Origin of the sequence: Sphingobium quisquiliarum P25 (assembly GCF_000445065.1) — a bacterium.
Lineage (GTDB): Bacteria > Pseudomonadota > Alphaproteobacteria > Sphingomonadales > Sphingomonadaceae > Sphingobium > Sphingobium quisquiliarum.
The window spans coordinates 1-54,647 of the sequence record NZ_ATHO01000144.1 but is presented as its reverse complement, the minus strand read 5'-3'; the positions used below and the strand labels follow the sequence as shown (position 1 = coordinate 54,647).

Annotated in this window: 60 protein-coding genes, 2 tRNA genes and 1 riboswitch (1 of these 63 running past the window's edge); of the genes, 26 read left to right on the top strand and 36 right to left on the bottom strand. The window is 63.1% G+C overall.

The features are described from left to right. The 3 genes in view from L288_RS37535 to L288_RS37525 are tightly spaced (at most 43 nt apart) and all read right to left on the bottom strand, a layout consistent with a single transcriptional unit that may run on beyond the window. Positions 1–346: the 5' portion of a CoA pyrophosphatase gene (locus tag L288_RS37535; RefSeq protein WP_030538410.1), read on the bottom strand. The gene continues 266 nt to the left of window position 1, outside the view; the window shows 346 of its 612 coding nt (coding positions 1–346); its start codon is at positions 344–346; its stop codon lies beyond the left edge, outside the window. Beyond that, positions 343–909: a DUF1285 domain-containing protein gene (locus L288_RS37530; protein WP_030538409.1), complete on the bottom strand. Its 567-nt coding sequence runs from the start codon at positions 907–909 to the stop codon at positions 343–345. Before L288_RS37530 ends, L288_RS37535 begins: the two co-directional genes overlap by 4 nt. Before the next feature lie 43 nt (positions 910–952). Continuing rightward, positions 953–1,489 (bottom strand): GNAT family N-acetyltransferase, encoded by a 537-nt coding sequence (locus L288_RS37525; RefSeq protein WP_201766651.1) that lies wholly within the window; start codon positions 1,487–1,489, stop codon positions 953–955. Positions 1,490–1,582: 93 nt separating this feature from the next. On the opposite strand from L288_RS37525, the gene L288_RS37520 reads away from it, so the two are divergent. Continuing rightward, positions 1,583–1,966, top strand: a complete 384-nt coding sequence (locus L288_RS37520; protein ID WP_021239284.1) for a dihydroneopterin aldolase — start codon at positions 1,583–1,585, stop codon at positions 1,964–1,966. A gap of 12 nt (positions 1,967–1,978) precedes the next feature. Here the strand turns inward: L288_RS37520 and L288_RS37515 are convergent, their stop codons facing one another. Then, a complete protein-coding gene (locus tag L288_RS37515) occupies positions 1,979–2,884 on the bottom strand; it encodes an isopenicillin N synthase family dioxygenase (protein WP_051209723.1) in 906 nt (301 codons plus the stop codon). Positions 2,885–2,988: 104 nt separating this feature from the next. Between L288_RS37515 and L288_RS37510 the strand changes: the two genes are divergently transcribed. Both L288_RS37510 and L288_RS37505 read left to right on the top strand, forming a co-directional pair. Next, the gene (locus L288_RS37510) at positions 2,989–3,396 is read left to right on the top strand and encodes an EVE domain-containing protein (RefSeq protein ID WP_021239282.1); all 408 of its coding nucleotides are present in this window, start codon (positions 2,989–2,991) and stop codon (positions 3,394–3,396) included. A gap of 146 nt (positions 3,397–3,542) precedes the next feature. Beyond that, positions 3,543–3,821: a longin-like domain-containing protein gene (locus L288_RS37505; RefSeq protein WP_021239281.1), complete on the top strand. Its 279-nt coding sequence runs from the start codon at positions 3,543–3,545 to the stop codon at positions 3,819–3,821. Between the two features lie 60 nt (positions 3,822–3,881). Here the strand turns inward: L288_RS37505 and L288_RS37500 are convergent, their stop codons facing one another. Continuing rightward, a complete protein-coding gene (locus tag L288_RS37500; protein WP_021239280.1) occupies positions 3,882–4,184 on the bottom strand; it encodes a glycine zipper 2TM domain-containing protein in 303 nt (100 codons plus the stop codon). A 306-nt stretch (positions 4,185–4,490) separates the two neighbouring features. Between L288_RS37500 and L288_RS37495 the strand changes: the two genes are divergently transcribed. The 3 genes from L288_RS37495 (at position 4,491) to L288_RS37485 (ending at position 6,885) form a co-directional block, all read left to right on the top strand. Next, positions 4,491–5,120, top strand: a complete 630-nt coding sequence (locus tag L288_RS37495; protein WP_021239279.1) for a class I SAM-dependent methyltransferase — start codon at positions 4,491–4,493, stop codon at positions 5,118–5,120. Positions 5,121–5,185: 65 nt separating this feature from the next. Continuing rightward, on the top strand, positions 5,186–6,118 hold the full coding sequence (locus L288_RS37490; protein ID WP_021239278.1) for an ABC transporter ATP-binding protein: 933 nt from the start codon (positions 5,186–5,188) through the stop codon (positions 6,116–6,118). Then, positions 6,115–6,885, top strand: a complete 771-nt coding sequence (locus L288_RS37485; protein ID WP_021239277.1) for an ABC transporter permease — start codon at positions 6,115–6,117, stop codon at positions 6,883–6,885. Before L288_RS37490 ends, L288_RS37485 begins: the two co-directional genes overlap by 4 nt. 30 nt (positions 6,886–6,915) lie before the next feature. Here L288_RS37485 and L288_RS37480 read toward each other — a convergent pair whose 3' ends face one another. The 5 genes from L288_RS37480 to L288_RS37460 form a co-directional block, all read right to left on the bottom strand. Further along, positions 6,916–7,236, bottom strand: coding sequence for a hypothetical protein (locus L288_RS37480; protein ID WP_021239276.1), 321 nt, complete (start codon positions 7,234–7,236; stop codon positions 6,916–6,918). A gap of 75 nt (positions 7,237–7,311) precedes the next feature. Next, positions 7,312–8,694, bottom strand: a complete 1,383-nt coding sequence (locus L288_RS37475) for an MATE family efflux transporter (protein ID WP_021239275.1) — start codon at positions 8,692–8,694, stop codon at positions 7,312–7,314. Positions 8,695–8,704: 10 nt separating this feature from the next. Then, positions 8,705–9,634 (bottom strand): DUF808 domain-containing protein, encoded by a 930-nt coding sequence (locus L288_RS37470; RefSeq protein WP_021239274.1) that lies wholly within the window; start codon positions 9,632–9,634, stop codon positions 8,705–8,707. Positions 9,635–9,731: 97 nt separating this feature from the next. After that, entirely contained in the window at positions 9,732–9,977 is a 246-nt protein-coding gene (locus tag L288_RS37465) for a hypothetical protein (RefSeq protein WP_021239273.1), read from the bottom strand. Next, positions 9,974–10,306 carry a hypothetical protein gene (locus tag L288_RS37460; protein WP_031304691.1) on the bottom strand — a complete coding sequence of 111 codons (333 nt, stop codon included), beginning with the start codon at positions 10,304–10,306 and terminating at the stop codon, positions 9,974–9,976. The genes L288_RS37465 and L288_RS37460 overlap by 4 nt, the downstream gene beginning before the upstream one ends. A gap of 120 nt (positions 10,307–10,426) precedes the next feature. Between L288_RS37460 and L288_RS37455 the strand changes: the two genes are divergently transcribed. After that, on the top strand, positions 10,427–10,729 hold the full coding sequence (locus tag L288_RS37455) for a hypothetical protein (protein WP_021239271.1): 303 nt from the start codon (positions 10,427–10,429) through the stop codon (positions 10,727–10,729). Between the two features lie 48 nt (positions 10,730–10,777). Here L288_RS37455 and L288_RS37450 read toward each other — a convergent pair whose 3' ends face one another. The 11 genes from L288_RS37450 to L288_RS37400 form a co-directional block, all read right to left on the bottom strand. Next, on the bottom strand, positions 10,778–11,566 hold the full coding sequence (locus L288_RS37450) for a glutaminyl-peptide cyclotransferase (RefSeq protein WP_021239270.1): 789 nt from the start codon (positions 11,564–11,566) through the stop codon (positions 10,778–10,780). Positions 11,567–11,606: 40 nt separating this feature from the next. Continuing rightward, positions 11,607–12,554: a hemolysin family protein gene (locus L288_RS37445; RefSeq protein ID WP_021239269.1), complete on the bottom strand. Its 948-nt coding sequence runs from the start codon at positions 12,552–12,554 to the stop codon at positions 11,607–11,609. Positions 12,555–12,619: 65 nt separating this feature from the next. Next, positions 12,620–13,120: an rRNA maturation RNase YbeY gene (gene ybeY / locus L288_RS37440; protein ID WP_021239268.1), complete on the bottom strand. Its 501-nt coding sequence runs from the start codon at positions 13,118–13,120 to the stop codon at positions 12,620–12,622. A 66-nt stretch (positions 13,121–13,186) separates the two neighbouring features. Then, complete coding sequence (locus tag L288_RS37435; RefSeq protein ID WP_021239267.1) at positions 13,187–14,191, bottom strand: PhoH family protein; 1,005 nt, start codon at positions 14,189–14,191, stop codon at positions 13,187–13,189. A 122-nt stretch (positions 14,192–14,313) separates the two neighbouring features. Next, the gene (gene miaB / locus L288_RS37430) at positions 14,314–15,663 is read right to left on the bottom strand and encodes a tRNA (N6-isopentenyl adenosine(37)-C2)-methylthiotransferase MiaB (protein WP_021239266.1); all 1,350 of its coding nucleotides are present in this window, start codon (positions 15,661–15,663) and stop codon (positions 14,314–14,316) included. Between the two features lie 9 nt (positions 15,664–15,672). Beyond that, positions 15,673–16,431: a lysophospholipid acyltransferase family protein gene (locus tag L288_RS37425; protein WP_041208562.1), complete on the bottom strand. Its 759-nt coding sequence runs from the start codon at positions 16,429–16,431 to the stop codon at positions 15,673–15,675. 5 nt (positions 16,432–16,436) lie between these two features. Further along, complete coding sequence (locus tag L288_RS37420) at positions 16,437–16,859, bottom strand: Fur family transcriptional regulator (RefSeq protein WP_021239264.1); 423 nt, start codon at positions 16,857–16,859, stop codon at positions 16,437–16,439. Between the two features lie 118 nt (positions 16,860–16,977). Then, the gene (locus L288_RS37415; protein WP_021239263.1) at positions 16,978–17,400 is read right to left on the bottom strand and encodes a MucR family transcriptional regulator; all 423 of its coding nucleotides are present in this window, start codon (positions 17,398–17,400) and stop codon (positions 16,978–16,980) included. A gap of 113 nt (positions 17,401–17,513) precedes the next feature. Then, positions 17,514–17,993, bottom strand: a complete 480-nt coding sequence (gene rimI, locus L288_RS37410) for a ribosomal protein S18-alanine N-acetyltransferase (RefSeq protein WP_021239262.1) — start codon at positions 17,991–17,993, stop codon at positions 17,514–17,516. After that, complete coding sequence (gene tsaB, locus L288_RS37405; protein ID WP_021239261.1) at positions 17,990–18,616, bottom strand: tRNA (adenosine(37)-N6)-threonylcarbamoyltransferase complex dimerization subunit type 1 TsaB; 627 nt, start codon at positions 18,614–18,616, stop codon at positions 17,990–17,992. Before tsaB ends, rimI begins: the two co-directional genes overlap by 4 nt. A gap of 89 nt (positions 18,617–18,705) precedes the next feature. Continuing rightward, a complete protein-coding gene (locus tag L288_RS37400; protein ID WP_021239260.1) occupies positions 18,706–19,278 on the bottom strand; it encodes a NifU family protein in 573 nt (190 codons plus the stop codon). A gap of 109 nt (positions 19,279–19,387) precedes the next feature. Between L288_RS37400 and L288_RS37395 the strand changes: the two genes are divergently transcribed. From L288_RS37395 to L288_RS37385, 3 genes are all read left to right on the top strand, one after another. Continuing rightward, entirely contained in the window at positions 19,388–19,858 is a 471-nt protein-coding gene (locus L288_RS37395) for a pyridoxamine 5'-phosphate oxidase family protein (protein WP_021239259.1), read from the top strand. A gap of 306 nt (positions 19,859–20,164) precedes the next feature. Next, complete coding sequence (locus L288_RS37390) at positions 20,165–21,538, top strand: DEAD/DEAH box helicase (RefSeq protein WP_021239258.1); 1,374 nt, start codon at positions 20,165–20,167, stop codon at positions 21,536–21,538. Positions 21,539–21,629: 91 nt separating this feature from the next. Continuing rightward, positions 21,630–24,527: a M16 family metallopeptidase gene (locus L288_RS37385; RefSeq protein WP_021239257.1), complete on the top strand. Its 2,898-nt coding sequence runs from the start codon at positions 21,630–21,632 to the stop codon at positions 24,525–24,527. 42 nt (positions 24,528–24,569) lie between these two features. On the opposite strand, the gene L288_RS37380 is transcribed toward L288_RS37385, so the two are convergent. After that, a complete protein-coding gene (locus tag L288_RS37380) occupies positions 24,570–25,157 on the bottom strand; it encodes a TetR/AcrR family transcriptional regulator (protein ID WP_021239256.1) in 588 nt (195 codons plus the stop codon). Between the two features lie 114 nt (positions 25,158–25,271). Between L288_RS37380 and L288_RS37375 the strand changes: the two genes are divergently transcribed. The 4 genes from L288_RS37375 (at position 25,272) to L288_RS37360 (ending at position 31,612) form a co-directional block, all read left to right on the top strand. Beyond that, positions 25,272–26,420: an efflux RND transporter periplasmic adaptor subunit gene (locus L288_RS37375; protein WP_031304688.1), complete on the top strand. Its 1,149-nt coding sequence runs from the start codon at positions 25,272–25,274 to the stop codon at positions 26,418–26,420. Positions 26,421–26,423: 3 nt separating this feature from the next. Further along, positions 26,424–29,579: an efflux RND transporter permease subunit gene (locus tag L288_RS37370; RefSeq protein WP_021239254.1), complete on the top strand. Its 3,156-nt coding sequence runs from the start codon at positions 26,424–26,426 to the stop codon at positions 29,577–29,579. Positions 29,580–29,584: 5 nt separating this feature from the next. Further along, positions 29,585–31,021, top strand: a complete 1,437-nt coding sequence (locus tag L288_RS37365; RefSeq protein ID WP_031304687.1) for an efflux transporter outer membrane subunit — start codon at positions 29,585–29,587, stop codon at positions 31,019–31,021. Positions 31,022–31,108: 87 nt separating this feature from the next. Further along, positions 31,109–31,612: a methylated-DNA--[protein]-cysteine S-methyltransferase gene (locus L288_RS37360; protein WP_021239252.1), complete on the top strand. Its 504-nt coding sequence runs from the start codon at positions 31,109–31,111 to the stop codon at positions 31,610–31,612. Here the strand turns inward: L288_RS37360 and L288_RS37355 are convergent. Next, positions 31,609–32,538 (bottom strand): AraC family transcriptional regulator, encoded by a 930-nt coding sequence (locus L288_RS37355; RefSeq protein WP_021239251.1) that lies wholly within the window; start codon positions 32,536–32,538, stop codon positions 31,609–31,611. The two genes, L288_RS37360 and L288_RS37355, sit on opposite strands and share 4 nt — an antisense overlap. Before the next feature lie 111 nt (positions 32,539–32,649). Here L288_RS37355 and L288_RS37350 point away from each other — a divergent pair, with 111 nt between their 5' ends. Next, entirely contained in the window at positions 32,650–33,723 is a 1,074-nt protein-coding gene (locus tag L288_RS37350) for a Rieske 2Fe-2S domain-containing protein (RefSeq protein ID WP_021239250.1), read from the top strand. Between the two features lie 174 nt (positions 33,724–33,897). Here L288_RS37350 and L288_RS37345 read toward each other — a convergent pair. From L288_RS37345 to dapB, 4 genes are all read right to left on the bottom strand, one after another. Next, a tRNA-Arg gene (locus L288_RS37345) sits at positions 33,898–33,974 on the bottom strand. A gap of 72 nt (positions 33,975–34,046) precedes the next feature. Then, the gene (locus L288_RS37340; RefSeq protein WP_021239249.1) at positions 34,047–34,439 is read right to left on the bottom strand and encodes a hypothetical protein; all 393 of its coding nucleotides are present in this window, start codon (positions 34,437–34,439) and stop codon (positions 34,047–34,049) included. 99 nt (positions 34,440–34,538) lie between these two features. Then, the gene (nth, locus tag L288_RS37335; RefSeq protein ID WP_021239248.1) at positions 34,539–35,210 is read right to left on the bottom strand and encodes an endonuclease III; all 672 of its coding nucleotides are present in this window, start codon (positions 35,208–35,210) and stop codon (positions 34,539–34,541) included. A 7-nt stretch (positions 35,211–35,217) separates the two neighbouring features. Next, a complete protein-coding gene (dapB, locus tag L288_RS37330) occupies positions 35,218–35,982 on the bottom strand; it encodes a 4-hydroxy-tetrahydrodipicolinate reductase (RefSeq protein ID WP_021239247.1) in 765 nt (254 codons plus the stop codon). A gap of 114 nt (positions 35,983–36,096) precedes the next feature. Between dapB and L288_RS37325 the strand changes: the two genes are divergently transcribed. After that, the gene (locus L288_RS37325; protein WP_030539505.1) at positions 36,097–36,795 is read left to right on the top strand and encodes an NAD-dependent deacylase; all 699 of its coding nucleotides are present in this window, start codon (positions 36,097–36,099) and stop codon (positions 36,793–36,795) included. A gap of 28 nt (positions 36,796–36,823) precedes the next feature. Here the strand turns inward: L288_RS37325 and L288_RS37320 are convergent, their stop codons facing one another. The 3 genes from L288_RS37320 to L288_RS37310 form a co-directional block, all read right to left on the bottom strand. Continuing rightward, positions 36,824–37,852 carry a FecR family protein gene (locus L288_RS37320; protein ID WP_021239245.1) on the bottom strand — a complete coding sequence of 343 codons (1,029 nt, stop codon included), beginning with the start codon at positions 37,850–37,852 and terminating at the stop codon, positions 36,824–36,826. Beyond that, a complete protein-coding gene (locus L288_RS37315) occupies positions 37,776–38,375 on the bottom strand; it encodes an RNA polymerase sigma factor (protein ID WP_030539507.1) in 600 nt (199 codons plus the stop codon). Before L288_RS37315 ends, L288_RS37320 begins: the two co-directional genes overlap by 77 nt. 160 nt (positions 38,376–38,535) lie before the next feature. Continuing rightward, positions 38,536–38,727: a hypothetical protein gene (locus L288_RS37310; protein WP_021239243.1), complete on the bottom strand. Its 192-nt coding sequence runs from the start codon at positions 38,725–38,727 to the stop codon at positions 38,536–38,538. Positions 38,728–38,842: 115 nt separating this feature from the next. Between L288_RS37310 and L288_RS37305 the strand changes: the two genes are divergently transcribed. The 6 genes from L288_RS37305 (at position 38,843) to L288_RS42625 (ending at position 44,757) form a co-directional block, all read left to right on the top strand. Further along, positions 38,843–38,927 (top strand) — tRNA-Leu (locus tag L288_RS37305). 68 nt (positions 38,928–38,995) lie between these two features. Then, positions 38,996–40,597, top strand: a complete 1,602-nt coding sequence (tig, locus tag L288_RS37300) for a trigger factor (protein WP_021239242.1) — start codon at positions 38,996–38,998, stop codon at positions 40,595–40,597. A gap of 225 nt (positions 40,598–40,822) precedes the next feature. Next, the gene (locus tag L288_RS37295; RefSeq protein ID WP_030539509.1) at positions 40,823–41,800 is read left to right on the top strand and encodes a glycosyltransferase family 2 protein; all 978 of its coding nucleotides are present in this window, start codon (positions 40,823–40,825) and stop codon (positions 41,798–41,800) included. 90 nt (positions 41,801–41,890) lie between these two features. Next, on the top strand, positions 41,891–42,526 hold the full coding sequence (gene clpP / locus L288_RS37290; protein ID WP_021239240.1) for an ATP-dependent Clp endopeptidase proteolytic subunit ClpP: 636 nt from the start codon (positions 41,891–41,893) through the stop codon (positions 42,524–42,526). 132 nt (positions 42,527–42,658) lie between these two features. After that, positions 42,659–43,927, top strand: a complete 1,269-nt coding sequence (gene clpX, locus L288_RS37285; RefSeq protein ID WP_021239239.1) for an ATP-dependent Clp protease ATP-binding subunit ClpX — start codon at positions 42,659–42,661, stop codon at positions 43,925–43,927. A gap of 263 nt (positions 43,928–44,190) precedes the next feature. Continuing rightward, positions 44,191–44,271: riboswitch (ZMP/ZTP riboswitch) on the top strand. Positions 44,272–44,286: 15 nt separating this feature from the next. Beyond that, a complete protein-coding gene (locus L288_RS42625; protein WP_081796232.1) occupies positions 44,287–44,757 on the top strand; it encodes a protein tyrosine phosphatase family protein in 471 nt (156 codons plus the stop codon). Between the two features lie 221 nt (positions 44,758–44,978). On the opposite strand, the gene mtgA is transcribed toward L288_RS42625, so the two are convergent. The 3 genes from mtgA to L288_RS37265 form a co-directional block, all read right to left on the bottom strand. Further along, positions 44,979–45,674 (bottom strand): monofunctional biosynthetic peptidoglycan transglycosylase, encoded by a 696-nt coding sequence (gene mtgA, locus L288_RS37275; protein WP_021239237.1) that lies wholly within the window; start codon positions 45,672–45,674, stop codon positions 44,979–44,981. A 141-nt stretch (positions 45,675–45,815) separates the two neighbouring features. Further along, positions 45,816–46,727, bottom strand: a complete 912-nt coding sequence (rpoH, locus tag L288_RS37270) for an RNA polymerase sigma factor RpoH (protein ID WP_021239236.1) — start codon at positions 46,725–46,727, stop codon at positions 45,816–45,818. Positions 46,728–46,804: 77 nt separating this feature from the next. Continuing rightward, positions 46,805–47,755 (bottom strand): RluA family pseudouridine synthase, encoded by a 951-nt coding sequence (locus tag L288_RS37265; RefSeq protein WP_021239235.1) that lies wholly within the window; start codon positions 47,753–47,755, stop codon positions 46,805–46,807. 17 nt (positions 47,756–47,772) lie between these two features. Between L288_RS37265 and L288_RS37260 the strand changes: the two genes are divergently transcribed. After that, a complete protein-coding gene (locus L288_RS37260; protein WP_031304685.1) occupies positions 47,773–48,174 on the top strand; it encodes a Mov34/MPN/PAD-1 family protein in 402 nt (133 codons plus the stop codon). A 97-nt stretch (positions 48,175–48,271) separates the two neighbouring features. Continuing rightward, on the top strand, positions 48,272–48,925 hold the full coding sequence (locus L288_RS37255) for a histidine phosphotransferase family protein (protein ID WP_021239233.1): 654 nt from the start codon (positions 48,272–48,274) through the stop codon (positions 48,923–48,925). A 299-nt stretch (positions 48,926–49,224) separates the two neighbouring features. On the opposite strand, the gene glnA is transcribed toward L288_RS37255, so the two are convergent. The 3 genes from glnA to map form a co-directional block, all read right to left on the bottom strand. Beyond that, the gene (gene glnA, locus L288_RS37250) at positions 49,225–50,637 is read right to left on the bottom strand and encodes a type I glutamate--ammonia ligase (protein ID WP_030539514.1); all 1,413 of its coding nucleotides are present in this window, start codon (positions 50,635–50,637) and stop codon (positions 49,225–49,227) included. Between the two features lie 98 nt (positions 50,638–50,735). Then, positions 50,736–51,074: a P-II family nitrogen regulator gene (locus L288_RS37245; RefSeq protein WP_021239231.1), complete on the bottom strand. Its 339-nt coding sequence runs from the start codon at positions 51,072–51,074 to the stop codon at positions 50,736–50,738. A gap of 233 nt (positions 51,075–51,307) precedes the next feature. Beyond that, entirely contained in the window at positions 51,308–52,138 is an 831-nt protein-coding gene (map, locus tag L288_RS37240) for a type I methionyl aminopeptidase (protein ID WP_030539515.1), read from the bottom strand. Positions 52,139–52,229: 91 nt separating this feature from the next. Between map and L288_RS37235 the strand changes: the two genes are divergently transcribed. Beyond that, positions 52,230–52,991: a competence/damage-inducible protein A gene (locus tag L288_RS37235; RefSeq protein ID WP_021239229.1), complete on the top strand. Its 762-nt coding sequence runs from the start codon at positions 52,230–52,232 to the stop codon at positions 52,989–52,991. 292 nt (positions 52,992–53,283) lie between these two features. Further along, complete coding sequence (locus tag L288_RS37230) at positions 53,284–54,627, top strand: UDP-glucose dehydrogenase family protein (protein ID WP_021239228.1); 1,344 nt, start codon at positions 53,284–53,286, stop codon at positions 54,625–54,627. Positions 54,628–54,647 lie beyond the last annotated feature (20 nt).

Here is a 54,647-nt window from a genome sequence, read left to right as displayed (position 1 = left end):
TGAAGGTATGATAGCGGTCCGACGTGCCGACGATATCGACCAGCCGGGGCGGCAGGCCAATCTCCTCCTGCGCCTCGCGAAGGGCTGCGGCGGTTTCGTCTGCATCGCCTTCATCCACGCGGCCGCCGGGAAAGGCGACCTGGCCCGCATGCTTGCGCAGCGAGGCCGCTCGCTGCGTCAGGATCAGGCCCGGTTCCGGCCGGTCGGTGATGGCGACGAGAACGGCGGCGGGCGCAAGCACCATATCCTCCCGGATGCGGGGGTCCCGCGTGTCCGACAGGCCGATCCCGATGTCGCGCGCATGCCCTTCCGTCAGCGCGGCGCGCAGCCGGTCCGCCAGCATCATTGCGACCCGTCCAGCGCGAAGAACGCGCCATTGCTCCAGATGCCAACGGGGTCGGCGCCTTCCTCCAGCGCAAGGTTCATAAGCTCGTAATAGACGCTGCGGGACACCAGCGCTTCCAGCCCGCCGCGCACATGCAGATAGGGGTGCGGCCCATCGGCCGTTTCGCGGACACGAATGGGATGTTCCGGCCCGGCCGCGACCAGATCGCCCGTGTTCAGCCGGAAGGCGAGCGCCCTTGCGCCTCCTTCCCCCTCGCTTTTCAACTCGACGGCCAGGAACGGCGCGTCCTCCACCTCGATCGACAATTTCTCCACCGGGGTGACGAGCACATGAGAGCCGTCCGGTTCCCGCCGCAGGATGGTGGAAAAAAGCCGCACCATCGCTTCCCGCCCGATCGGCGAGCCCTGATGGAACCAGGTGCCGTCGCGGGCGATGCGCATTTCGCTGTCGCCGCAATGATCGGGATTCCATTGTTCGACCGGCGGCAGGCGCTTTTCCGCGAGAAGGCGCGCAATGTCGGTCAACGACAGGCTGGAAAGATCGGGCGGCGGTTCCATCGGCATGGCGCCGAGATAGGATCGAGCACGCCCGAAGGCAAAAGGGAAATCAAATCGCGGGTGAACGCCGGGGCCCCAGCATCCCCTGACCGTTGACCGGAGATCCGTCGACCGGCAGGGCGAGCAGGCGGCGCGGCTCATAGGGGCCGGGGCAGCTCCACCCTGCGGTGCCTTCCGCCGAAAAGCCCCAGAAGCGGCCATAATATTCAGGGTCGCCGATCATCATCAGCGGCTCCGTCCCGCATGTGCGGGCGGCGGCGACCGCCGCGTCCATCATCGCCCGGCCAAGCCCCGTCCCCTGATGTTCGGGGGCCACGGCGACGGGGCCGACCATGATCAGCGGCTTCTGCGACCCATCGCTTCTGGTGAGCGCGACAGGCCAGCATTGCAGCGATCCCGCCAACTCTCCGCCTTCGGTCAGCATGGCGACCGACAGGGCGGGCAACCAGGGCATGCCGTCGCGGATGAGATAGGCGGTGCGCCCATGCCGGTCCGTTCCGAAAGCGGCGTCGAGCAACCGCTCGATGTCCTGCGGCGGCACGTTGTTCAAGGGCACAATGCGAGACACGTCTTGCCGATCCGCCATCAATGGCGCATGGACCGCGCCGGGAGCGGCGGCCTTAACGCCTGCTTCGGAAATTTAAAGCGCAAACTGGCGGTCGCCCGCCGCAGGAAGGCTATGGACAGCGCATTTGACGATTTTCTGACGCTGGAGGTCAATCATCTGGATGTGAATGTCCTGACCGGCATTTATTCGGAAGAGACGCATCTGCCGCAGCCGCTGCGCATTTCCATCCGCGCCCGGCTGAAAGTGGCGGACCATTATGCGCCCGATACGCCGCTGTCCCGGTCGAAAAACTATATGGACCTGAAGCATGCGGCTACCGCCGCTCTGCCGGAAGGGCAGCATTTCACGCTGATCGAAGCGGTCGCGGACCATATCATCGACACCATCTTCCTTCAGGACGACAAGGTGCTGCATGTGGACGTGAAGATCATCAAGCTGGCGCTGAGCGAAAGGGGTGAGGAAATCGGCATCACCCTTGGGCGCGGGCGGAAGTAAGGCGCTGCGCCGTCAGGCCTTCACCAGGCCGATGTCGCGCAACCGCTCCATCAGATAATCATGCGCGGTGATCGGCGGGTCGCGGCGCGGGTGCGCCTCGTCCACGCATTGCGCCAGCGGCTCGATCAGGAAATCGGGGCGCAGGTGCAGGAAGAAGGGCATGGAATAGCGGGACACGCCCCGGCGGTCCGGCGGCGGATTGACGACGCGGTGGCTGGTCGAGGGCAGGCGGTGGTTGGTAAGCCGTTGCAGCATGTCGCCCACATTGATCACCAGAGCGCCCCTGGGCGGCACCACGGGCAGCCAGTTCCCGGCGCGGTCCCGCAGTTCAAGACCGCCTTCTTCCGCGCCGAGCAGCAGGGTGATGAGGTTGATATCCTCATGCGCGGCCGCCCTGATGCCCGCAGCGGCGGGCGACACGGGCGGATAGTGCAGCAGCCTCAGGATCGAATTGCCATTGCGGACAGGGCCTTCGAACCAGCCGGAGTCCAGCCCCAGATGAAGGGCGATCGCCGACAGCAGCCTGCGCCCGATGCGGTCGAACCCGGCATAGAGGCGGGTGAAGGCGGGACGAAACTCCGGGATTTCCTCCGGCCAGATGTTGGCGGGCATCGCATGGCCCAAGGCGTCGCCAGCGGGCAGGTCGCGGCCGATATGCCAGAATTCCTTCAGGTCATTCTCATTCGCGCCCTTCGCGATTTCCCGGCCGAAGGCGGTATAGCCGCGCTGCCCGCCATTGGAAGCGGCGTCGTAGCGCTGCTTCACTTCAAGAGGCAGGTCGAAAAAGCGGCGGGACAGCGCCCAGCATTGGTCGACCAGCGCTTCGTCCATGCCATGGTCGCGGACCATCGCGAAGCCGAACCGCTGGAAGGACTCGCCCAGTGCCCCGGCAAAGTCGCCTTCCGCCATGCCGGTCATCGAAAGGATGGGCAGCTGGTCCGTTTCTCTATGGGGCACCTTGTTCACTCCGCTTGGCCGACGGCATCCTTGATCGGCCCGGCCGGCTGATGCAAGGAGGCGGCATGAACTACTGGCTGATGAAATCCGAACCGGACGTTTTTTCCTATGACGATCTGGTCGAAAGGGGGAAGGCGGAGTGGGACGGGGTGCGCAACCACGCCGCCCAGCTCAACATGAAGGCCATGCGCAAGGGCGACCTGTCGATCTTCTACCACAGTAATATCGGCGTCGAAGCGGTGGGGGTGATGGAGATTGTCGAGGAGGCGGCGCCCGACAGCACGGACGACACCGGCAAGTGGATCGCCGTGCATGTCGCCCCGAAGGAAAAGCTGCCCAAGCCTGTGACGTTGAAGACGATGAAGGCCGATCCCGCCTTGTCCGGCATGGTGATGCTCCGCCAGTCGCGGCTGTCCGTCTCGCCGCTCAGCGAGGCGGAGTTCCGGCACATATTGGCGCTGGCGAAGGCGTGATCAGCGCCAGGGCATGATTGCGCGGGACGCAATTACCCTGCCGTCACTTGCGATTGTCGCTGCGGTGCAGCGAACATAGACTGGCCTCAACAGAACAGAAGATCAGGGGTGTTTGATCGGCATTCACAAGGAGCAAAACCATGCGAATGCTGTCGAAGATTTTTGTTGCTGGCGCTGTGAGCGCCATTGTTGCCGCCGCCGCCCCGGCTTCTGCCGAAGAAGGCAAGCAGCGGTTCACGCACGAAGGTTATACCTACGTCTATGACGTGCGCGATACGAAGACGGGCCAGGTAATTTCGGGCCGCCGCTATCCCGATGCGGTCGCCTTCAACCTCGCCGTCAAGAATGGCAAGGTTTCCGGTACGTCCGGCGGCGTGCCGGTGGCGTTCAAGGTGGAAGAAGCGCGCGGCGCTTCGGGCAAGTAACGCCTTATTCTCCGATAAGGATCGGGGCGGCTTCCGTGGGGAAGCCGCCCCTTTTTTGCATCAGCGGCAACGGCGCTTGCTGTCGATTTCCTTGCCGAGCAGCGCGCCGCCCGCAGCGCCCAGGATCGTGCCGGTCGCCCGGTCGCCTTGCGTATCGATCGTACGGCCAAGCAGCGCGCCGCCGACGCCGCCAATGATCAGGCCGGTCGTGCCATCGGACTTGCGGCAATAGGTGCGTCCGTCGCGCCCGCGCCATTCCTTGTAACGATAATGTTTCCGCGCCTGGGCGCCTTCGGTCGGCACGGCCATGGAAACGGGAATGGCCATCGAAACGGCGGCCAGGGCGAGTACGGCTTTACGCATATTTTCTCCTCCAGAAAGATGATTGCTGGTTTGAACCCGCCGATATTGGGGGAGGTTGCATGAACCTGCGGCAACAAGCTAAGTTGTTGAGTAAGCTCCGTTAAAATCATCGGCAGAGCGTCAGCCGGGCGCGGTGAACGCACTGATTTTCATCAAATTGGACATCCGGCGCACGGGAAATACAGCCGGGCTTCTATACCGCGCCTGTTACCCGGCAGGCGGCGGCGAAATGCTAAAGCCAATCGACGCCGCGCTTCCACCCCGCTAAGGGAGTCGCCATGACAAGAGGACGGTTGCCTTTCGCTCATGCAACATAAGCCCAAGCGTAGCCGGGCCATTGCTCTGCCCAACAGCGAATTTCGCGCACGCGCAACGGAATATCTCGATTTTCTGGCAGCCTGGGTGAAGAAGCCCCGGCAGACCGCCTCGGTCGTGCCCAGCAGCCGCTTTCTGGCAAGGCTGATGGTCGCGCATATCGATCCCACTGACGGCAGGGTCATGGAATTGGGCGGCGGCACCGGGGTGTTCACTCGCGCCATATTGAAAACCGGACTGCCGCCCGAAAAGCTGGAAGTCGTTGAGATCAATCCGGCCTTTGCGCGCGGCCTGCGGCGGCATTTTCCCGCCGTGTCCGTGCTGGAAACGCCGGCGCAGATCGTGTCCACCGTCGCCGCTGGCGAAGCGGGGCAGTATCAGACGATCGTCAGCGGCCTTCCGCTGCTCGCCATGGATCGCCACATGCATGCGGATATCCTGTCCGAGGCGTTCCGCATGCTGCGCCCGGGCGGCGGCTTCATCCAGTTCACCTATTCACCCCGTCCGCCGGTGAGCCGGGATGTGCTGGACGCGCTGAACCTGGACGTGGAACGGGTCGGCCAGACGGTGCGCAACTTCCCCCCGGCGACGGTTTTTCGCTTTTTCCGCCGGGGCGAATAGCCTTCCGGTTGCGCCGCGCCGTTCGTCCCCTATCTTCGCCAGCAAAGAAAGGGGCTTATCCACGCATGGCGTCGATCATAACGGTTTCCGGCCTGACGAAAAACTATGCGTCGGGCTTTCAGGCGCTGAAAGGCGTCGATCTTGAGATAGAAGAGGGGGAGATATTCGCGCTGCTTGGCCCCAATGGCGCGGGCAAGACGACGATGATTTCAATCATCTGCGGCAATGTGCGGGCCAGCGGCGGGTCGGTGACCGTCGCCGGGCATGACATCGTGCGAAACTACCGCGAATCGCGCGCGGCGATCGGACTGGTGCCGCAGGAACTGCACACCGACGCCTTTGAGCGGGTCATCGATACGGTGCGCTTTTCGCGCGGCCTTTTCGGCAAGCCGCGCAACGATGCCTATATCGAAAAGGTGCTGCGCGACCTGTCGCTGTGGGACAAGCGGCACAACAAGATGCTGGAGCTTTCAGGCGGCATGAAGCGCCGCGTCATGATCGCCAAGGCGCTGAGCCATGAGCCGCGCGTGCTGTTCCTGGATGAGCCGACGGCCGGGGTCGATGTTGAGCTTCGCCGCGATATGTGGAAGCTGATCGGCGAATTGCGGCAGACCGGCGTCACCATCATCCTGACCACTCATTATATCGAGGAAGCCGAGGAGATGGCCGATCGGGTCGGCGTGATCAACAAGGGCGAACTGATCCTGGTCGAGGACAAGACGGCCCTCATGAAGAAGCTCGGCCGCAAGACGCTGACCGTGACGCTGAGCGACCGGTTGCACGCGCTGCCGCCGGAATTGTCCGAATGGAACCTGTCGCTGAACGGCGAGGGGTGCGAGATCGAATATGTGTTCGACACGCAGGCCGAGCGGACCGGCGTGTCCTCGCTGCTGCGGCGGCTGGGCGACCTTGGCATCGGGTACAAGGACCTCAATACGCAGCAGAGCAGTCTGGAGGACATCTTCGTCAGCCTCGTCCATCAGGAGAAGGCGGCATGAGCCATTTTAATCATCGCGCCATCTGGGCCATTTACAGGTTCGAACTGCACAGGTTCAGCCGCACGCTCCTGACCGGCCTGCTGGTGCCGGTCATCACCACATCGCTCTATTTCGTCGTGTTCGGCGGGGCGATCGGATCGCGCATGACGCAGATTGACGGCATTCCCTACGCCGCCTTCATCGTGCCAGGCCTGATCATGATGTCGATGTTCACCGAAAGCATCTTCAACGCCAGCTTCGGCATCTACATGCCCAAGTTCAGCGGCACCATCTACGAACTGCTGTCCGCGCCCATCTCAGCGGGGGAGACGGTGATCGCCTATGTCGGCGCGGCGGCGACCAAGTCGCTGATCGTCGGCCTCATCATCCTGGCGACGGCGCACCTGTTCGTCGACGTGAATGTCATGCACCCGTTCGCGATGATCGCATTCATGGTCCTGATCGCGGTCAGCTTTTGCCTGTTCGGCTTCATCCTGGGCATATGGGCGCAGAGTTTCGAGCAGTTGCAGGTCATTCCGCTGCTGCTGATCATGCCCATGACCTTCCTGGGCGGCGCATTTTATTCGATCCACATGCTGGCCGAACCCTGGCGTACGATCACCCTGTTCAACCCGATCGTCTACCTGATCTCGGGCTTTCGCTGGACCTTTTTCGGCCGGGGCGATGTGGGGATCGAATATAGCCTGCTGTTCATCACCGCCATGCTGCTTGTGTGCCTGGCCGTGATCGGCTGGATGTTCAAGACCGGATACCGGCTGAAGAAATAAGGGGTAGGGGGCTGAGCGCCCCCTCCGGCCTCAGGCGGCGGCGCTTTCCGGCGCGATCGCGAACAGGGTTACGCCCTTATATTTCACGTCGGATTCGTCGTAGAGGCCGTGCATCGCCTCGAACGTCTCGTCAATGACGCTGACCTCGTTCAGGCCCGCCAGCTTGAAGGTGCCCAGCTTCAACTCGCGCGGCGGGCGGCCTTCCCGCTCGATCGTCACGGCGTCGATGAACATCTCGTCATGGCGGGTATAGAGGATGTGCGGCGCCAGCTTGACGACCATCTTGTTGTAGGTCGCCATCAGGCATTTCTGAAGCGCGATCGCTTCGAAAATGGTCGTCGGGGCAGTCATGGTGCGCCCGTCATTACTGATTCGCGCCGCAGGTTCAATTGCTTTGTGCGCCGCACCATGTGCAAGGAGTGGTTTTCAAGACGAGCGGGGCGGGAGATGAGCGGTCAGCCCCAGCGCATCCCGGCGGCTCCAGCGGATGACCAGCAGCACCGCTACCACGCCAAGACCCGCCGCAAGGCCGATCCAGATGCCAAGCCCCTGCAATCCCATGGGAAAGGCCAGCAGCGTGCCGATGCCGATGCCGATGACCCAATAGCCCAGCAGCGCGAAGATCATGGGCGCGCGCGTGTCGTGCAGGCCGCGCAGCGCGCCAGCGCCGATTGCCTGGGCAGCATCCACGAGCTGGAAAAGGGCGGCTATCCCCAGAAAGCTGACAGCCAGTGCGGCCGTGCGGCTGTTGAGAGGATCGGACAGGTCGAGGAACGCGCCTATCAGCAGGCGGGGAACGGTGACGAGCAGGGCGGCCGCCGCCAGGGCGAAGCCGGTGCCGAGCAGCAGCGCGATCCAGCCTGCCCGCCCTGTCGCGGCGGCGTCTCCGCGCCCGTGCGCCATTCCGACCCGGACGGTCGCCGCTTGTCCGATTCCCATCGGCACCATGAACAGGAGCGCGGCGATCTGGATCGCGATAGCGTGCGCGGCGAGCGAATCGCGACCGATCAGGCCCATGAGGAAGGCCGACGCATTGAACACGGTGGTTTCGAACCCCAGCGTGATCGCGATCGGCAGGCCTAGCGCCCAGACGGCGCGGTGCCTTTCCCGGTCTGGGGTCCAGAAGCGGCCGAGCAGGCGGTAACGGCGGAAGCGGCGATCGATCAGGATCACGGCCAGCAGGCCCAGGAACAGGAAGCAGGAGGACAGGCTGCTTGCAATTCCGGCGCCGAACAGTCCGAGCGCGGGGAAGCCGAAGTGACCGAAGATCAGAGTCCATCCGGCCAGCAGGTTGAACGGAATGCCTGCCGCCATGATGACGAGGCTCCACACTGGCCTTTCCAACGCCGATATGAAGTTGCGCAGGGTGGTGAAGCCAAGGAACGGGAGCAGCGCCCATTGCAGGCCGCGCATCAGCCGTCCGGCATCATGGGCGAGTTCAGGCTGCTGGCCCATGGCGAGCAGGATCGATTCGCTCTGCCACAGCAGGAGCCAGGCGGGCAGGACGAACAGGAGCGCGGCGCGCAGCGTCTGATGCACGGTGCGGCGCACGTCCCGCACGGAATGGCGGCGGCGGCCGCGCTCCGCCGCGATCAGCGGGGCTGCGGCGGTGACGAGGCCCATGCCGAAGATCAGAAATGCGTTGAACAGGTTGATCGCCAGCGCGCCAGCAGCGACGGCCTGAGCGCCCAGGCCGCCGATCAGCAGCAGGTCGGTCGCGGCGATCCCGGCCCAGGCGATGTTTCCGGCGATCATCGGCAGGGCGAGCGCCATCAGCGCGCCCGCCTCCTGCCGCCATGGCGAGGGCATGGAGGGCCTCTTAGTGCTTCTTGAACAGATGAAGGATGGCCACGATGATGCCGCCTATGATCAGGCCGATTATGCCAGATCCGATGGCGTTCACCACCCATTCGATCACCGAACCGGCGGCGGGCAAGGCATGGGCCGCGCTTTCCGCCACTGAATGGATCGCGCCGGGGATCAGGTCCCAATGAAATTCATGCAGGCCGTGGACGATCAGCCCGCCGCCGACCCACAGCATGGCGGCCGTGCCCACGACCGAAAGGATTTTCATGAGCACCGGCATGGCGTGAACAAGGCCGCGGCCGACCGTCCGCGCCGTGGCGGACGACTTTTCGGCCAAATGCAGGCCGATGTCGTCCATCTTCACGATGAGCCCGACCACGCCATATACGCCCGCCGTGATGAGGATGGCGACCACGGTCAGGATAACCGCCTGCTCCCAAAGCGGCTCTGTCGCCACGGTGCCCAGCGCGATTGCCATGATCTCGCCCGACAGGATGAAATCCGTACGGATCGCGCCGGAAACCTTCTGCTGCTCCAGTTCGGCGGAGCTATGGGTGGCTAGCGCTTCTTCGGCGGGGTCATGGCCGCCCTGCACCGCCTCCAACAGCTTTTCGGCAGCTTCGAAACAGAGGAAGGCACCGCCCGCCATCAGCAAGGGCGGGAGCAGCCAGGGAGCGAACGCGCTGAGTAGAAGCGCGGCCGGTAACAGGAAGAGAAGCTTGTTGCGCAGTGATCCGCGCGCGATCTTCCAGATGATAGGAAGCTCGCGATCGGGCGTCAGGCCCATGACATAGCGCGGCGTCACCGCCGTATCGTCTATGACCACGCCCGCCGCCTTCGACCCGGCTTTGCCCGCCGCCGCGGCCACATCGTCCAGCGACGTAGCGGTGAGCTTGGCTATTCCCGCTACGTCATCGAGCAGCGCGATCAGACCCGAAGGCATTGATAAACTTCCCCTGTTCAAGAGCAGGCGGCCGCCCGCCAGCTACCGCCTCATAGGGCGGCGGCCGCTGTGGAGCAACAAGAGCGCCGGGGCTGCGTCAGGCGACGCCGCGATAGTTTCCGGGCGGATCGCTGGCGGGGAAGGATTCGTCGACCTGCTCGTCCACCATGTCCCAATCGCGGGCGTCGATATGCTGTTCTTCCGGCCCTGCATCCCGCACGATGCCCGACGATCCCACCGGCGCGCGGTCGTCAGGCGCGGCTTTCGCCTGCCGCTCTTTCCAGCTTTTCCAGGCGACTGTGCCCAGCCCGGTCAGGAACGCGAGTTTCAGCAGCCCCTTCATGATGATTTCTCCTGCGGATTGTGAACATGGACCCATTCGGCACGGCTGTCGGTCACGCCATGGGGATGGAGGCGGAATTCGCCTTCCTCATCCGTGCCGGGGCGCGCTTCGTCGCCGCCTTCTCCGCCAGCGACCTGCCAGCGCTGACGCAGCGCGGCGTCGATCATGGCGCGCCACAGCGTCTCATCCCCCGCTTCGCGCATATGGGCGTCAGGGTCCTTCATGATGGCGAGGATGCTTGCGGCGTCGGCCACCCGGCCCTGCCACTGATCGGGATCACCGGCGGCAAGGTGGCGGGCCAGCCTTTCGATAAGGGTGCGCTGCTCCATGGCCAGAGGAACGCCGCCCATTCGGTTCCGTTCCGCAACGATCGTAACGGTGGCGTAGCGGAGTGAACGGGAAGCGAGACGGTACGTTGAACAGGGCGATGACTGCACAGGAGACGATCCATGCCCCAGGGCGACAAGAGCAGCTATACCGGCAAGCAGAAGCGCAAGGCGGAGCATATTGAGGAAGGTTATGAGAAGCGCGGCGTTTCCCACAAGGAGGCGGAACGGCGGGCCTGGGCCACGGTGAACAAGGAATCGGGCGGCGGCAACAAGTCCGGTTCCGGGCGCGGCAAGCCCGACACGCACGTATCTTCGCGCAAGGGCGGGCGGAAGGGCGGCGCGGCCTCTGTCCGGCGGTCGGCGGCCGATCGCTCGGCTGCGGCAAAGAAGGGATGGGAGACGCGGCGGAAGAAGGCGAGTTGATGACAGGATCGGGAGGGCTTCGACAGCTTAGCCCGCACGGAGCATGTTCTACCGGGCGATGCTCTCGCGTTTCACCTTGATCTCGAACAGCTTCGCCCAATATTTGCCGGTGATGAACAGGCGGTCGCCCTTGGCATCGTACGCGATGCCGTTCGGAACCGCTTCGCTGTCTTTCGCGCCGCTTGCCTCGTAAAGGGGTGAGATGTCGATCCAGTCGATGACTGTTCCGGTGCGCGGGTCGATGCGCGCGATCCGGCTGTCGTACCAGATATTGGCCCAGATTTCGCCCTTCACATATTCAAGTTCATTCAACCGGTCCACGGGGCGGCCGTTGAAGGACACGGTGATGCGGCGCTGCTCGGTGAGCTGCTCCGGGTCCAGGAAACGGAGCTGGGCCGTGCCATCGCTCATGATCAGGCTATGGCCGTCCTGCGTCAGGCCCCAGCCTTCGCCTTCATAGCGGAATTGCCCAACCGGGGAAAAGTCATCGAGCTTCCACACGAAACCCGTGCGGTGCCGCCAGGTGAGGCTGATCAGCCGGTCTTTCCAGTTGACGATGCCTTCGCCGAAATAGGGCGGGGGGATGACGCGGCGTTCGAGCACCTGCCCATCCTTCAGCGCGACCCTGCGGATTTCCGATTGCCCTTCCAGCCCCGTGCTTTCGAACAAAGCGTCGTTATGGAAGAATAGTCCTTCGGTGAAGGCGGCCGGGTCGTGAGGATAGCTTTTAACCAGCGTCCACGGCGTTTCCGCGCGCAGCTGGGGAGAAAGCCCGAAGGCGAGCAACAGCAGGGCGAGGGCGCTCCAGCGCCGCGCGGAAACCGCGAAACCGGACATTATGGCGCGTTATGTCCAGCCGGAGCGGCCGCCGTAGCTGTCATTCTTCCTCGCCGCCGTCCTGGTTCACCGGCGGATGCAGGCGCAGGCGCTTGACCCTGCGTCCGTCGCTGCTGATCACTTCAAGACGCCAGCCGCTCTGTTCATGTTCCAATATCTCCCCGGCCTCCGGCACGCGTCCGGCGATGACGAAGGCGAGGCCGCCCAGCGTATCGACATCTTCCTCTATATCGGCGAGGCGGCTGTCGATCTCCTTGGCGACATCGTCCAGTTCGGCGCGGGCGTCGGCTTCCCACAGGCCATGGTCGAGCGGGACGAGAAGCGCTTCGGGCGCGTCGTCATGCTCGTCCTCGACATCGCCGACAATCTCTTCCACCAGATCCTCAAAGGTCAGCAGGCCTTCCGTCCCCGAATATTCGTCCAGGACGATGGCCAGATGCGTACGCTTGGCCCGCATTTCCGCCAACAGGTCAAGCGCGCCCATGCTTTCGGGCACATAGAGCGGCTGGCGGATCAAAGGCGCGATGCTGTCCGGCACGGGGGCCTTGCCCGCCAGGATCGCGAAGGCGTCGCGGATGTGGATCATGCCGACGATCGTATCCAGCGTGTCGCGATAGACCGGGATGCGGCTGTGGCCCGCTTCGGCGAACAGCGCGGCGAGATCGGAAAAGCTCGCCTTTTCCTCGATAGCGATGATATCCGCGCGAGGGACGGCGACGTCATCTACCGTATGTTCTGAAAAGTGCAGGAGGTTGCGGACCATCTGGCGTTCGATCGCCGAAAGGTCGCCCTTGGCGGGAGCGGCGGAGCCTTCCTCCTGCTCCTCCTCATCATATTCGTCCAGCGCTTCTTCCAGTTCGCGGCGAAGGCTAGGACTTTCTTCCTCGCCGAAGAGGAGCGACTTGAGGCCGCTCCATAAGCCACCTTCCTGGCTACTACTGTCCGATTCCTTGGAACCGTTGCCGTCCTTTGGGCTGCCCTCAGCCATCTGCCTTCCTATTCCCCTGTTCAATGCTTGTATATCTGGCTGCTAAAGCGATCGGCAGCAAAAATCTAGCGATCCCCATAAGGATCGTTGATGCCAAGGCTCAGCAGCGATTGTGTTTCCAGCGCTTCCATCGCTTCGGCCTCGGCGTCTTCCATATGGTCATAGCCCAGCAAATGGAAAGTGCCGTGGATGATAAGATGGGTTGCATGATCGGCGATGGATATGCCCTTGGCCGCCGCTTCGCTGGCGCACACGCCCTCCGCCAGGACGATGTCGCCCAGCAGCACTTCGCCATCGTCGGTGTTCGCTGTGGCCTCCAGCAGGTCCGATTGCACCATTGGAAAGGACAGGACGTTGGTGGGCCGGTCCTTGTCGCGATAGGCGCGGTTCAGCGCGTGCACCTCCTCGTCGCTGGTCAGCTTGACGGCGACCTCGTACAGCGCCTGGTCGGTTGCGAAGGATGCGTAGGGGCTGTGGGTAATGGCCGCGGCGACGGCACGCTGGGCGAGCATGTCCCAGTCGGCGCCCGGCCAGCCCTGATCGTGGAGGACGGCGACTTCTATCATAGGGTCAAGGCTCTGTTGATGGTGGTGAAGGTCTTGGCACGAAGGGAAGGGGCGCGGTGAGCCGGTCTAGGCATCCGGCCCCTCATATGCCTGAACGATGCGGCCCACGACCGGATGGCGCACGACGTCGCCGATACCGAATGGAACGACCGATATGCCTTCCACGCCCTCCAGGCGAGCGACCGCGTCCGCCAGACCGGAGATGCCCGGCTGCGGCAGATCGACCTGACGCGGATCGCCGCAGATCACCATGCGGCTGCCCTCGCCGAAGCGGGTGAGGAACATCTTCATCTGGGCGATGGTGGTATTCTGCGCCTCGTCCAGCACGATGAAGGCGTTGGAGAGCGTCCGGCCGCGCATGAAGGCGAGGGGAGCGATCTCGATCTCGCCCGATGCGATGCGGCGCTCCACCTGCTCGGCGGGCAGCGTGTCGTAGAGCGCGTCGTAGATCGGCCGCAGATAGGGGTCGACCTTGTCCTTCATGTCGCCCGGCAGAAAGCCCAGCCGCTCGCCCGCTTCGACGGCGGGGCGTGACAGGATCAGCCGGTCGACGCTGCCGGTGATGAGCTGGCTGACGGCCTGGGCGACAGCGAGATAGGTCTTGCCGGTGCCTGCGGGGCCAAGCGCGAAGATGATATCGTTCCGGGTCAGCGCCTCCATATAGGTGACCTGGGTCGATGACCGGGGGACGATGGTCTTCTTGCGCGTGCGGATCATCACCTTGGGTGGTTCGGCGACATCGTGGCGAATGATGCCGTCCAGCGTGGGTTCGGCGGACATGGCGATGACCGCCTCAACCGCGCCGCCGTCAATCTCCTGCCCGGCGACGATACGATTATAGAGGCCGGTCAGAACGTCGCGTGCGCGCGCGGCGGCTTCGGGGTCGCCCTCGATCTGCAACTTGTTGCCGCGCGCCGCGATGTAGACGCCCAGCCGATTCTCTATCGCGACCAGATTCTGGTCATATTGCCCGAACAGCGTTCCCAGCAGGTGCGGCTTTTCGAACGTCACCTCCAACCGGGCACGTTCGGCAGCGCCGAGACGATGATTCTGGTTCGGTTTCTTGGACATGGGTCAGCCCTTTCCTACTTCTGTCGCAGCCGTGGGGACGGCTATCCATCTCTTTCCCGTCGAGCCTGGCGGACAGGTTCGGAGATGGGTTCCCGCATTTCCGGGAACGACTGTGAGTAGGTTCAAGCGGCCTTCCTCCTGCTGGGCTGACCGGCCAGACTGTTCGGGCCGGCGCTGATGATATCCACTTCGACCATATCGCCGATAAAAAGTTCCGGCGCGGTTATATGCACTGATTGCAGCCAGGGCGTTTTGCCGATCAACTGCCCTGGATGGCGGCCCTTGCGTTCCAGCAGAATATCAGTGCGGCGTCCCACGGCGGCAGCGTTGAATTCGGCCTGGTGCCGGTTGATCAGCGCCTGCAACCGCGCCAGCCGCTCGTCCATCACCTCGGCCGGGATCTGCCCGTCCATCTCCGCCGCAGGGGTGCCAGGGCGGGGGCTATATTTGAACGAATAGCATTGCGCGTAACGCACCTGCTCGACGATCCTCAGCGTATCTTCAAACTCCGCATCGGTCTCGCCGGGGAAGCCGACGATGAAATCCCCCGACAGGGCGATGTCCGGGCGCGCGGCGCGGACGCGTTCGATAATGCGCAGATAGCTGTCCGCGCTGTGGCTGCGGTTCATGGCCTTCAGGATACGGTCATTGCCTGACTGCACGGGCAGATGGAGGAAAGGCATCAGCTTTTCCACCTCGCCATGCGCGGCGATGAGGCCGTCGCTCATGTCGTTGGGATGGCTGGTGGTGTAGCGAATGCGCTGGAGGCCGTCGAGCTTCGCCAGTTCGCGGACCAGGCCATCCATGCCCTGCGCGCGGCCCTTTGCGTCCTCCCCGGTCCAGGCATTCACATTCTGGCCCAGCAGGGTGATTTCGCGCACCCCCCCGTCGACAAGCGCCCTTGCCTCATCCAGGATCGCGGACCAGCTGCGGCTGATTTCCGCGCCGCGCGTATAGGGCACGACGCAATAGGTGCAGAACTTGTCGCATCCTTCCATGATGGTGAGGAAGGCGGTCGGGCGGGCCTGCTTGGTGCGGGCGGGAAGCGCGCCGAATTTGGAGGCGAGCGGCATGTCGGTGTCCACCGCCTCCTCGCCGCGCCCGGCCTTTTCGATCAGTTCGGGCAGATGGTGATAGGCCTGCGGACCGACGACGATGTCCACGCTTTTCGCGCGGCGGCTGATCTCACTGCCTTCAGCCTGCGCGACGCAGCCGGCGACGGCGATCATCGGACGCGTGCCATCCTCGCGCGTCAGGCGGCCGATGTCGGAATAGACCTTGTCCACTGCCTTTTCACGGATGTGGCAGGTGTTGAGGATGACGAGATCGGCCTGCGCGCCATCGGCTGCGGCGCTCATGCCGCGCTCGCCCAGCATCTCGGCCATGCGCTCGCCATCATAGACGTTCATCTGGCAGCCGAAGGATTTGACGTGGAATGTGGCCGGAGTCTTGGGAGCGTTGTTACGATTCATGCGGTCCAGCTATACAGCCGCCGCCGCGCAAGTGAAAGGCGGCAGGTGGCGCGCGATACTGGCGGCGATCCTTTCGCTCGTCACGGCCGCGAGTTGCTTGCGATCGGGATATTGCAGCGGGTCGAAAGGCTCAAGGAAACGCAGGGTCACGTCGAGGGGCCCCCTCCTTTCCAGCAGCCGCCTTGCGTTCGCGCCCGCGGCTTCGTCGCTGTGCCAAGCGATGTCCGCGGTGGCCGCACCGTAATCGATATGCACCGGCTGGATCATCACGGCGCGCGGCGGCGGCAGCAGAACGGCGAGCAGCGACGGCTTGAAGGGCAGAAGGCCGCTGCCGTCGCTCGTCGTGCCTTCCGGGAACAGGGCGACCGGCTGATGCCCGGCCAGGGCGGCGCGCAGGCCGCTGATCTGATGCGCCAGCGCGCCGCGCCGGTTGCGCGCGACGAAAAGCGTGTTGTTCTGCGCCGCGAGCCAGCCGATCACCGGCCAGCCCGCTATCCCGTCATGAGCGACGAAGGCGGCGCCGGTGGCTCCGCCCAGGGCCAATATGTCGATCCAGCTTACATGGTTGGCGATGATGAAGCTGTCGCCGCGAAAGGCGTGGCCTTCGGTCCGCACGCGGGCGCCGATGGAGCGCGCCGCCATGCCCAGGAAAAGGCGCGGCCAGGGGGATCGCCTGCCCAATGCGCGCCAGATCAGGTGAGGAAGAAGGCACAGGAGCAGGCTGCCCGTAAGCGCCCCTGTCCGCAGCCACCGGCGCAACCTGGGCAAGCCGGTCAGTTCTTCCGTTCGAGCGAGACGCCGTAAAGCTCCATGCGGTGATCGACCAGGCGGAAGCCCAGCCGTTCCGCGATCTGCTTTTGCAACTGCTCCAGTTCCGGGTCGACAAATTCGATGACGTTGCCGGTTTCGACGTCGATCAGATGGTCATGATGCGATTCCGGCGCTGCTTCATAGCGCGCGCGGCCATCGCCGAAATCATGACGTTCAAGGATGCCCGCCTCTTCGAAAAGGCGGACGGTGCGATAGACGGTGGCGATCGAAATGCCCGGATCGATGGCGGAGGAGCGCTTGTGCAACTCTTCCACGTCCGGGTGATCGGACGCGTCGCTCAGAACCTGCGCGATGACGCGGCGCTGCTCGGTGATACGCAGGCCCTTTTCCTGGCAAAGGGCTTCCACGTCGATCTTGCGGTTCATGAAGGTTCGCTCATTTCTGTAATCGGATGGTGGGGCGAAGCTAGCGGCTTTTCCCACAGCATGAAAGGGGCGCATGGCCGATGCGCCCCTTCGTCATGACGGATGGCGTCAAGCGTCCTTATTTGACGCGGGCGCGGCGGCGCTTGGTGCCAAGGCCGATCTTCTTCGCCAGCGAGCGGCGCTGTTCGGCATAGTTGGGCGCGACCATCGGATAATCGGCGGGCAAGCCCCATTTCGCCCGGTAATCTTCCGGCGTCATCTGATAATGGGTCATCAGATGCCGCTTGAGCATCTTCAGCTTTTTCCCGTCTTCCAGGCAGATGATGTAATCCGGCTTGATCGAGGATCGCACGGAAACAGCCGGCTCCGGCTTCACTTCCGGCGCGGCGGCGGGCGTCGCCAGCCCGGAAAGCGCGGCATGAACATTCTGAATGAGAGTGGAGACATCAGAAACTGCGACGCTGTTGTTCGAGACATGAGCCGCGACAATATCAGACGTCAAAGTAATAAGCAGTTCGTTCTGCGCCGATTCGGTTTCCATTTTTCTTATCCTGCGAAGGCTGGTTTTAGATGCGACCCGCCTCCCGAAATCATTTCAGGAGCGGTATGGTCGGATTATACCCTTGGCATCCGTTTAGCAAGGGAGGATGCAGGCTATTCCATTATTTCTATACGCAAGCTCAGCGCATCATGAAGTTGTCCATCTTGGCCGCGATAATAACCGGGACGTCGATGTACATATTCAAAGCCGACATTTTCATACAATTTTATAGCATTGTTGGATGACCTGACTTCCAGGTTCATCGTTCTTATGCCGCGGCGGCGCGCGGTCTTGATACTGTCGAGCAACAATGTCCGCCCGACACCCCGCCCGCGCCACAGCGGATGCACCGCAAGCAGCAGCAGTTCGCACTCGTCCAGCACCGACCGGACCAGGGCAAAGCCAAGCACGGCGGCATCCACCCGCGCGATGGTCAGCCATGTTCCCGGCATCGTCATGACCCCGGCAAGCTGTGACAAGGTCCATGCCTCGCCATAGGCGGGATCGAAGGCCTGCGTCATCACCTCCATGGCGTCGGCCATGGCGTTGCGCTCCGCCTCTTCAAAGCTGTCGAGCGTCAGGCCGGAGATCATTTCGCTGGCCGCTCCGCCATGGGCCGCGCATCGGCATCGCGGCAATAAATGGGGGAGGGGGGCAGCGCGGGCAAAGCCGCGATCAAGGGATAGTCTGCGGAATCGGGATAACGGCTGACGGCGACCCCATGTCCTCTGGCGGTGATCAGCGCCTCCGCGCCCGTCCCGTAGATGACGGGATGATCGAGCTGTGCGGCCAGTGCCGAGATGGGGGTGGAGGCGGGGCTGGTGAGCGGCGTCAGCCCGTCCGCTTCGAAACATTGCCAGAACAGTTCGCCATGCCCTCCGGTGATGGTGACCGCGATCGGGCCGCCTTCATGGTCCGCCGCCGCTTTCGCCGCGATCAGGGAAAGCGCGCCATAGCCATTTAGGGGGAGCGACCAGGCCAGCGCAAGCGCGCGCGCCGCCGCAATGCCGATGCGTACGCCGGTGAAGCTGCCCGGCCCGGCATCCACCGCGATCCTGTCCGCGCGGCCGCCATCGGGCAGCGCGGCGATGGCGGGAAGCAGCGCTTCGGCATGGCCCCGGCCGACAATCTCATGAACATGGCCGAGCACCTGGCCGTCATCGAGCAGCGCCACGGACAGCGCCTGCGTAGCGGTGTCGATGACGAGAATGCGCAAGAAAGTCCCCTGTGAGAAACCGCGAACGGATCGGCCCGTTCAGCGGTTAGTCGATCCGTCCGGCTTTGCCAATGACGTCCGGCAAGCGCTCAAACCGCGCGCACTTCCGTCACTTCGGGCACATAATGTTTCAGCAACTGCTCGATGCCGTTCTTGAGCGTCGCGGTGGAGGAGGGGCATCCCGAACAGGCGCCCTGCATGCGCAGATATACCGTGCCCCGCTCAAAACCGCGATAGACGATGTCGCCGCCGTCATTCGCCACCGCCGGGCGGACGCGCGTGTCGATCAGCTCCCTGATCTGCGCCACGATCTCCGCATCGGCGGGGTCGTCGGCAAATTCCTCTTCTTCGGGAACGACGATGCCCCCCGCCGAACCGGCCGGGAACAGCGGCATGTTGGCGGAAAAATGTTCAAGCAGGATCGAAAGCACGTCCGGCTTCACGTCGCTCCATTCCGCTCCGGGCGCGATGGTCACGGAAATGAAGTCGCCGCCGAAGAAGACGCCGGTCACGTCGCCCAGGCCAAACAGCGCCGAGGCGAGGGGCGATGCCTCCGCTTCTTCCGGCGTGGCGAAATCGCGCGTTCCCATGCCCATGACGACACGGCCGGGGATGAACTTGACGGTTGCCGGGTTGGGCGTGGGTTCGGTCTCGATCAGCATGGCCGCTATGTGGAGACAAGACCGCGCGAGATCAAGCTTTCTGCTGGACGTGCGGAACCCTGCCGCATGCTTATCGATTGATTCCGTGTTCACGAACAGGAGAGACAAGATGAGCAACGAGGCCGACATCCGTCACCGCTTCTGGACCGAGCTTGCGCAAAGCCCCTTTCTGATGATTGGCCTACAGGGCTCGCATGATCATAGCTTGCCGATGACGGCGCAACTGGACCCCGGCGCGAACCATTGCTTCTGGTTCTATACGAGCAAGGATAACCGGCTGGCTGCGGGCGGCCCCGCGATGGCGCAGTTTTCCAGCAAGGGCCATTATCTGTTCGCCTGCATCGACGGGACGCTGACGGAGGAAACGGACCCGGCGGTAATCGATCGGTATTGGACCCATGATGTTGCCGCCTGGTATCCGGGCGGACGGCAGGACCCCAATCTGCTGATGCTGCGGTTCGACCTTGGCCACGCCGAAATCTGGCGTGCGGATATGTCGCTGGGCGGCATGTTCAAGCAGATGTTCGGCGGCGACGTGCGCGCCGAAATGCGCGGCAAGCATGTCGAAGTCCCCCTCTAGCGAGGCACGGCCTTACGATCAGATGATATCAGTATGAGGGTGGTCCCGGCCTATGTTCCGGGGCCACTTGCTTTTTATCGCCGTTTGGACCATATGCGCCGCAGCGCAGCAGGGGCATCTTCAAGTTCCATAGCGATTGGCAGCGTGATCGTCCCGGCCCGGAAGGGTGAAGGGGCCGGCCAATGAAAGTCTGCGTCAAGCTTTGAGGCTTCCCTTTTCACGCGGGTCGTTTCGTAACCCGCCTTGCGCGCCGGTCTGCATGAGCAGGCCGTGCTGCCGCATCGCCCGACTTGTGAGTTTTATCCAATGCAATTTACCGACCTTGGCCTTGCCGAGCCGATCCTCCGGGCGCTCGCCGCCAAGAAATATGCTTCGCCCACGCCCATCCAGTCGCAGGCCATTCCCGTGCTGCTGCAAGGAAAGGACCTGTGCGGCATAGCGCAGACCGGCACTGGCAAGACGGCGGCCTTCGCGCTGCCCAGCCTGGATCATTTCGCCCGCAATCCCAAGCCGACGCCCTTGCAGGGATGCCGGATGCTGGTGCTGTCGCCCACGCGCGAACTGGCGGCGCAGATCGCCCAGAGCTTCCGCGACTATGGCCGCTTCCTGAAATTGTCGGTGGAGGTCGTGTTCGGCGGCGTACCGATCAACCGGCAGATCAGGGCGCTGGGGCGCGGCGTCGATATCGTGGTCGCTACTCCGGGCCGTCTGCTCGACCTGATCGACCAGCGCGCCTTCACCATCAAGGACACGGAAATCTTCGTCCTCGACGAGGCCGACCAGATGATGGACATGGGCTTCATCCATCCGTTGAAGCGCATTGCCAAGCTGCTGCCCAGGGAGCGGCAGAACCTCTTCTTTTCGGCCACGATGCCGGGCGAGATCGAGGCGCTGGCCGCGCAGTTCCTGCACGATCCGGTGAAGGTGAGCGTCGCGCCGCAGTCCACCACGGCCGAGCGGGTGCGCCAGCAGGCGACCTTCGTCAATCAGGCGGAAAAGCAGGCGCTCCTGACCCTTACCGTCAGGAACGAGCCAATCGATCGCGCGCTGATCTTTACCCGCACCAAGCATGGCGCGGATCGCGTCGTACGTTTCCTGGAAGGCGCGGGCATTCAGGCGGTCGCGATCCATGGCAACAAGAGCCAGGCCCAGCGCACCACTGCCTTGCAGGCGTTTCGCCATGGCCATGTGAAGCTGCTGGTCGCCACCGACATCGCGGCGCGCGGCATCGACGTGTCGGGCGTCAGCCATGTCATCAACTTCGAACTGCCCAACGTTCCCGAACAATATGTCCATCGCATCGGCCGTACCGCGCGTGCCGGGGCGGAGGGCGTCGCGATCAGTTTCGTGGCGGATGATGAACGTCCTTATCTGAAAGCGATCGAGCGCACGACCCGCGTGAAGCTGGACATCGTGCCTCTGCCTGAAAACTTCGTCGAAGCGGTCCGCAACCTGCCCAAGGCAGCGCCGCAGCGGAAGGGGCGGGAGCAGACGCCGGAACAGAAGGCGAAGCGGGCCGAGGGGCAGCGCCGCTATCAGGATCAACAGCAGCGGCAGCAGCGCGGCGGCGCTGAACGGGCCCATCGCCCTGACGGCGAAACCCCCGCCAAAAAGCCGTTCCGCCGCCGTCGCAGCGGGGTTGGCGCGCATAAGGCCGCTGTTCAGCGGACCGCCCGCTGACGCCCTCAAGCAAGCCGATCCGCTCCAGGGACGGGGTGTGAAACAGAATCGTCAGTAGCCATTCAGGAATTTGGCTCTAGGCTGTCGCGCCATGAGCCTTTCCTTCCGGCGTTCTGCCGTTTCGCTGACAGTTCTTGGCCTGCTGATTTCGGGTTCGCCCGTCCCGCTTTCCGCGCGGACGCAGCCGGTCATTGCTTCTTCCCCTGCGGGTCCCAAGACGGCCGAGCCGCAGGTGCGGCCATGGCTGTACGAAAATAGCGACGTTCCCATCGATACGGCGTGGCGCTTCGGCCAATTGTCCAATGGCCTGCGCTATGCGATCCGCCGCAATGGCGTGCCGCCCGGTCAGGTCTCCGTCCGCCTGCGCATCGACGCCGGATCGCTGATGGAGCAGCCGGACGAGCTTGGTTACGCGCATTTCATGGAGCATCTGACCTTTCGCGGTTCGCGCCATGTGCCCGATGGCGAATCCAAGCGCATCTGGCAGCGGCTGGGCGTCACCTTCGGCAGTGACAGCAATGCGCAAACGACGCCCACCGGCACGACCTACGCGCTGGACCTGCCTCAGGCGAGCCAGGCCAGCCTGGGCGAGAGCCTGAAAATATTGGCGGGGATGATGGCGGACCCGAATATCATCGACAGCGCCGTCAATGCGGAACGGGCCGTGGTGCTGGCGGAACGGCGTGAGGGCGAAGGCCCGCAGATGCGCATTTCGGACGCCACCCGGCAACATTTCTTCGCGGGCCAGTTGCTCGCCGAACGCAGCCCGATCGGCACTGTGGCGACGCTGAACGCCGTCACCGCCGCGCGGATGGAGGCGTTCCACAAGCGCTGGTATCGCCCGGAAAATGCCGTCATCGCCATTTCGGGCGACATGGACCCGGCCATGGCCGAACAACTGGTCAAGGATCAATTTGCGAGCTGGTCCGTGCCGGGCAAGGGTGCGCCGCTGCCCGACTTTGGCGAGCCTGATCCCAAGGCGCCTGCGACCAGGGTGACGGTGGAGCCCGGCGCGCCGACCGGATTGACCATGGCATGGCTGCGCCCGTGGAAGCCGCGTGCGGACACGATCGTCTATAATCAGGACAAGCTGACCGACATGCTGGCGCTCCAGATCGTCAGCCGCCGTCTTGAGCAGGCGGCGCGCAGCGGAGGGAGTTTCCTGCAAGCCAGTGCCGACCAGCAGGACATCAGCCGGTCGGCGGACGGCACTTTCGTCACCATCCTGCCTGCGGGTGACAATTGGGAAAAGTCGCTGGCGGACGTTCGCGCCATCATTGAGGATGCGAAGGCCAGCCCGCCCAGCCAGCAGGAAATCGACCGCGAATATGCCCAGCTCGACACGGCGCTGGCCATTCAGGTCGAAAATGCCGACACCGAAGCTGGCGCGAAGCAGGCGAGCGATCTCGTGAGCGCGGTCGATATCCGGGAAACGACCGTCAGCCCGCAGGCGGCACTGGACATTTTCCGCTCCGGCAAAGCGTCCATGACTCCGCAGAAGATATTGGATTCGACGCGACGGCTTTTTTCGGCGGGCGTGTTCCGCGCCATGCTGGTGACTGGAAAGGTCCAGCCGGGATTGGACGCAAAGCTGGCGGCAGCCGTGGCTGCTCCGGTCAAGGCGGCGACCAATGCGCGCCTGTCAGCCAAGCCGGTGACGATGGCCGACCTGCCCAAGATCGGCGCGCCGGGCAAGGTCGTGTCCCGTGCGTCCGTTGGCCTGCCGGGCATGGAGAGCATCACCTATGCCAATGGCGTGAAGCTGACCCTCTTCGCCAATGATGCGGAAACAGAGAAGGTCAGGATCAACGTCCGCTTCGGCCATGGCCAGCAGGCATTTTCGCCGTCCAAACCCGTGGCTGGCTGGGCGGCCAATTATGCGCTGGTGGCGAGCGGCATCGGCAAGCTGGGGCAGCGGGAACTGGACGAACTGACCAACGGCCGCCGCATGGGCATGGATTTTTCGATCGACGACGATGCGTTCGAGTTTCAGGCGGTCACACGTCCGGCCGATTATAAGGATCAGCTCCAACTGTTCGCGGCCAAGCTGTTCGCCCCCGGATGGGACCCGGCGCCGATCGCCCGCGTGAAGACGGGAGCGGCGCTGGCCTATGACGCCATGGCGCGCGCGCCCGATTCGGTGCTCGCGCGCGACCTCAACTGGCTGCTCCATGACAAGGATGTGCGCTTCCGCACCCCTTCGCGCGCGGAGATCGAGGCGCTGACGCCGGAGGCGTTCCGGGCCACATGGGAACCGCTGCTCGCCTCCGGGCCGATCGAGGTGCAGATATTCGGGCAGGTGAAGCCGGACGACGCCATCCAGGCGGTGGCCGCCACCTTCGGCGCGCTGCCCCCGCGTTCCGAACAGCCGGTGCCAGCGGCGAACAAGGTGATGCGCTTCCCGGCTCCGGTGTCCAAGCCCGTCGTCCTGCGCCACACGGGCAGCAAGGATCAGGCCGCCGCCGTCATGGCATGGCCTACGGCGGGCGGCTTCGCGCTCCAGACGGAGGCGCGGCAGCTGGAAATATTGACGCAGATCTTCAACGACCGCCTGTTCGACAAGCTGCGGTCGACGGAAGGCGCGGCCTATTCGCCCAGCGTGCAGAATAGCTGGCCCTTCTCCTACGAAAATGGCGGCTATATTCTGGTGACCAGCCAGGTGCGCCCCGACCGCATCAACTATTTCTACGGCGTCGTGAAGGATACTGCCGCTGACCTCGCGAAAAATCCGGTGAGCGATGACGAATTGCAGCGCGCGGTGGCGCCGATGCGGCAATTGCTGATGCGGGCGGGGACCGGCAACGCCTTCTGGATGAACCAGATGGAAGGGGCCGCGCACGACCCGCGCTATGTCCAGGCGATGCAGACCATGGCCAAGGACATGCTGGACGTCACGCCCGCGCAGATTCAGGCGCTGGCGGTCAAATATCTAAAGCCGGGCAGAAGCTGGTCCGCGGTGGTTCTGCCGCAGGGGGTGGAGGCGCGATGAACGCCCCCTTGAGAAAAGCGTCAGGATGCTGGTGAACGGGGCTTAGCCGATCCCGCGAAGGGCGGCGATGATCATCCGCGCCGCGCCTCTGGCAGTTGTTGCAGCGCTCAGTTCCGGGCGCGAGAGGCTGCGGTGGCCGAAACCGAACATGCACGCCATGATCATCTCCTTGGCTTGAAGAAGGCTGGCTTCGTCCAGATCTGGATTGGCCGCGCAGGCGAAATCGTGCAGGCATTGGCGCAGGTCGCCGCACAGCATCGCAATCGTCTCGCCGACCCGGCCGTTGCGGAACGCTTCGGCCAATATGTCGAAGGACAAGGCTTCCTCATGATCGCTCAGCGCCGTCAGGAAAAGCTGTTCAAAAGCGTCCTCGATATCGATCTCACCGTTGTGCAGACTGTTTTGCAGCGCGACAATTTCGTTCCGCCGCTCAGTTGAATCGACCTCCACAATGGCGCTGATAATATCTTCCTTGCTCTTGAACAGGCGGTAGATTTGGCCCACAGATACCTGCGCACTGCTTGCAAGTTCGGCCATGGAGCTTTGGTGAAAGCCATGAAGATTGAACAGGTCGCGCGCGGCGCCAAGGATGCGCTCCTTACTCCCCGGTTCGTGTTGCGCTGCAACCAAAATTTCCCTCCTGCCCCTTTTTACCCTTGATCTCTCATTGCCACCTTCCTACCTGACGGGCAAGCGGAATGAACGTTCACTCCTAGGAATCATAACAAAGCGGAGCATCGGCTGGTGCCAAAGGGATTGATTGTCGGATTGTTGGCCTGCGTTTCCAGCCTGGCCTTGAGCGGGTGCGGCAAGGAGGCGCCTGCCGCGCCGCCGCCCCCGTCCGTGGGCGTCGTATCGCTCAAGGTCGAGTCGGCTCCGCTGATCAGCGAGCTTCCGGGGCGCATTGCCGCCGCCGAAACGGCCGAGGTGCGCCCGCAGATCAGCGGCATCATCCGCCGCCGCCTCTTCACCGAAGGCGCTTATGTGAAGGCGGGGCAGCTTCTGTACGATATTGAGGACGCGCCTTATCGCGCCGCATTGGCGCAGGCACGCGGCAATCTGGCCCGCGCCCAGGCGACGATCAACGCCACGGCGTTACAGGCGCGGCGTTATCAGGAATTGGTGGGCATCAACGCGGTCAGCCGTCAGGAAGCCGACAATGCCATAGCCAGCGCGCAGCAGGCGAGGGCAGATGTCGCGGCGCAAAGGGCGGCAGTTGAGGCGGCTCAGGTGAACCAGAATTTCACCAAGATTCGCGCGCCCATTTCCGGGCGCATCGGACGGTCGCTGTTCACGCCGGGCGCATTGGTGCAGGCGGGGCAGGCCGATCCGCTCGCGACCATCCAGCGCATCGACAAGGTCTATGTCGACGTCACGCAATCAGCCGCCCAGATCATCGATTTCCGCCAGGCGCTGCGCGCCGGAGGCGTAAGCGAAGCCGATGGGGCGCGGGTCCAGCTGCTGCTGCCCAACGGCAGCACCTATGGGGTAGAGGGGCGTCTGCAATTTTCTGAAGTGACGGTCGATCCGAGTTCGGGCGCAGTCACCATGCGCGCGACATTCTCCAATCCTGACGGGCTGCTGCTGCCGGGCATGTATGTGCGGGCAAGGGTGGTCGCGGGGCGGCAGACGAACGCGATCCTCGCGCCGCAGCAGGGCATCAGCAGGGACGCACGCGGCCGTGCGACCGCGATGGTCGTGAACGCGCAGAACAAGGTCGAAACCCGCCTGGTGGAAGCGAAGGAGACATTGGGCAAGAGCTGGATCGTGACCAAGGGGCTGAAGGCTGGCGACCGGCTGATCGTCGAAGCGCCGCAGAATTTGAGGCCGGGCACCGTGGTCAAGCCGCGCCCGCCCCAGCAGATCAAGCCCGGCACCGGCGAGGCGCAATAAGCCATGGCCCGTTACTTTATCGACAGGCCCATCTTCGCATGGGTCATCGCGATCGTCATCATGCTCGCCGGGCTTCTGGCGCTCCGGCAGTTGCCGGTGGCCCAGTTCCCCGAAATCGCGCCGCCGACGGTAACGATCAACACCGTCTATCCCGGAGCGAACGCGCAGACGCTGGAAAATACGACGACCCAGATCATCGAGCAGCAGCTCAAGGGCATCGACCATCTGCGTTACTTCTCGTCCAGCAGCGATTCTGCGGGTGCGCTGACCATCACCCTGACGTTCGAGCAGGGCACCAACGCCGACATCGCGCAGGTGCAGGTGCAAAACAAGCTGGCGCAGGCGACGCCCTTGCTTCCCCAGGAAGTGCAGCAGCAGGGCCTTCGCGTCACCAAATCGACATCGTCCTTCCTGATGGTGATGGCGGTCTATGCCGATGACGGCATTCATGACCAATCCGACGCCGGCGACTTTGTCGCGTCCACGCTCCAGGACCCGATCAGCCGCTTGAATGGCGTCGGCGACACGCAGTTGCTGGGCGCGTCCTATGCCATGCGCGTTTGGCTGGACCCCTATAAGATGGCGAACCTCAGGGTCACGACGGGCGACGTCAAGGCGGCGATCCGGGCGCAGAATGCGCAGGTGTCGGCGGGGCAGATCGGCGGCACGCCTTCGCCCAAGGGGCAGGCGCTCAACGCCACGGTCACGGCGCAGTCGCGTCTCCGCACGCCCGAACAATTCCGCAAGATCATCCTGCGCAGCAATCCCGACGGTTCGACCGTGCTGTTGCAGGATGTCGCCCGCGTTGAGCTGGGGGCCGACAGCTACGGTTTCAGCGCCCGCTTCAATGGCCATCCCGCCGCCGGTTTTGGCATCAAGCTGGCGCCGGGCGCAAACGCGCTCGATACGGTGGAGGGCGTCAAGGCGCGCATCAAAGAACTATCGGGCAGCTTCCCATCCTGGGTGAAATATGACTTTCCGGTCGATAATTCGACCTATGTGAAGCTGTCGGTGGAACAGGTCATCCACACGCTTTTCGAAGCAGTGTTGCTCGTCTTTGTGGTGATGTTCCTGTTCCTTCAGAACTGGCGCGCGACCCTTATCCCCACCATTGCCGTGCCTGTCGTGCTTCTGGGATCGCTGGCGATCCTGCATGCGGCGGGCTTCACCATCAACACGCTGACCTTGTTCGGCATGGTGCTCGCCATCGGCCTGCTGGTCGATGACGCGATCGTGGTGGTCGAAAATGTGGAGCGCATCATTCAGGAAGAGGGGCTTTCGCCCAAGGAAGCGGCGAAGAAGTCGATGGACGAGATCAGCGGCGCTCTGATCGGCATCGGTCTCGTCCTGTCGGCCGTGTTCCTTCCCATGGCCTTCTTCCCCGGCTCCACGGGCGTGATTTTCCGCCAGTTTTCCATCACCATCGTGTCTTCGATGATCCTGTCGGTGCTGGTCGCGCTCATCCTGACGCCAGCGCTTTGCGCCACGATCCTGAAACCCCAGCGGCATGATCATGCGCATCAGAAGGGCTTTTTCGGCTGGTTCAACCGCATGTTCGACCGGAATGTGACCCGCTACGGCATCGCGTTGAAGAAGCTTGAGAAAAGCCGTGGCAGGACCATGCTCGTCTACGGGCTGATCGCTGTCGGCATGGCCGTGATCTTCCTGCGCCTGCCGGGCGGATTCCTGCCGAACGAAGATCAGGGAAGATTGATCAACCAGGTTTCGCTGCCCGCCGGATCGGGCATTGACGAGACGGAAAAGACGCTCGAACGGCTGCGCAACTATTATATGACGGAAGAGAAGGACAATGTGGCTGCCGTCTTTACCATCGCGGGCTTCGGCTTCGTGGGGCAGGGGCAGAATGTCGGCATCGCCTTCGCCCGCATGAAGGACTGGTCCGAACGCAAGGGATCGGAAAATAATGTGGAGGCGATCGCCCAGCGCGCCAACGGGGCCTTCCGCCAGTTCCCGGTGGGGACGGTGATCGCCATCGTTCCGCCAGCCGTTCAGGAACTGGGCAATGCGTCGGGCTTCGACTTCCAACTCGTGGACCGCGGCAATCTGGGCCATGACCAGTTGCTGGCCGCGCGCAACCAGTTGCTTGGCATGGCAGCCGCGGACAACAGGCTGGCGCAGGTGCGGCCCAACGGCCTTGAAGACACTGCGCAGCTGAAATTGAACGTGGATCAGGCCGCTGCCGGAGCCTTCGGCGTCGCGCAGGCCGACATCAACGATACGATCGCGACGGCGATGGGCGGCTCCTACGTCAACGACTTCATCGATCGCGACAGGGTGAAGCGCGTCTATGTCCAGGCCGACGCGCCGTTCCGCTCCTCGCCTGATTCCATCGGCGCGCTGCATGTGCGCGGATCGTCCGGGGCGATGGCGCCGATCTCATCCTTCGCCAACACCGAATGGATGCAGGGCCCTGCCAAGCTGGAGCGTTTCAACGGCGTCCCCTCGATGCAGATCATGGGATCGCCCGCGCCCGGCGTGAGCACGGGCGAGGCGATGAAGGCGATGGAGGAGCATGCGGCGAAGCTGCCCAAGGGCTTCGGCTTCGAATGGAACGGCATCTCTTATGAGGAGAGGACATCGGGCGGCCAGGCTCCGGCGGTCTATGCGCTGTCGATGCTGATCGTCTTCCTCTGCCTTGCCGCGCTGTATGAAAGCTGGTCGGTGCCGATCGCGGTCATGCTGGTCGTACCGCTCGGCGTGCTGGGCGCGGTGATCGCCGCGGCTCTGGTGGGCCTCAACAACGACATCTACCTCCAGGTCGGCCTGATCACCACCATCGGCGTGTCGGCAAAGAACGCCATCCTGATCGTGGAGTTCGCCGAGGAAAAGATGCGCACGGGCCTGTCACCTGCACGAGCAGCGCTGGAGGCGGGCAAGCTGCGCCTGCGGCCCATCCTGATGACCAGCTTCGCCTTCATCTTCGGCGTCCTGCCTCTGGCGCTGGCGAGGGGTGCGGGGGCCGGGGGCCAGCGCGCGATCGGGTCCGCGGTTGTCGGCGGCATGCTGTCGGCCACCGTGCTCGCCATCTTCTTCGTCCCGGTATTCTTCACCGTCGTCAAACGCCTTTTCCGCCAGCATGGCCACGCGGAGCAGGAGTCCAACCGGCGCGAGCCGCCCGCCGCGCCGCAGGAAGCATGAGGCAAATGCACAGGAACAGGATCTTTACAGCCACCGCTTTGGCTCTGGCATTGAGCGCCTGCGACATGGCGCCCAAATATGTGACCCCGGCGCTTCCGGTCCCGGCCGGAAGCCCGTCCGGTCCGGCCTATCCAGAGGCTGCGCCGGGGCAGACCGCGATCCAGCCAGCCGATACGGCATGGCGCGACTTCTTCACCGACCAGCGCCTAGTGCGCGTGATCGAAATGGCGCTCGCCAACAACCGCGACCTGCGCGTCGCCATGGCCAATGTGGAGCAGGCGCGCGCGCAATACCGGGTCCAGCGCGCGGACCTGCTGCCGACGATCGCGGGGCGGGGCAGCGCGACCTATCAGGACATGCCGTTCGCTCAACAACAGCAGCCGGGCGCGGGAGCCGCCGCTGGCGCATCGGGACGGACCGATATATATTCGGCTTCAGTCGGTATTTCCGCGTGGGAAATCGATCTGTTCGGCCGTATCCGCAACCTCAGCAAGGCGGCGCTTGAGCAATATTTCGCAAGCGTCGAAACGCGCAACGCGGCACAGGTCGCCCTGATCGCCGAAACGGCGACGGCCTGGCTTTCCATGGCGGCCGATCAGGAAAGACTGCGCATCTCCCAGGATCTGGCGTCCGCATTCGGCAAGACGCTGGAACTGACGCGAGCGCGCTTTGCCAAGGGCATCGCCTCCGAACTGGATGTGCGTCAGGCGCAGACCAGCTATGATCAGGCGCGATCCGATATTGCGGAAGCGACCACGCTGGTCGCTCAGGATCAAAATGCCCTGAACCTGCTCGCGGGATCGACCGTGCCTGCGGAGGATTTGCCATCCGCCATGCCGCAGGGCGATGTCACCTTGGCCAACCTGCCCGCTGACCTGCCATCGACGCTTCTGCTGCGCCGCCCTGACATCATGTCGGCGGAGCATCAACTGCGCGCCGCCAACGCCAATATCGGCGCGGCGAGAGCGGCCTTCTTCCCTAACATCTCGCTGACGGCGGCATTTGGAACGTTGAGCGCCGGTCTTTCCAACCTCTTCGCGGCGGGCAGCGATTATTGGTCGGCTGCGCCTTCGGCCAGCCTGCCTATCTTCGATTTCGGCAGGAACCAGGGCAATCTGCGCTATAGCCGCGCGACCTATGACGCGATGCTTGCTACTTATGAGGGAAGCGTCCAGACGGGCTTCCGCGAAGTTGCCGACGCGCTTGCGCGCCGCGGAACCATGACCGCTCAGGTGGAGGCGCAGACTTCGCTGAGGGAAGCCGCGCTGGCGGGGTATCGCTTGTCCGAGGCGCGTTTCCGGGCGGGGGTCGATCCTTTTCTCACAACGCTGGACGCGCAGCGGACGTTGTACAATGCCGAGCGGAGCCTGCTCGCCACCCGGCTTGCCCGCGCCGCCAATATGATCGAACTCTACCGGGCGATGGGTGGCGGGTTGAAATAGCGTCCGGGCTGCCTTTGAAAGCAAGCAGCGGGAAGCGGCCGCCATTCCGATGGTCTACTTCTTGCCGGATAGAAGAAGGATCAGTCCATGGCATGCGCGTTCGGCACCTTTTCGTCTCCCGTCGGCCAGTTGACCATGGTCGCGAGCGAGCAGGGCCTGACCGCACTGCTGTGGGAGGATGACGCGCCAAACCGCGTCCGGTGGGAACGTGGCGTGGAGGATTCCGGCCTGCCGCTTTTCACGGAGGCATCTCGCCAACTCAGCCAATATTTCGATGGGCACCGCACGTCATTCGATCTCCCGCTCGATTTTCGCGGGACGGATTTTCAGAAGGCCGTCTGGTCAGCGCTGCTCCAGATTCCTTTCGGCGAGACGCGGACCTATGCACAGATCGCGCACGCAATAGGCCGCCCGTCCGCGTGCCGCGCAGTAGGCGCTGCCAACGGCCGCAATCCTCTGTCGATCATCGCGCCCTGCCATCGCGTTATCGGCTCCGGCGGCGCATTGACGGGATTTGCGGGAGGACTGGACGTCAAACGCCAGTTGCTCGACCATGAGCGCGAGGTCGCACTGTCGAAATCGCTGGCTTAACGCCGCCGGAATTCCGCGGGCGTGCAGCCGTTGGTCACACGGAAGGCGCGGCTGAAACTAAGCGCACTGCGATAACCCAGTTCGGATGCGAGTTGGGCCACCGAAACGCGGGTGTCGAGCAGTTGCTGTGTCGCCAGATGCATGCGCCAGCGCCTCAAATAATCGAAAGGGGTTTCGCCCAGCATCTGGAGAAAGGTCTCTGAAAAGACCGACTTGGACATGCCCGCCCTCAGCGCCAGATCCGCCAGCGTCCAGCGTCTGCCGGGATCTGAATGCATGGCGTTCAGCGCGCGCGCCAACCGCTCATCATGCACCGCCCGTAGCCAGCCTGCCTCATGCTCCGCAAAAGCCGCCCAGTCGCGCAAGGCCACGGAAACGAGCATTTCGACGGCGCGCGATGCGATGGCGACGAAGCCGGGAGCGGCAGGCCGCTCGCCTTCTCCGACAAGCGCCATCGCTGCTTGAGTCCACGGCCTCAACCGGTTCGCGGCGTCGGGCAGCAGCACGATATCAGGCAGCGCGCGGCCAAGACCGGCCAGGCTCATCGCATCGAACACAGCGATGCCGGACAAGAGGCGCGCCGTATAAGGCTCCGGCCCCACAACCACTCGCAGCGCGCCGTCGAGCGCTTCAAAGGATGGCTGCAAATTGGGAGCGTCGGCTAAATCCTTCAGCCTCAGCCGCGTGGCGCCGGTTCCGTTCGCAATCTCATAGGTGGTCCATCGCGGCATCAACAGAAAATCGCCAGGTTGCAGCTCTCGCGTTTCGCCGCCGCGCGTGAGTGTCACGCGGCCTTCCACCACATAGTGGAAAGGAGCCCCTAGAAATGCATCGATGATGCAGCAGCTATCTCTGCCGATGCACAGTTCCGACAGCAGGGGCGAAGACACCCGGACCGTGGTGATCAACTGGGAGAGCAGATCCATCGCCACCGGGCGTAAAGTATCAAAAATCAGATTTCCAGTGCCTTGTCATACGGGGCGAGCACGATCAAAAATATGGAAAACAGCGGCGATGCGCCTGGAGAGGAAAGAGCAATGTTTCTGAAAAACGCCTGGTACATGGCCGGCTGGAGCGAAACGCTGGCCGAAAAGCCGCAAGGCATCCGCATGCTCGGAGAAAAGATCGCGCTGTTCCGGCTGGAAAATGGCGAGGTCGCGGCGATCGGCGACAGATGCCCGCATCGTTTCGCTTCGCTATCCGGCGGCGTGCTGGTGCAGGACACGCTGCAATGTCCCTATCATGGCCTGCGGTTCGATCGCTCCGGGGCCTGCATCCACAATCCCCACCATGGCGGCATCATTCCTCCAGGCGCGGTGACACGCAGCTATCCGGTGGAGGAACGTCATCATGGAATCTGGGTGTGGATGGGTGCGCCGGAAGCCGCCGATCCCGCGCTCATTCCCGATCTTTCAATGCTCGATGCGCCCGAACTTGTGGGAACCAGGGGCTACCTCCATGTCCCGGCCGACTACCGCCTGGTGATCGACAACCTCATGGATCTGACGCACGTCAATTATCTGCACCCTTTGCTGGGTATAGAAGATGCGGCCGCAAACACGCGGGTGAGCGTCGAGCAGGAGGGACGCGATGTCTGGTCCTATATGTGGACCGACGGTAGCGAGTTGCCGCTCCTCTTCCAGATGTTATGGCGCGGGCCCAAGGGTAACGCGAAAATGCGCGGCCATATGCGCTGGACTGCCCCGGCGGCGCTGCTATTGGATTCAGGTGCAACGGAGATTGGCGGCGATCCCGGCGCCAGCATCTTCCTGCCCACCGCGCATCTCCTGACGCCTGAAACCGAAACCTCAACCCATTATTTCTGGACGCAGTATCGCGACGTCCTGACCGATGATGCCGAGTTGACCCAGCAAATTCACGCCGGAGTCGCTCACACCTTCGCGACTGAGGACGAGCCGATGATCGCGCAGGTCGCCGCGAACATGGATGGGCAGGATTTCTGGGATCTGCGCCCGGCCATTCTCAACACGGATGCGGGCGCGGTGCGCGCCCGGCGCTTGCTCGCCAAGCTGATCCGGGAGGAAGAAGCCGCAGCGGCTAAGGAGCCGGAGGGCGCGGGGCGGGCTGTCGAATCCGCCCTGCCCGCCTGAGGACTGGCAAATCCGCTGTTCCCGGCATCACTCCTCATGAGTGATGTATCATGTTCCGCAAGAATGTTTGCGTGGCTGGTGAACATGGCGAAACCGGCTTTGTCAGCAACTTTGCGAAATTCCAAAGCCGTTTGTTGCTGCCAACCGTCAGCGATCACGACACGGGCCTTGTAATGGCGCACCCAAGAGGATTCGAACCTCTGGCCTTTGCCTTCGGAGGGCAACGCTCTATCCAGCTGAGCTATGGGTGCGTGTCGCTGGTGCGAAGCGCCGCTTAGCAAAGCATATCCTCCGGCGCCAGCACCAAATCACGGCACGAGCCTCTATTTCGCGGCTTTCGCCATCGGCTGGAACATGCCGAGGCCGCAACTTGCGCCCGGATTGAGGTTCGGCGAATTGTAAAGCACGGTGATGATGTCCACCGAACAAAGCTGCGACAGGCTGGTCTTGTAGAGGAAGCGCCTTTCCGATCCCAGGCCCGGACAGCTGTTCGGCAGGGTGTTTCGATAGACTTTGTTGCCGTTCATGATGAAATCGATGGTCCGGTTGTCGCGAACCTCCGTGCTGCGGATCGATTGCAAGTTCACGCAACTCACGGGCTTGCCGGACGGCACGAGATTGTCGGCCTTCGATTTGGCCATGGCGGCCGGGGCGGTGCAGGCGAGCGCCAGTGCGAGCGCAAAGCCCGTTGCGGGCGTGGAGAAGGGCGAAGTCATGCGTGTCTCTCCTCACATTGTAAGTCATGGCCACAGGAATTGGCCATTTCGCGGCTGTTTACCACAGTCTGGCTGAACGGCATGATAATGGGAAAGGTTTCACCCTGCCGAAGCGGCAGCGGCTGCTTTTTGCGGAGGAGGGGGAGTCTTCGGCTTATAGCGGCAAAGATCCACCACGATGCAGCGCCAGCATTCAGGACGGCGGGCCTTGCAGACATAGCGGCCGTGCAGGATCAGCCAATGGTGCGCGTCGCGGCGGAACGGGCCGGGGACGCGCTTTTCCAGCTTCTGTTCGACGGCCAGCGGCGTCCTTCCGGGTGCGAGGCCGGTGCGATTGCCCACCCGGAAGATATGGGTGTCGACGGCGAAGGTTTCCTGTCCGAAGGCGGTGTTCATCACCACATTGGCCGTCTTGCGCCCGACGCCGGGCAAGGTCGTCAGCACATCCCTGTCCTGCGGCACCTTGCCGTCGAAGTCGCGGACCAATATCTCCGACAGGGCGATCACATTCTTCGCCTTGGCGTTATAGAGGCCGATCGTCTTGATATGCGCCTTCAGCCCTTCCTCGCCCAGCGCCACCATCTGCGCAGGCGTTTCGACCTCGCGGAAGAGAGCGCGCGTGGCCTTGTTCACGCCGATGTCGGTCGCCTGGGCGGAGAGCACGACCGCGACGAGAAGCTGATAATCATTGCCATATTCCAGTTCCGTCCGGGGCGCGGGATTCGCCTCGGCCAGACGGCTGAAAAAGTCGAATATCTGATCCCGGTTCATCTGAACGTCAAAGGCCCAGAACGCCCTTCATGTCGTAGCGCCCGGCGGGTTGCCCAAGCAGCCAGCTCGCGCCCCTGACCGCACCGCGCGCGAAGATGACGCGGCTTTCGGCGCGGTGGCCAAGTTCGATCCGCTCCCCCTCGGTTGCGAAGATCACCTGATGATCGCCCGCAACCGATCCTCCCCGCAGGGCGGCGAAACCGATTGCACCCTGGACGCGCGCGCCCGTGATGCCGTCGCGGCCGCGCGCGCTATGGTCAGCCAGCGATATTCCCCGTCCGCGCGCGGCGGCTTCGCCCAGCAGCAGCGCCGTGCCGGAGGGCGCGTCCACCTTGTGGCGATGGTGCATCTCGACAATCTCGATATCCCAATCGTCGCCCAGCCGCGCCGCAGCCTGCTCCACAAGGGCGGAAAGGATGTTGACGCCGAGCGAAGTGTTTCCTGTCTGGAGAACCGCGATCGACTTAGCGGCTTTGTCGATCAGGGCGTGATGCTGTGTTTCCAATCCCGTTGTGCCCACCAGCACCGGCTTGCCCGCCTGAATGCAGGCGTCGAGATGGGCGGCCAGGGCGGCCGGAACCGAAAAGTCGATCAGCACGTCGCTGCGCCGCGCCAGTTCGACAGGATCGGAGGTGATCACGATGCCGGGCGCGACTTCGCCGCTGCCGGGCCGATCGGTGCCCCCGCTGATGTCCAGCCCCGCGTCCAGCGCGACCTGTGCGATCGCCCGGCCCATGCGGCCCGCTGCCCCGAAAATGCCAATCTTCGCCATGTTTCAATTGCTGCCCGTGATGATCTTGACCGTCCGATGCCAGACCCGGCATGCTTTGTCATCTGCAAGCTGGCTTCGCGTCCGCAGGACAATCGGGCGCGCATGAGGAACGCCATGGATGATATTCGCAACATCGTGATCCTGACCGGCGCAGGCATCTCCGCCGAGAGTGGGCTTGCGACCTTCCGGGGTCCTGACGGCTTGTGGGAAGGGCATCGCGTTGAAGATGTGTGCACGCCAGAGGCACTGGCGCGCAATGCCGCGCTGGTGCACCGCTTCTATGATGAGCGGCGCGCCAAGCTGGAGGAGGTAGCCCCCAATGCTGCGCATGAGGCGCTGGCGGCATTGGACCGGCAGTGGCCGGGCGAGTTGCTGATCGTGACGCAGAATGTCGATGATCTGCACGAGCGGGCGGGTGCGAGGCGGGTCATTCACATGCATGGCGAACTGCGATCGGCCCTTTGCGCCCACTGCGGGAAAGCAACCGGCTGGCCGGGCCCGTTGCCGCCAGGAACGCGATGCGAGGGATGTGGTGAGCCAAGTCTGAGGCCTGACATCGTCTTTTTCGGTGAAATGCCTTACCAGATGGATGCCATTGATGATGCGCTGGGCCGGGCCGACCTGTTCCTGTCCATCGGTACATCGGGCGCGGTATATCCCGCCGCCGGATTTGTGCAGACCGCTCGCCACTATGGCGCCCGGACGATCGAGCTTAATCTGGAGCCGTCGGCGGGCAGCTTTTACTTTCATGAAAGCCGGATCGGGAAGGCCAGCGAACTGGTCCCGGAATTCGTTCGCGGCTTGCTGAGCTAAGCTTTATCCCGTTCAGGCCAACAAGGCCCTAGGCAGGGGAGGGCGCGGGCTTCGCCTGTTCAGGTTCGTCCCGATAGAGCAGCATCACTGATCCATCTTCTCCATCCACCACGCGCACGGGAAGCCTTCCTTGCATCTGGGCGAGGAAGCCGTGGCTGTCGTTCGTGCGGAAATGGCCACTGATACGCAGCGAAGAGGCGCGCATATCGCCAATCAGGATCGGCGCGACGCGGTAGCGATTAAACTCTCCCGCGGCTTGTTCGACCGTTTCGCCGTTAAGGACGATCATCCCATGACGCCAGGCGGTGCGCTGCGAGATCATGTCCGGGTCAAGCCGCGTCAGCACGATGTTGCGCGGCTGGAGGACGGCGCCGTTCCCGGCCGCGACGCGCTGAGCCGCCTTGTCGCCGCAGCGGACGGTAATCGCGCCGCGCGTGACGGTCAGTTCGATAAGCGATGGCCGCAGCCGGACGTTGAACACCGTTCCGACAGCGCGGACGACCGCCGAACGGGCTTCAACCTCAAAAGGGCGGTCCTTGTCATGCGCCACCTGGAAAGACGCTTCGCCCTTGATCAGCCGGACCTTGCGGCCATTGTCCGTGTAGCGCACCTCGGCTTCGCTGTCGCTGTTGAGATGGAGCGCCGATCCGTCGCTGAGGGCGACATTCCGAATCTCGCCCACTGCGGTCTTGTACCGGTCGACATCATTGAAGGTGCGCAGCGTCACGATCGCGGCGATGATGAAAAGCGTTACGGCCAGTGCTGCCGCGATGATGATATTGCGGGAAAGCCGCCGCTGCTGCTCCTCGCTGACCATTTCGGTCAATGGAGGCAGTTGAACGTCCGCTGCGGCGCATTTCAGCCTTTCCGCCGCTTCCCAGGCAGCCTCTGCCTGGGCGAACGCTACGGCGTGGCGCGGATCGGCTTCGACCCAGGCATAGAGTTCGGCTTCGTTCTGCGGAGTGGGATCGCTGCTGAGCCTAGCCAGCAGGCGCGCGGCTTCCGCTTCGATCGCTGTCCTGCTTCCGCAGCTTGAACCTGGTCCCGACGCCTGCACGCTCGAAATCCGTTTCCTCACGTTCCGCCCAGGCCCGCATAACTATCCCGATTGCTTTGGCCAGATGTTTTTCAACTGTAGAAACGGACAGGGACATCTCCGCCGCTATTTCCAGCATCGATCTTTCGTGGATACGGCGGAGGATGAAGACCCTGCGGCACTGCGGCGGAAGCGAGTCGACAATGGCTTCGACCTGGCGCAGCGCTTCGCGGGCGTGAAGCTGCGCTTCGACATTATTGTCGCCCTGCAACAGTTCCAGGTCGGCGATCGTTTCGAAGCTGACCACCTTGTTGCGGCGGGCGGCGTCGATCACCAGGTTGCGCGCTATCGTAAAAAGATAGGCGCGCCCTGTGGTGACATTTTCCCAGTTTTCCGTGGCATAGGCGCGGGTCAATACCTCCGCGACCATGTCATCGAGTTCGTGGGTAGAGGGAAGTATCCGCCTCAACCGTCCTCTAAGGGCGGCCTCCTGCGGTAGGATGACAGTCTTGAACCAGTCCAGTTTGGCGCGAACATGATGCACGTTGACCCCCTTGATGTCAGCCGCGCCTCTCCCGTTTTCATATGTTTGTCATAGTACAATCATGCCTGCATGGACCTGTCCAGCGCTGGAAGGTGAATAAGGACTAACCAGCGAAAAAAACTTTGCACTGTTGCAGAAAAACTGTGGATGAATGCGCGCCTCAATCCGGTGGAAGCTCGGGAATGGAGCGATCGGGCTGATCGTAATCAGGCCGGTTCGGGACAAAACCGGGCGGTTCGCCGCCGGGAGTCTCATCCGGCGTTGACGGCGGCGGCGCTTCGGGGGGCGATTGCGGCTCGATCGTATCCGGCGGGGGAATGTCGATCGGTTCCGGCGTGGGCTGAGTGGCCATCTGTCTCTCCTTCGGGATGGCTACGCGCGGGCCGCGGGCGGGTTCCCCGCCACTTATCCACAATTGCTTGCCTCGCCGGATGCTTTTCTCTATGCCGCGCCGACCGGCGGCCGATGCGGGCGTGGCGAAACTGGTAGACGCGCCAGATTTAGGTTCTGGTATCGCAAGATGTGGGGGTTCGAGTCCCTTCGCCCGCACCAGAGCGCCAGGCCTTGCGTCATAGCAGGCGCCATCTGAATTCAGCTGAAGAAAGCGTTTGAGAGAAGAGATGCAGACTGTCGAGACGTTGAACGAAGGCCTGAAGCGCGCCTACACCGTGACCATCACGTCGAAGGACATCGACGCCCGCGTCGAAAAGGAAGTCGCCGCCATCGCGCCGCAGGTCCGCATGCCCGGCTTCCGCCCCGGCAAGGTGCCCGCCAACCTCGTCAAGAAGATGCACGGCGAATCGCTCCAGCGCGACGCTCTCAACAGTTCGATCCAGGACAGCATCCAGAAGCTGATCGCCGACAACAAGCTGCGCCCGGCCATGCAGCCGTCGGTCGAGCTGGACGAAGGCTTCGAGTTCGGCAAGGACGCAGAGGTGAAGGTCGCGCTGGAAGTGCTGCCTGAAATCGCGGCGCCCAGCATCGAAGGCTTGAAGCTGGAACGGCTGACCGTCGAAGTGGCCGACGCTCAGGTCGATGAAGCCGCTGGCCGTATCGCCAGCCAGCAGGGCGCGCTGGAAGAATATCCTGCCTCGCACAAGGCGAAGGACGGCGACACGCTGACCATCGACTTCGTCGGCAAGATCGACGGCGAAGCCTTTGAAGGCGGTTCGGCCGAGGATGTGAAGCTCAAGATTGGTTCGGGTCAGTTCATCCCCGGTTTTGAGGAGCAGCTGACCGGCGTCAAGAAGGGCGACGAGAAGACGATCACCGTCACCTTCCCCGAAGATTATGGTGCGGCGCATCTTGCTGGCAAGGCCGCGACCTTCGACGTCACCGTCAAGGCCATACTGGACGCGGACAAGCCCAAGCTGGACGATGATTTCGCCAGGTCGCTTGGCCTTGAAGGGCTGGACAAGCTCAAGGAACTGCTGAAGGGGCAGATTGAGCAGGAACATAACGGCCTCACGCGCACCTATATGAAGCGCAAGCTGCTCGACCAGCTGGCTGCTGCTCATGATTTCGACGTGCCGCCGAGCATGGTCGAGGCCGAATTCAACCAGATCTGGGCGCAGCTTCAGCATGAAGCCAGCCATGAGGAAGATCCCGAAGCGGCCATCAAGGAGATGGAAGCGGAGAAGGAGGACTATCGCGCCATCGCTGTGCGCCGCGTCCGCCTGGGCCTGCTGCTTTCGGAAATCGGTCAGGCGAACGGCGTTACCGTTTCCGATCAGGAAATGAACCGCCTCATCATGCAGGCGGCGCAGCAGTACAGCCCGCAGGACCGCGAGCGGTTCGTCCAATATGTCCGTCAGGACCCGATGGCCGCCGCTCAGTTGCGTGCGCCCCTCTATGAGGACAAGGTCGTCGACTTCCTGTTCGAAAAGGCGGAGATCACTGACCGCGCTGTCAGCCGCGAAGAGCTGGAAGCCGCGATTGAGGCGGAAGATGGCGATCTGAAACCGCATGTCCACGGCCCCGGCTGCGGCCATGACCACGATCATGAGGAAAAGCCGAAGAAGAAGGCTGCTCCCAAGAAGAAGGCGGCTGAGGCTGAGGAAGCGCCTGCTGCTGAGGCTGCGGCTGAAACCCCTGCCAAGAAGGCTCCGGCGAAGAAGGCTGCTGCGAAGAAGGACGAAGCCGTGGCCGAAGATGCCGCTGCGGAGGATAAGCCCAAAGCCCGGAAGGCCCCTGCCAAGAAGGCTGCCGCCAAGGCTGAATAAGGCTGTCATTGCCTGAATGACGGGCGCCCGGCTTCTATGGAAGCGCGGGCGCTTTTCATTTTTGCCGTGCCATGGCAGACGAAATGTTAATCAGGCCCGTTCATGTGGTCTGGGGAGCGCCGCTGGAGGTATCGTGCTCTTAGCGGGGCTGGAGCCCGGATCAGGGCCCTGCCCGCAGGAGCGCCAGGTCGATTGGGGGCGCCGTTGGGGCGAGAGAGTTGGGTGATGAAGGAATTTCCGGCAGTGGCAGGCGCGCAGGGGACGGAAGGTCCGCGCATTGCCGTCATCCTGCCCTGCTATAATGAGGCAGGAGCGATCGTGCGGACGGTCGAGGATTTCCGCCGCGCCTTTCCCGCCGCCGATGTCTATGTTTTCGACAATAACAGCAGCGACGGCAGCCGCGAACTGGCGGCAGGAGCGGGTGCGATCGTCCGCCGCGTATCGCAGCAGGGGAAAGGGCACGTCGTCCGCCGTATGTTCGCGGATGTGGATGCCGACATCTATGTCATGGCGGATGGCGACGCGACCTATGAAGCCGCCGCCGCGCCGCGCATGGTGGCCGCTATGCTGGAGGATAATCTGGACATGGTGGTCGGCGCCCGCAAGAGCGAGGTGGAGGAAGCCTACCGGCGCGGGCATCGCTTCGGCAATTGGGCGCTGACCAGCCTGTTGAAGCAACTGTTCGGCCGCAGCTTCACCGATATCCTTTCCGGCTATCGCGTCTTTTCCCGCCGCTTCGTGAAAAGCTTTCCGGTGCTGTCGGCGGGTTTCGAGATCGAAACGGAGATCAGCGTCCATGCGCTGGAGCTGTCCATGCCGGTCGCCGAGGTCATGACGGTCTATGGCGCGCGCCCTGAGGGCTCCGTCAGCAAGCTCAGCACTTATCGGGACGGCTGGCGAATCCTGCGGACCATCATCACCCTCTACCGCATCGAGCGGCCCGTCCTGTTCTTCGGGATCATAGCGGCGCTGCTCGCGGCGATGAGCCTTGCCCTGGCGGCGCCGCTCATCCTCACCTATATGGAAACGGGCCTGGTCCCCAGATTTCCCACGGCGATCCTGGTGACTGGCCTCATGATCCTGGCGACCCTGTCGGCGATGTGCGGCCTTATCCTCGATACCGTGGTTCGCGGGCGGCGGGAGGTGCGGCGGCTTGCCTATCTGGGTTTCCGCGCGCCGTCCGATTTCGCCCGCCGCGACTGAAGCCGCCGCCTGTTCACGCGACCCCTTGAACCGTCCGGCTTTTGTGCCGATGTAGTGTTCGGGCAAAAGCACCTTAGCTGAAAGAGCAAAATGACCGATATCATGTCTGATCCCATGGCCGCGCTGGTCCCCATCGTCATCGAGCAGTCGAATCGGGGGGAACGCAGCTTCGACATCTATTCGCGCCTGCTGCGTGAGCGGATCATCTTCGTGACCGGCCAGGTTGAGGATCATATGGCGTCGCTGATCGTCGCCCAGCTGCTGTTCCTTGAGTCGGAAAATCCGAAGAAGGATATCTGGATGTACATCAACTCGCCTGGCGGGGTCGTGACGTCCGGCATGGCGATTCACGACACCATGAAATATATCCGCCCGCAGGTGGGCACCGTTTGCATAGGGCAGGCGGCGTCGATGGGCAGCTTCCTTCTGGCGGCTGGCGAACCGGGCAAGCGCATCGCGCTGTCCAACGCCCGCATCATGATCCACCAGCCTTCGGGCGGTGCGCAGGGCATGGCGAGCGACATCGAAATCCAGGCGAAGGAAATCCTGCGCATCCGCCAGCGGCTGAATGCCCTCTATGCGACCTATACGGGCCGCCCGCTGGAGGAAATCGAGCGGGCGATGGACCGCGACACCTTCCTTGAGGCGGAGGAGGCGAAAGCCTTCGGCCTGGTGGACGAGGTATTCGACCGGCGGCCGGCATTGCCGGACACGACGGAAAGTTGACATGGATCTTAATCGCGCGCGCCGTTTTCTCCTATTGTGAAACCGGCGTGACGCGGTCTAGGATGATCCTAGGACCAGAACATCCCTCGCCCGGAGCGGTGGTCGCAAAGGGCAGGGAGGAAAGATTGGCGAATGACTAAGCTTACGGGCTCCGATTCCAAAAGCACGCTTTACTGCTCTTTCTGCGGCAAGTCGCAGCATGAGGTGCGGAAGCTGATCGCGGGGCCGACCGTGTTCATCTGCGATGAATGCGTGGAACTGTGCAACGACATCATCCGTGAGGAGACCAAGGGCGGTCTCGTCGGCAAGAAGGATGGCGGCGTACCCACTCCGCAGGAAATCTGCGATGTGCTGGACGATTATGTGATCGGCCAGAACCGGGCGAAGCGCGTCCTGTCCGTTGCCGTGCACAACCATTACAAGCGCCTCAACCACGGCACCAAGCCGGGCGAGGTGGAACTGGCCAAGTCCAACATCCTGCTTGTCGGGCCGACCGGCTGCGGCAAGACGTTGCTGGCGCAGACGCTGGCGAAGACGTTCGACGTGCCTTTCACCATGGCCGACGCGACGACGCTGACCGAAGCGGGTTATGTCGGTGAGGATGTGGAGAACATCATCCTCAAGCTGCTCCAGGCGTCCGACTATAATGTCGAGAAGGCGCAGCGCGGCATCGTCTATATCGACGAGATCGACAAGATCAGCCGTAAGGCGGAAAACCCCTCGATCACGCGCGATGTGTCGGGAGAAGGCGTGCAGCAGGCGCTGCTCAAGCTGATGGAGGGGACGACCGCGTCGGTTCCTCCGCAGGGTGGACGCAAGCATCCGCAGCAAGAGTTCCTGCAAGTCGATACGACCAACATCCTCTTCATCTGCGGCGGCGCGTTCGCGGGTCTGGAAAAGATCATCGGCGACCGTCTGGAAGCCAAGTCGATCGGCTTTGGCGCCCATGTCGCCGCGCCGGAGGAGCGCAAGACGGGCGAACTGCTGCGTCAGAGCGAGCCGGAAGACCTGTTGAAATTCGGCCTGATCCCCGAATTCGTCGGCCGTCTGCCGGTGATCGCGACACTGGAGGATCTGGACGTGGCCGCTCTGGTCAAGATCCTGGTCGAACCGAAGAACGCGCTGGTGAAGCAATATGCCAAGCTGTTCGACATGGAAAATGTCGAACTGAGCTTCACGGATGATGCCCTGACCGCGATCGCGAAGAAAGCCATCGAGCGCAAGACCGGCGCGCGTGGGCTTCGGTCGATCCTCGAATCGATCCTGCTCGACACGATGTTCGACCTGCCGTCCATGGAAGGCGTGGGCGAGGTCGTTGTGGACAAGGATGTCGTCGCCGGGACCAAGGAACCGATCCGGGTATTCAGCGAAAAGGACAAGCGCGCCGAAGACGCGGCTTGAGGAGACTCGCTGCTATGAAAGGCTCGCCGGGTAACTGCGGCGGGCCTTTTTTTGATGGAGCGAGGCAGGAGGTTATGATCTAGCCTTGGATTGTAGCTGTTGCCTGACCGCAATGGTTAAGATGCTTGTGCTAAATGCATATATGTAAGTGGACGGCTGAAACCGGCCAATTGCTGCCGAATAGCACAAGCACTGATACGCTTCGAACTCGTCGTTCCAGCAATGGACCTGCTTGGCGGTGACGCTGTCATAGGGTATATGATACGCGTTCGCGTGACTGGCGAGGAAGGTGGAGCACCACCGTGGAGCGCGAAACGCAGCCGCCGCTCGCCTGGGCACCCTTTTAATGGAGGTGCCGTATGTCCGATCCTACCCATATCTATAACTGGCGGCGCCTTGACGGCTGCGTCACTACATCAGGCCAACCCACCGAAGAGCAACTCGCCGAGCTTTCCAAGCTTGGCATTGGGCACGTGATAAATCTTGGGCTGCACACACATGAAAAGGCTCTTCCTGATGAAGCTGCCTCTCTTGATCGTCTTGGCTTGACTTATATCCACATCCCTGTGGACTTCGATCGACCAACCGAAGAAGACTTCACTAAGTTCTGTGACGTGATGGCTAAGTTGGAAGGCAGGCCAGTGCATGTCCATTGCATTGCGAACATGCGAGTATCCGCCTTTCTTTATCGTTGGCAACGAGAGGTTTTGGGGCACGATGATATGCAGGCGCGAGCGCTGATGGACACGGTATGGCTGCCAGGAGGCGTGTGGGCGTCGTTCATCGGAGATGATGCCGGTAGCTCGCTGCCCCATCGCCTCTCGAAATGAGGTAAATTAACGAGCTCGGCGTTGGTCAGCTTTCCGGCTGACGCCGACTCTAAGCCTTCCATCTGCAAACCACCCATCTTCGCCGTCCCCGCGCAAGCGGGGGCCCATGCAGCTTTCGGCAATCTAGTCGTGTGCGGTGAGATAGATCCCCGCCTGCGCGGGGACGACGAGATTTTGAACCGGTAGCGCCTGCTATCCCGCCAACATGGTTACTCCGCACCTCACTTCAAACAGCTATCCAGCCCATCCCGCTGCACCACACCGATGCGGCTGATGATGCTATTTCCGTAGCGGCGGGTAAAACCGCGCGGAGCGATGGCGGCGCGCTTCTTGGGAAGCGGAAGGATGGCGGCGATGCGGGCTGCTTCCGCGCGGGTGAGCTTGCCTGCGCCATGATTGAAGTAGCGCATCGCTCCGGCCTGAACGCCATAGGTGCCGATGCCGGTTTCGGCGACATTGAGATAGACTTCCATGATCCGCCGCTTGCCCCAGATGGCTTCGATCAACATGGTGAACCATGCTTCGAACCCCTTGCGGATGAAGCCGCCGCCCTGGAACAGGAACACGTTCTTCGCGGTCTGCTGGCTGATCGTAGATCCACCGCGTATGCGTCCGCCGCTGGCGTTGTGGCGCATCGCCTGCGCGATGGCGACGGCGTCGAAGCCATGATGGCTGCAAAAGCGGCTGTCCTCCGCCGCTATTGCGGCTCGCGGCATGTCGGGGTCGATCTCATCCAGGCTCACCCAGTCCTTGGTGATGCCGTTGGGGTCCAGCAGCATGGTCAGCGTGACAGGCGGCGGCACGAAGCGATAGATGAGGACGAGCAGCAGCGAGAAAAGGACGAACGCGCCCAGTATCTTCAGGGGGACGCGAACCCAGCGGAAGGAGCGGCGGGGAGCGGCGGAGCGAGCGGTCATGCGTCTGTGGTAGCGCGATCCTCACGCTGTTCAAGCTATCCTGCGTTCCGAGGGGTTGATCGACAAGGGCCGTTCTTTCCCTGACATAGACAAGGCCCCGGATCGCTCCGGGGCCTGCCTTTTCTGCTTCGCCTGTGGCCGTCAGGCGAGGGCGAGCCTCATCTTGCCTAGCCGGTCGCCCGCGATCCGCATCATCGCCTTTTGCAGCTTTTCGAAAGCGCGAACCTCGATCTGGCGAACCCGCTCGCGGGATACGCCATAGACCTGGCTCAGCTCCTCCAGCGTCTTGGGCTCTTCGGCGAGGCGGCGTTCAGCAAGGATATGCTTTTCGCGATCATTGAGATCATCCATCGCCTCGACCAGCATGTCGTGGCGCAGGGTCTTTTCCTGCTCGTCCGCGACGCGCTCATCCTGCAACGGATCGGTATCCGCCAGCCAATCCTGCCACTGGCCCTCGCCATCCTCGCGCATCGGCACGTTGAGCGAGGTATCCCCGCCCATCGCCATGCGGCGATTCATGGAGATCACATCCTCTTCGGTCACGCCGAGGTCCGTGGCGATCTTCTTGACGTCATCGGGGTGAAGGTCGCCATCCTCGAACGCTTCGATATTGTTCTTCATCCGGCGAAGGTTGAAGAACAGCTTCTTCTGCGCCGCGGTGGTGCCCATCTTCACGAGGCTCCAGCTGCGGAGGATGAATTCCTGGATCGATGCGCGAATCCACCACATGGCATAAGTCGCCAGGCGGAAGCCGCGATCGGGCTCGAACTTCTTCACGCCTTGCATCAGGCCGATATTGCCTTCGCTGATCAGCTCGCTGACCGGCAGGCCGTAGCCGCGATAGCCCATGGCGATCTTGGCCACGAGGCGCAGGTGCGACGTCACGAGCTGCGCCGCCGCCTCAGGATCCTGATGTTCGGCATAACGCTTGGCGAGCATATATTCCTGCTCGGGCGTGAGGATCGGAAATTTGCGGATTTCCGAAAGATAGCGGTTGAGGCTGGCTTCACCGCCCAGCGCTGGAACCGCGGGGACATTGCTTTTATCAGCCATGTCGCTTCACCTTTCCCTTTCATGCGCGGTGGGACCCGTGAGTGGCATCCTGAGCACCGTCGCAAACTTGTCTAAACCTATACGTGGATCTGCCTTAACAGTTCCTGCATGTCGGTGGGCAGTGCACTGTCGAAGCTGAGTTTTTCCCCGGTCACCGGATGTATGAACCCCAGCCTTTTCGCGTGCAATGCCTGCCTTTTGAAACCCAGCGTTTCCAGTATTGATTTGAAACCTTTTCTGTCTCTACCGTAAACCGGGTCCCCGATCAAGGGGTGACCCAGATGCGCCATATGCACGCGCACCTGGTGGGTCCGGCCGGTTTCCAGCCTGCATTCCACCAGAGCCGCGCCGCGAAGCCGTTCGACGACGCGATAATGGGTTACGGCATGCTTGCCGCGCCCCTCGCGATGGACGGCCATTTTCTTCCGGTCGCTATCGGACCGGCCGATCCAGGTATCCACCGTGCCCGCCGCCGTTTGCGGTATGCCGTAGACGATCGCCGCATAGAGGCGGTCGATGCTATGGTCCTTGAACTGTTGCGCCAAGCCTTCATGCGCCTTGTCGGACTTGGCAACGACGAGGAGGCCGGAAGTATCCTTGTCGATGCGATGAACGATCCCCGGCCGCGCCACGCCGCCAATGCCCGACAACTGTCCCCGGCAATGGTGGAGGAGGGCGTTCACCAGAGTGCCGTCCAGATTGCCTGCGGCCGGGTGAACGACCAAGCCCGCAGGCTTGTCGATCACGATTAGATCCGCATCCTCATGCACGATGGAAAGAGGGATGTCCTGTGCCACGGCCTCCGCTTCGACGGGCGCGGGCAGGGCGATGGCGAAGGTCTGCCCGGCCGCGACCTTCAGCGAGGGGTTAAGGGACCGGCCGCCAGCGGTGACCTGTCCTTCGACGATCAATGCCTTTAGGCGCTCACGGGACAGGCCGGGCAGCAGATCGGCCAGCGCCTTGTCGAGCCGCAAGCCCTGCTGCGCCTCGCCGATCACCGCTTCAATGATGGAAACCCCCGAACCCATTGGTTAAGAATGTAGGAATGACGCTGTGTATTTCAAGGTCGTTGCTGGGCCGCATCGTCTCTCTGGCGGCGGCTGAGAAGGACGAGATTTGCGGCCTGTTGCTGGGGGGGGGGGGGCGGATTTCGGCGATACGGACCGCCGCCAATGTCGCCGCCGATCCGGCGATCCATTTCGAAATCGACCCGGCGGTTTTGATTGCCGCGCATCGTGAGGCGCGCGCGGGCGGCCCGGCTGTGATCGGACATTACCATTCCCACCCTAGCGGTTATCCGCTTCCATCGGCGACGGACATGGCGAGCGCCGTGCCGGATGGAAGCTATTGGATGATCGTCGCCGCGGGGGGGGGGCGCTTGTGGCGGGCGGAGCCGGGAGAGGCGGGCGGCGTACGGTTCGCGGCGGCCGCGCTCGATATCATGTGAGCGAAAGACGGCGGGCCGGGGTTGCATCGCGGGGCGGGGCAGCGCATTAGCCTTTCATTCCCTTCCTTCCATTCACTTCCCGGCGGCAGCGACCTTCATGACCAATCCGAGTGACAGCATCGAATTTGCCAGCCTGCTCTGTTCGCGCCTCTGCCATGACCTGTTGAGCCCGGTGGGCGCGCTCAACAACGGGCTGGAGTTGATGGCGGATGAAACCGACCCGGAAATGCGTCAGCGCTGCCTGGAATTGCTGGGCGATAGTGCGCGGACATCGGCCAACAAGCTGAAATTTTTCCGCCTGGCGTTCGGATCGGCGGGCGGTTTTGGCGACGCGGTGCCGACGCATGAGGCGCGTGTCGCGATAGAGGGCATGTTCGCCGCGTCCGGCCGGGTGAAGATAGGCTGGCTGGTGGACGAGGAAATGCTCGACAAGCTGCCGGTCAAGGTGCTGCTGAACCTGGCGCTGATCGCGGGCGATGCGCTGGTGCGCGGCGGGCAGCTCGACATCGGCGCAGAGAGGCGGCCGGGCGTGACGGAGATTGTCGTCCGTGCGGAAGGGCCCAAGCTGGTGCTTGATCCCGATCTGCGGTCTGCGCTGGCGGGAACCCTGCCGCCGGAGGGGCTGGCGTCGCGGACGTCGGCGGCCTGGATGGTGCGGGCGCTGGTGACGCAGGCGGGTGGCGAGATCGCGCTGTCGCCAGCGGGCGAGCCTGTGCTGCTGTTTGGAGCGTCGATCCCGGATCAGGGGTGACAGGAGCCGCCCGGCTCCCGGCTTTTTGGGTTACATAAGTGACACGACAGACCCGCGGAAAAGCGCGGGTTTTGGCGATTTTTCCTATTTTAAAGAGCCGGGGGCGGAATAGCCTGACTCCGGGGAATAGGACAGCGTAAAATTTTTGGCTGCTTGGCTGGGGTGTAATCGTGGCTGGGTTTGTGCATTTGCCCTCCACCGCCTTTGGCGGTCCCCCTTCCCCATCCTGATGGGAAGGATAAAAAAGGGCCCGGCTGCTGGTGCGGCCGGGCCCTTTTTACTGGCAGTCCTGATGAAAATCAGGCGCTGTAATACATATCGAATTCGACCGGCGAGGGAGCCATTTCCCAGCGGTAGACTTCGGGCCACTTGAGTTCGAGATAGGCTTCGATCTGGTCCTTGGTGAACACGTCGCCCTTGAGCAGGAAGTCGTGGTCGGCGGCCAGCGAGTCGAGCGCTTCACGCAGCGAGCCGCAAACGGTCGGGACCTGGCTCAGTTCTTCGGGCGGCAGGTCGTAGAGATTCTTGTCCATCGCGGAACCCGGATGAATCTTGTTCTCAATGCCGTCGAGGCCAGCCATCAGCAGGGCGGCGTAGCAGAGATAGGGGTTGGCCATCGCGTCGGGGAAGCGGAATTCGACCCGCTTCGCCTTGGCGCCAGCGCCGTAGGGAATACGGCAGGAAGCCGAACGGTTGCGCGCCGAATAGGCCAGCAGAACGGGGGCTTCGAAGCCCGGCACCAGACGCTTGTAGCTGTTGGTGGTCGGGTTGGTGAAGGCGTTCAGGGCCTTGGCATGCTTGATGACGCCGCCGATGAAATAGAGGCACATATCCGACAGGCCGGCATAGCCTTCGCCCGCGAAGAGGGGCTTGCCGCCGTCCCAGATGGACATATGGGTGTGCATGCCCGAACCATTGTCCTGCGCGATCGGCTTGGGCATGAAGGTCGCGGTCTTGCCATAGGCCTGGGCGACCATCTGAACCACATACTTATAGATCTGCATGCGGTCGGCGGTCTGGACCAGCGTGCCGAAGGTCAGGCCGAGTTCGTGCTGGGCAGCGGCCACTTCATGGTGGTGCTTGTCGCAGGGCAGGCCCATTTCGAGCATGGTGGTGACCATTTCGGCGCGGATGTCGGTGGCCGGGTCGACCGGAGCGACCGGGAAATAGCCGCCCTTGGCGCGCGGACGGTGGGCGAGGTTGCCGCCTTCATATTCGCGGCCGGTGTTGGTCGGCAGTTCGATATCGTCGATCTTGTAGAAGGACTCGTTATAGTCCGAATTGAACCGGACATCGTCGAACATGAAGAATTCGGCTTCCGGCCCGACATAGACGGTGTCGCCGAAACCGGCCGACTTGACGAAGGATTCGGCGCGCTTCGCGGTCGAGCGCGGATCGCGGGCATAGAGTTCGCCGGTGTCGGGCTCAACGATGTCGCAGAAGAGGATCAGCATCGGGGTGGCGCTGAACGGATCGACATAGACGGCGTCGAGGTCGGGCTTGAGGATCATGTCCGATTCGTTGATCGCCTTCCAGCCTTCGATCGACGAACCGTCGAACATCAGGCCCTGCGTCAGCTCATCTTCGCCGAGAACGGACGCGACCATGGTCAGGTGCTGCCACTTGCCCTTGGGATCGGTGAAGCGCAGATCGACCCACTCGATCTCCTTGTCCTCAACCATCTTGAGGATGTCTTTTGGCGTGTTAGCCATGTGCAGTTTGCCCTTCTCTCTTGATACCCCCCCGAAGGGGCAGTTGATGCATATGTCCGCGCCGTCCGGTCAGGCGGCGCGGAAAAGTTCTGGAAAAATCAGATGGCGTCGCTGTCGCGTTCGCCGGTGCGGATGCGCACGGCGCCTTCGATCGCGGTGATGAAGATCTTGCCATCGCCGATCCGGCCGGTCTGCGCGGCGGAGGAGATGGCTTCGACCACGCGGTCGGCCAGAGCGTCGTCCACCACCACTTCCAGCTTCACCTTGGGCAGGAAGTCGACGACATATTCAGCGCCGCGATAAAGCTCCGTATGACCCTTCTGCCGCCCGAAGCCCTTCGCTTCGGTCACGGTGATGCCGGACACGCCGACCTCGTGCAGCGCTTCCTTCACTTCGTCGAGCTTGAACGGCTTGATGATCGCCTCGATCTTTTTCATCACTATATCCCAACCAAACGCGCGAATGGATGCGGTTGCCCGCCCGTTTCCGCCACCCCAGCGACGATCATCATGCCCCCCGAGACACGCGTCGTCCCCTGAAACAATCAATTACCGTGCCAAATGGCGAATCGCCAGAACCCGCTTTCGGCGAAGCGGCAACCTTTGTCCATATTGCCCGGATTCCGGGCACTTTCGCCAAGTCCTGCCTGTTTTTTAGGCAGTGCTTGCGGTCAAAGCGCGTAGGGCGGCGCGTCCAGCCCGGCGGGGCTCCTGGTAAAGATCTCGCAGCCGGTTTCGGTGATGCCGATGCTATGTTCGAACTGTGCCGACAGGGTGCGGTCGCGCGTCACTGCGGTCCAACCATCCTCCAGCATCTTCACGCCGGGCTTGCCGATGTTGATCATCGGTTCGATGGTGAAGAACATGCCGGGCTTGAGTTCCGGGCCGGTGCCGGGGCGCCCGATATGGACCACCTCCGGGCTGTCGTGGAACACGCGGCCAAGGCCGTGGCCGCAAAAGTCGCGCACCACGCCATAGCGATGCTTTTCCGCATGGCGCTGAATCGCATGGCCGATGTCGCCCAGATGGTTGCCGGGCTTCGCCTGCTCTATGCCCAGCATCAGGCATTCATAGGTGACCTCCACCAGGCGGCGCGCCTTGATGGAGGTTTCGCCCGCAATATACATGCGGCTGCTGTCGCCATGCCATCCGTCCACCAGCGGCGTGACGTCGATGTTCAATATGTCGCCTTCCCTGATCTTCTGATCGCCGGGAATGCCGTGGCAGATGACGTTGTTGAGCGAAATGCAGCAGCTATGCGTGTAGCCGCGATAGCCCAGCGTTGCGGGCACGCCGCCGCCGTCCAGCGTCATACGGCGGACGATGTCGTCCAGCTCGCCCGTGGTGACGCCGGGCACGACATGCGGGACCAGCGCGTCCAATATTTCAGCGGCGAGGCGGCCCGCCTTGCGCATGCCGTCGAAACCGGCGGCGTCATAAAGCTTGATCGCGGTGGATCGGGAAATCGGCGCGTCGGCCGTCATCGTCATATATTCGGTCATGCTGCCGATTATAGGCAAGGACGCGCGATAATGCGAGTAGCGGTTCGATGGGTCCTAGGCAGGAAAGGCGGCGCGGGCTATTGCGGGGGCCATGACTGCCCCCGAACGCATCTGGACTGCCGCGCTGATCGTCATAGGCGATGAGATATTGTCGGGCCGAACGCAGGACCGGAACGTTTCCCAGATCGCGTCCTGGCTGAATGTGCAGGGCATCCGCCTGCGCGAGGTGCGTGTCATCGGCGATGATGACGAGGCGATCGTGGAGGCAGTGAACGCGTTGCGCGCCCGTTACGATTATCTGTTCACGACCGGCGGCATCGGCCCCACCCATGACGACATCACGGTGGACGCGATCGCCCGCGCGCTGGGCGTGGAGGTGGAGATCGACCCGCAGGCGCGCGCGATGCTGTCGGGCTATTATGAAACGCGGGGCGGCCTGACCGAAGCGCGGCTGCGCATGGCGCGGGTTCCGGCGGGCGCGAGCCTGATCGAAAACCGCATGTCGGGCGCGCCGGGCATCCGCCATGGCAATATCTTCATCATGGCGGGGGTGCCGCACATCACCGCCGGGATGCTGGACAGCCTGACCGGCACGCTGGAGGGCGGACGGCCGGTGCTGTCGGCGCAGATCGGCTGCTGGGTCGCCGAAAGCGAGATTGCCGACATATTGGCGGCGACCGAGCGGGCGCATGAAGGATGCCAGATCGGCAGCTATCCTTTCTTCCGCGAGGGGAAGACAGGCGCGAATTTCGTGGTCCGCTCCACCGATCCGCAGCTTCTGGAGCGCTGCGTCGCGGCGCTTTGCGAGGCGCTGGAGCAGGGCGGATGGCCGGTGGTTCCGGGCGGCATCTAAACTTCGCCGGAGGGCTTTTCCCTTAGGATACAGGCGGAAAGCGGCGGCGGGCGAGCGTCGATCCGCGCCCATATGTGCCGGGGGCGCGGCGGGCCGCGTTGATTTCGCGCGGCGTCCCGCATTATGCTGCGCTGCGTCACAGCCGGCTGGTTCCGGCACAGACACAGGGCTTCATCGCCGCAATCGACTTATTCCATGGCCGCATTGCCGCCTCCTGACTTTCAGGAGCCGGAATCGTGCGCCTTGAGCAGGCCGGGACGGCGCGGAAGCGTTTGAGCAAGGAGAATTTCTGATGCGGATCGTTATGACGGGTTCCGGCTATGTGGGCCTGGTTTCCGGCGCGTGTCTCGCTGATTTTGGCCATGACGTGATCTGCGTCGACAAGGACGAGCGCAAGATCGCGCTGTTGCAGGATGGCGGCGTGCCGATCTACGAGCCGGGGCTGGCCGACCTGATCGCGCGCAACGTCAAGGGCGGGCGGCTGACCTTCACGACGGATCTGGCCGCGTCGGTGGCGCAGGCGGACGTGGTGTTCATCGCTGTGGGCACGCCCGCGCGCCGGGGCGATGGCCATGCGGACCTGAGCTATGTCTATGACGCCGCGCGGGAGATTGCTTCGGCGCTGACGGGCTTTACCGTGATCGTCACCAAATCGACGGTGCCGGTGGGCACGGGTGATGAGGTCGACCGGATCATCCGGGAAACCAACCCGGCCGCGCAGTTCGCCGTCGCATCCAACCCAGAATTCCTGCGCGAGGGCGCGGCGATCCAGGATTTCAAGCGCCCCGACCGCATCGTCATCGGGCTGGAGGATGAATGCGCGCGCCCGGTGATGGAGGAGGTCTACCGGCCGCTCTACCTCAATCAGGCGCCGATCCAGTTCACCGGGCGGCGGACGAGCGAGCTGATCAAATATGCCGCCAACGCATTCCTGGCGATGAAGATCACCTATATCAACGAGATGGCCGATCTGTGCGAGCAGGTGGGCGCCGACGTGCAGCAGGTGGCGCGGGGCATTGGCCTGGACAACCGTATCGGGTCCAAATTCCTGCATGCGGGGCCGGGCTATGGCGGGTCCTGCTTCCCCAAGGACACGCTGGCGCTGGTGAAGACGGCGGAGGATGCGGGCGCGCCCATCCGCCTGATCGAAACCACGGTCGCCATCAACGAAAGCCGCAAGCGGGCCATGGCGCGCAAGGTCGTGGCGGTGTGCAACGGGTCGGTGCGCGGCAAGACGATCGGCGTGCTGGGCCTGACCTTCAAGCCCAACACCGACGACATGCGCGACGCGCCGTCGCTGTCCATCATCCGCGCGCTTCAGGACGGGGGCGCCCAGGTGCAGGCCTATGATCCCGAAGGCATGGAGGCCGCGCAGCCGATGCTTCAGGATGTCACCTTCTGCGCCAACCCCTATGAGGCGGCGGAGGGAGCCGCGGCGGTCGTCATCGTGACCGAATGGGACGCCCTGCGCGCTCTGGACCTGCGCCGGTTGCGGGCGGTGATGGCGGGCGACGGGCTGGTCGACCTGCGCAACATCTACCGGCCCGACGTGGCCGAAGCGGCGGGCTTTTCCTATGTCAGCGTGGGACGCGGGGCGCTGCCCGAACCGGAGTTGCTGGTGCAAGCCGCGGAATAGTTCCCTGCGCCGCGAACGGG

Coding starts and splice junctions, on each gene's coding strand:
- clpP (WP_021239240.1), top strand. CDS start 41,891: ATGACCGATATCATGTCTGATCCCATGGCCGCGCTGGTCCCCATCGTC.
- glnA (WP_030539514.1), bottom strand. CDS start 50,637: ATGGCTAACACGCCAAAAGACATCCTCAAGATGGTTGAGGACAAGGAG.
- L288_RS37400 (WP_021239260.1), bottom strand. CDS start 19,278: ATGCTGATCGAGACCGAACCCACGCCCAACCCGGCAACCGTCAAGTTC.
- L288_RS37415 (WP_021239263.1), bottom strand. CDS start 17,400: ATGGAAACCGAATCGGCGCAGAACGAACTGCTTATTACTTTGACGTCT.
- L288_RS37235 (WP_021239229.1), top strand. CDS start 52,230: ATGACTGCCCCCGAACGCATCTGGACTGCCGCGCTGATCGTCATAGGC.
- L288_RS37365 (WP_031304687.1), top strand. CDS start 29,585: ATGCACAGGAACAGGATCTTTACAGCCACCGCTTTGGCTCTGGCATTG.
- L288_RS37530 (WP_030538409.1), bottom strand. CDS start 909: ATGCCGATGGAACCGCCGCCCGATCTTTCCAGCCTGTCGTTGACCGAC.
- L288_RS37350 (WP_021239250.1), top strand. CDS start 32,650: ATGTTTCTGAAAAACGCCTGGTACATGGCCGGCTGGAGCGAAACGCTG.
- L288_RS37510 (WP_021239282.1), top strand. CDS start 2,989: ATGAACTACTGGCTGATGAAATCCGAACCGGACGTTTTTTCCTATGAC.
- L288_RS37480 (WP_021239276.1), bottom strand. CDS start 7,236: ATGACTGCCCCGACGACCATTTTCGAAGCGATCGCGCTTCAGAAATGC.
- L288_RS37495 (WP_021239279.1), top strand. CDS start 4,491: ATGCAACATAAGCCCAAGCGTAGCCGGGCCATTGCTCTGCCCAACAGC.
- L288_RS37245 (WP_021239231.1), bottom strand. CDS start 51,074: ATGAAAAAGATCGAGGCGATCATCAAGCCGTTCAAGCTCGACGAAGTG.
- rpoH (WP_021239236.1), bottom strand. CDS start 46,727: ATGGCTGATAAAAGCAATGTCCCCGCGGTTCCAGCGCTGGGCGGTGAA.
- L288_RS37255 (WP_021239233.1), top strand. CDS start 48,272: ATGACCAATCCGAGTGACAGCATCGAATTTGCCAGCCTGCTCTGTTCG.
- rimI (WP_021239262.1), bottom strand. CDS start 17,993: ATGATCTCCGGCCTGACGCTCGACAGCTTTGAAGAGGCGGAGCGCAAC.
- L288_RS37360 (WP_021239252.1), top strand. CDS start 31,109: ATGGCATGCGCGTTCGGCACCTTTTCGTCTCCCGTCGGCCAGTTGACC.
- L288_RS37460 (WP_031304691.1), bottom strand. CDS start 10,306: ATGGAGCAGCGCACCCTTATCGAAAGGCTGGCCCGCCACCTTGCCGCC.
- L288_RS37260 (WP_031304685.1), top strand. CDS start 47,773: ATGACGCTGTGTATTTCAAGGTCGTTGCTGGGCCGCATCGTCTCTCTG.
- L288_RS37395 (WP_021239259.1), top strand. CDS start 19,388: ATGAGCAACGAGGCCGACATCCGTCACCGCTTCTGGACCGAGCTTGCG.
- L288_RS37295 (WP_030539509.1), top strand. CDS start 40,823: ATGAAGGAATTTCCGGCAGTGGCAGGCGCGCAGGGGACGGAAGGTCCG.
- L288_RS42625 (WP_081796232.1), top strand. CDS start 44,287: ATGTCCGATCCTACCCATATCTATAACTGGCGGCGCCTTGACGGCTGC.
- L288_RS37230 (WP_021239228.1), top strand. CDS start 53,284: ATGCGGATCGTTATGACGGGTTCCGGCTATGTGGGCCTGGTTTCCGGC.
- L288_RS37265 (WP_021239235.1), bottom strand. CDS start 47,755: ATGGGTTCGGGGGTTTCCATCATTGAAGCGGTGATCGGCGAGGCGCAG.
- map (WP_030539515.1), bottom strand. CDS start 52,138: ATGACCGAATATATGACGATGACGGCCGACGCGCCGATTTCCCGATCC.
- L288_RS37505 (WP_021239281.1), top strand. CDS start 3,543: ATGCTGTCGAAGATTTTTGTTGCTGGCGCTGTGAGCGCCATTGTTGCC.
- L288_RS37435 (WP_021239267.1), bottom strand. CDS start 14,191: ATGTCCAAGAAACCGAACCAGAATCATCGTCTCGGCGCTGCCGAACGT.
- tig (WP_021239242.1), top strand. CDS start 38,996: ATGCAGACTGTCGAGACGTTGAACGAAGGCCTGAAGCGCGCCTACACC.
- dapB (WP_021239247.1), bottom strand. CDS start 35,982: ATGGCGAAGATTGGCATTTTCGGGGCAGCGGGCCGCATGGGCCGGGCG.
- L288_RS37515 (WP_051209723.1), bottom strand. CDS start 2,884: ATGACCGGCATGGCGGAAGGCGACTTTGCCGGGGCACTGGGCGAGTCC.
- L288_RS37455 (WP_021239271.1), top strand. CDS start 10,427: ATGCCCCAGGGCGACAAGAGCAGCTATACCGGCAAGCAGAAGCGCAAG.
- L288_RS37490 (WP_021239278.1), top strand. CDS start 5,186: ATGGCGTCGATCATAACGGTTTCCGGCCTGACGAAAAACTATGCGTCG.
- L288_RS37450 (WP_021239270.1), bottom strand. CDS start 11,566: ATGTCCGGTTTCGCGGTTTCCGCGCGGCGCTGGAGCGCCCTCGCCCTG.
- L288_RS37310 (WP_021239243.1), bottom strand. CDS start 38,727: ATGGCCACTCAGCCCACGCCGGAACCGATCGACATTCCCCCGCCGGAT.
- L288_RS37520 (WP_021239284.1), top strand. CDS start 1,583: ATGGACAGCGCATTTGACGATTTTCTGACGCTGGAGGTCAATCATCTG.
- L288_RS37340 (WP_021239249.1), bottom strand. CDS start 34,439: ATGACTTCGCCCTTCTCCACGCCCGCAACGGGCTTTGCGCTCGCACTG.
- L288_RS37500 (WP_021239280.1), bottom strand. CDS start 4,184: ATGCGTAAAGCCGTACTCGCCCTGGCCGCCGTTTCGATGGCCATTCCC.
- L288_RS37370 (WP_021239254.1), top strand. CDS start 26,424: ATGGCCCGTTACTTTATCGACAGGCCCATCTTCGCATGGGTCATCGCG.
- nth (WP_021239248.1), bottom strand. CDS start 35,210: ATGAACCGGGATCAGATATTCGACTTTTTCAGCCGTCTGGCCGAGGCG.
- L288_RS37470 (WP_021239274.1), bottom strand. CDS start 9,634: ATGCCTTCGGGTCTGATCGCGCTGCTCGATGACGTAGCGGGAATAGCC.
- clpX (WP_021239239.1), top strand. CDS start 42,659: ATGACTAAGCTTACGGGCTCCGATTCCAAAAGCACGCTTTACTGCTCT.
- L288_RS37420 (WP_021239264.1), bottom strand. CDS start 16,859: ATGAACCGCAAGATCGACGTGGAAGCCCTTTGCCAGGAAAAGGGCCTG.
- L288_RS37390 (WP_021239258.1), top strand. CDS start 20,165: ATGCAATTTACCGACCTTGGCCTTGCCGAGCCGATCCTCCGGGCGCTC.
- ybeY (WP_021239268.1), bottom strand. CDS start 13,120: ATGATAGAAGTCGCCGTCCTCCACGATCAGGGCTGGCCGGGCGCCGAC.
- L288_RS37385 (WP_021239257.1), top strand. CDS start 21,630: ATGAGCCTTTCCTTCCGGCGTTCTGCCGTTTCGCTGACAGTTCTTGGC.
- L288_RS37445 (WP_021239269.1), bottom strand. CDS start 12,554: ATGGCTGAGGGCAGCCCAAAGGACGGCAACGGTTCCAAGGAATCGGAC.
- L288_RS37485 (WP_021239277.1), top strand. CDS start 6,115: ATGAGCCATTTTAATCATCGCGCCATCTGGGCCATTTACAGGTTCGAA.
- miaB (WP_021239266.1), bottom strand. CDS start 15,663: ATGAATCGTAACAACGCTCCCAAGACTCCGGCCACATTCCACGTCAAA.
- L288_RS37465 (WP_021239273.1), bottom strand. CDS start 9,977: ATGAAGGGGCTGCTGAAACTCGCGTTCCTGACCGGGCTGGGCACAGTC.
- mtgA (WP_021239237.1), bottom strand. CDS start 45,674: ATGACCGCTCGCTCCGCCGCTCCCCGCCGCTCCTTCCGCTGGGTTCGC.
- L288_RS37355 (WP_021239251.1), bottom strand. CDS start 32,538: ATGGATCTGCTCTCCCAGTTGATCACCACGGTCCGGGTGTCTTCGCCC.
- L288_RS37475 (WP_021239275.1), bottom strand. CDS start 8,694: ATGCCCTCGCCATGGCGGCAGGAGGCGGGCGCGCTGATGGCGCTCGCC.
- L288_RS37325 (WP_030539505.1), top strand. CDS start 36,097: ATGGATGATATTCGCAACATCGTGATCCTGACCGGCGCAGGCATCTCC.
- L288_RS37525 (WP_201766651.1), bottom strand. CDS start 1,489: ATGGCGGATCGGCAAGACGTGTCTCGCATTGTGCCCTTGAACAACGTG.